Consider the following 54,861-nt stretch of genomic DNA (forward strand, 5'->3'; position numbering starts at 1 on the left):
CCGACGAAGGTGTCCAAAATCATTAGGCCAGTTCAGCTTGACCCGCGATGAGGCCGTTCAGTCCGCCGCCAACCCGTTGGCCAGCAACTGCGCTTTGAGCTGCGGCCGATAATTGCGCGCATAGCAACGACCGATACTGCCCGACCAATTCTGCCCCTCAACCCGCCCGGCAACTTGCCAATGCTCCATCAGCGCAGCATCGTATGCCTCGATCGCCGCCGGCAACGCTTGGGCGTCATAGCGCTCGTCATGACGAAACGAAGCCAAGGGCAAACGCGGTTTTTGCAGCGCCGGCTGTTGCACGTAACCCAGCGCAACCCCGCACAGGGCAAAGGATTTTTCCGGCAAACCGAGCAGCTCGATCATGCCGCTGGCGTTGGCGCGAATGCCGCCCACCGGCACCACGCCCAAACCCAGCGAGCGCGCCGCGGTCATCAGCATCGAGAGGATGATGCCGCCATCGGTGCAGGCGGCAATCATGCCTTCCAGGTGTTGGTGGATGCACTGCTGGTCACCGCTCAGGCGCGCTGCCAGTTCGGTCTTGTAGAAGTCCACTACCAAGGTGATGAACACCGGCGCCGCGGCAATCCACGGTTGCCCACCGGCAAGCTCGGCGATTTGCCGGCGGCGCTCGGCATCGCGCACCACCACCGCGGAAATATGCTGAGCATTGAACGAAGTCGGCGCCTGGTGGGCCGCCTGGAGGATGGCGTCAAGCAGGTCGTCGCTGATCGGTCTGCTGTGGAAACTGCGCTCGCTGCGGTGGCTGGCGAGCAGCTCGATGGTCGGGTTCATGTGCGCCTCATTCCTTAAGGACTTAGGGGGTTACTGCGCGGGCGCCGTCCTCGGCGAAACCCGGTACACGCAGCGTCGGTCACCTGATATCAGATGTTCGCAGCGCTCGACAAGCGCCTGCTCGCCAAACACCGACTGGAAGATCTGCAACTCTGAGCGGCAAAACCCCTGGCAGCGTGATGCCGCCACACAAATAGGGCAGTGGTTTTCGATGATCAGCCAGCCGTTGTCGCTCTCGACCATTTCCGCCATGTAGCCAGCGCGTTCGCGCAGCTGCACCAGGATCCGCACCTTGTCTTCGATCGTTTCGGCCAGGCTGCAGGCCTGCAGGTATTCGCTGCGGTTGGCGGTTTCCATGCGGGTGATGAGTTGGTCGACGCCTTCATGGCCGAACACCTGTTCGACCGTCTCGATCAGTTGCAGGGTCAGCACGCTGTGGGAGTCGGGGAAGCGCCGCTGCGCGGCTTCGGTCAGGGTCCACTTCTGCGAAGGACGGCCAGCGCCCTTGGCCGGTGCACTGATGCCAGTGATCAGCTCGGCGCTCTGCAGCTTCTGGATCTGCTGGCGCGCGGCTTCAAAGGTGATGTCCAGCAAGCTGGCAAGGTCGGTGGTTTTCAGCGCGCCACGGGTCTTGAGCAAAAACAGGATGCGGTCGGCGGTGGAGCTGGCGTCGGCGGCGGGTGCAGTCATCGTGTGCAAATAACCCTGCGAATAGGCGTTAACGGTCGACCTGTGGCGCCATCCATTGCGCAGGTAACGAGCTTGAGCATAGCCAGTTTTAGCATTGCGATGGTTATTTGTAAAAGGTATCAGCAGTAAAGTTTAAAGCTCGAAAAAATATAAAAGATCGAATTTGTGTTTTTCCAGCCAGCGACTAGGATCATTTCTTAGTTTTGCGCCTGTGGCCGCAGTGAGCACCGCCAACAGCCAGAACCTTGCCGTGCACGGCAGGCCATCGGCCTGGAACATGCAGGAAATGAAACTCAACAGGGAAGTGAGTGTATGAATGCGCAAAAACCGGTGACCATCTATGAACACGCCGAGGAAACCAATGCCCTCAATGGTGTGTTCGACCTGGTGAAACTCTCCGATCAGTACCGCCAGTCGGCCATCCTCCATGCGGCGGTGGCGCACCAGGTGTTCGACCACACCCGCACGCCGGTCAAGGCCGAGGCCGTGAGCCTGGCGCTGGGCTGGGTGGCCAACAAGGGCAAGATCTTCCTCAATGCCCTGGTCGCCATGGGCCTGCTGCAAAAAACCGACAACGGTTTCGTCAACCAGCCGTTGAGCGAGCGCTTCCTGGTCAGCAGCAGTGCTGAATTCATCGGCCCGATCATTGCTCACCAGCGCCTGCAATGGCAGAACTGGCCGCGCCTGGGCGAGATTCTCAGCACCACCCGGTCACTGGACTTTCAGCAGGAAAACCGCTTCAAGCATGACGTCGCCGCCCGCGATGCCTTTAACGATGCCATGGTCCGCTTCAGCCAGCCAATGGTCGATGTACTGCGTGAGCTGTCAGTCTTTGACCAGGCGAAGACGGTCATCGACCTGGCTGGCGGCCACGGTACCTACATCGCCGAGATCGCCCGCCGCCACCCGCAGGTCAGCGGCGAAATCTGGGACCTGGGCGCCACCCGCCAGGCGGCCGAGAGCACCATTGGCAAGTACCAGCTCGAGCAGCGCCTGAGCTTCAAGGAGCGCAACCTGCTCGACCTTGCCCGTTACCAGGACGCGCGCGCCGACGTGGTGATGCTCAACGACTGCCTGCATTACTTCACCCGTGAACAGACCACCACGCTGATCAAGGGCGCCAGCCGGTTGCTCGAACACCACGGCGCCTTGCTGATCCTCAGCATGACCCTGGACGAGGACGAGATTCACCCGGCGCTGTCGGCTGACTTCTCCCTGCACATGATGGTCAACACCGTGAATGGCGAGCTGCACCCGACCCGCTGGCTGGCAAAACAGCTGCAGGATCAGGGCCTGAGCGTCGACCAGGAGCCGATCGGTCGCTACACCCTGCTGGTCGGGCGGAGGGTCAACTGATGCTCAAGTTCATTCTGCTGCACGGGGCCAATCCTGACGCCCGTGCGCTGACCCTGATCGGTGAGCTGGGCCAGGTGGCCAGCGCCGCCGGTTTCGAATTGCACGCTACCGCGCAACTGTCCCGCCAGGGCGAGGCCGATGGCCTGATCGTGCTGCTGGCAAGTGATCAGCAAGCGGCGCTGGCTGCCCAGCTCAAGGCAGCCGAAGCCCTCTATCGCAACACGGCGGTGACCCTGGTGCGCCTGGCCGACAGCCAGGGCAGGGAGCCTGCTGCAGAGGCCATCAACCAGCAGCTGTCGCAGGCTGCGGCCTGCTTCGTCTACCCCTATGGCCTGACCCAGCTGGACAAGCCGCAGTCGAGCGAGGCGCTGAAAACCTGGCTGGCCGGGTACGCGAAGTTTACCGCTGCAGTAAAGATGTGGCGTGCCCTTGAAGGGGTGTCGATCGACGCCGCCGCGCTGGCCCGCCAGCAGCCGCAGCTCAATCACATCAACATCCTGGCCCGTGATCTGGAGGTTTCCCAGGCCTTCTACCGCAACATCTTCGGCGCGCGCTACTGCTACAACCTCGGCCCGCGCAAGGTGGTGATGGAGCTAAACGGCTTTGATTTCTTCATCGAGCAGAGCGCCGAGTTCAGCTACCCGCCGGGCTATCACATCGGCATTCGCGCCTTGCCCGAAGACGTCAAGCGCATCGCCGAGCGGGTCACCGCCAATGGCTCGATCAAGCTGGTCAAGGGCAACGGCCCGGCGCCGGGTTATCACCATGGCCCGGATAACGTGCGCAGCGCCGTGTACTTCGAAGACCCCGATGGCCTGGTGGTCGAAGTCTACAGCGCGGAAATCGAGATGATCGAAACCAATCGCCGGCTGCTGCTCGACCAGCTCTGAGGCTACCCCTGGGTACTACGTCGTGGGCCGAACCGGGTTCGGCCCCGTCGTGGGCGTCGTTACTCAAAACAAGGTGCAAGGATGAACAGTCTCAAGGATCGGCACTGGCCGCGGCTCCCCAGCCCGCTGCCCAAAGATGTTACCGACCGGGTGCTGATGGGCTACCCGGAACATTACCTGGAATACCCGCTGGTGGAGCAGGTGGGGCTGGCGATCAGCTCGATGCTCGATACACCGGTCGAACAATTGCTGGCGCTGCTTGAAAGCGCTGGCGCGCCGCTGTACCGGCGCATTGCCGCTGGCGAAGTGCTGGGCTTGCGCGGCGACCCGCGCATCGATGTGTTCAACCCGCAGATGATCGACATTCCCGCTGCGACCGTGCAGATCGGCCTGGACCCTGCAAGGGTCGGCCAGGTCATGGACGACTTCGAGGGCCTGGGCCTGGACCGTAGCTGGATCGAGAAGGAAACCCCGCTGCACAGCGTCGATCTGGACCGCTACCGCATCGCCCGCTTTGCCGTGACCAACAGCGAGTACCGGGAATTCTTGCTCGACACCGGCCACCCGGCGCTGCCCAGCAGCTGGGCCTTCGGCCGCTACCCGCTGCAGCGCGCCAACCACCCGGTGTACAGCGTCAGTGACACGGACGCCGATGCCTATGCGCAGTGGTTGAGCCAGCGCACCGGCCGACGCTTCAGCCTGCCCACCGAAGCCCAGTGGGAACATGCCGCGGCCGGGCCCCAGCGCCTGCAGTTTCCCTGGGGCGAGAGCTTCCACGCCGAATACGCCAACACCATCGAACTGGGTTACCTGGACAGCACCCCGGTGGGGGTATTTCCCCAGGGCGCCTCGGTGTTTGGTGCGCTGGACATGGCCGGTAACGTCGAGGAATACGTCGCCGATGACTATCGGCCGTACCCCGGTGGCCCGCAGATCAACGACGACCTGGTGCTGGATGTCGGTCGTCACCGTATCGCCCGTGGTGGCAGCTTCACGCGCTTTCGCGACCTGGCGCGCAACCCTCGGCGACATGGGCGCTACCCGCGACCGATCTATGTCATGGGCTTTCGCCTGGTAGAAAACAACAACTGAAACATCTGTCAATCGTGCGAGGTTTGATCATGAACAACGACGTTTCGCTGCACACCAAGGTGCCGATTTCCATTTTGGGCGGTTCGGTCGACGCTCACTTCTTCGGCTTCAAGGGCTTCGACAAGCACAACGAGCATTTTGCCGTCGGCATCAACCTGGACAAGGCCGAGGTGCCGCTGGTGCGGGTGCATTCCGAATGCATTACCGGCGATGTGTTCGGCTCCCAGCGCTGCGACTGCGGCCCGCAATTGCAGGAGGCCCTCAACACCCTGAACGTGCAGGGCGGCTACCTGATCTACCTGCGTCAGGAGGGCCGTGGTATCGGCCTGTACTCCAAGTTCGAGACGTACCTGCTGCAGGACCGTGGCCTGGACACCTATGAGGCCAATCTCGAACTCAACCATCCGGCGGATTCGCGCAGCTTCAGCCCCGCGGCGCAGATGCTCAAGGCCCTCAACGTGCACCGCTGCCGTCTGCTCACCAACAACCCCGACAAGGTCCAGCAGCTGCGTGATGGCGGCATCGACGTGGTCGACCAGGTGCCGACCGGGGTGTTCCTCACCCAGCACAACCGCAACTACCTGCTGTCGAAGGTGGCCAAGTCCAGCCACTCCATCAAGCTTTGATTGTTCTCTGAAGAAAAAAGGATTTTTCGATGAAACACATAGGCCCTATCAGCGGCATTGCCGCCCATGCAGCAGAGTTCGTGGCCACCGCCGGCTACGACAACCAGGTCATCCTGTGGAACGCCCGCACCGGTCTGCCGATCCATCGCGTGCACCATGATCACCTGGCCAACCAGTGTGCCTTCAGCGCCGACGGCAAGCACCTGGTCAGCGCCAGCAGCGACTACACCGCGCGGATCTGGGAAGTGCCGAGCATGCGCCTCAAGGCGGTGCTGTCCGGTCACCAGGACGACGTCGAGATGGCGGTGTTCTCGCCCGACGGCACGCTGGTTGCCACCTGTTCACGTGATCATGTGCTGCGCATTTTCGATTTGCAGGGCAACCTCAAGGGCAGTTTCCATGGCCACCAGGCCGACGTGATTTCGGTGGTCTGGTCGCCGGACGGCAAGCGCCTGATTTCCAGCAGCGACGATGGCACCGTGCGCCAGTGGGACACCACCAGCTTCGCCCAGTGCGATGAGGTGGATATCGGCGGCGTCGAGACCGACACCATTGCCATCACCCGCAACGGCGTGGTGTTCGCCGGCGACGACGAGGGGCGCATCTCGATCATCGGCCAGGGCCAGGTGCGCAGCGTTGCCGCCCACGACGCCGGGATCAAGCGCATCGTCTGGAACGATGACAAGCAACTGTTGGTGACCCTCAGCTACGACCGTTCGGCAATTCTCTGGCGCTTCGATGCCCAGCACAACCTCAGCAAGCTGCGCAGCACCGCGCTGCCGAGCATCATCTGGCCGCGCAGCTGCGCCTTTGTTGGCGAAGAAGAACTGGTGTTCGCCACCTTCGGTTCACGCTACGCCACCTGGAACTACGAGCGTGACGAGTGGAGCGTCGACGGTATCCAGCCCGCGGTCAGCATCAACGCGGTGGTGACTGCCCAGGGCCAGCAGTACAGCATCGGCGATGCCGGCTTGCTGTTTCGCGACAACAAGCCGGTGACCGGGGTCGGCAGCCTGTGCAACTTCCTCCTGCCGTTCGGGCCGCTGCTGTTGACCGGCGGGCAGATGGGCCAGGTGTTCGATGCCCTCAGCGGACAGCTGTTGTACCAGCACCGCTCGCCCCTGAACTGTGGCACCACCTTTGAAAAGGATGGCGTGCCGCATGCGTTGATCGGCACCTACACCGGCGAAGGCCTGGTGTTCATCCTCGACGGTCGCGACGGCCTGAAGCTGGTGGCTTCGATCGCCATGCACGACAACGCCATCAAGGGCGTGGCCGCCAATGAGCGTTACCTGTTCAGCGTCTGCGCCTCGGCCGACGCCGCCTTGCACCGCATCGACGACTTTAGTTGCGCCCGCCACATCGACAACGCCCACGCGCGGATCTCCAACGGTTGCTGCCAGATCGAAGGCGGCTTTGCCAGCATCGGTCGTGACCTCAAGCTGCGTCTGTGGCTGGAGGGCGGTGATGAGGTCTACGATTCGCCGCACCAGCACTCGATCAAGTGCATCGGCGCCTCGGCCGATGGCGCGATCATCGCCACCGCCGCCTACAACGGCACCGTGGCGCTGTTCAACCTGGCCACGCGCAGCTGGCAGCCGCTGCAACGGCCAACCGCGAGCGGCATTTCCTGTATCACCCACAGCGGCCAGCAGCATGATTTTCTGGCCAGCTCCTATGACGGCAACATCTATGGCATCGCCGCCCGGCGTGCTTCCTGAGTGCGAGGAGATCGGTCAATGAGCAAGCAGGCAGTGGATTTCATGGAGCCTTCGGCGTACCGCAAGGCCCTCGATACCTCGTTCGTGCACCGCTATAGCCATGGCGAGGACGAGTGGTCGTGGGACATCGGCATGGCCCGGGCGGCGCGGGTTTTCCTCGCGGCGCTGGGCGACAAGCCCGACCAGCGCATCCTCGATGTCGGCGTCGGACGTGGCCGCGATGCCTCGGAGTTCATCCAGGCCGGGCACCGGGTCACCGGCCTGGACATCGTCGAGAACTCCAGCTGGCCGCTATTGCGCAAGCGCTGGGGCGAACGCCTGGAGCTGGTCAACAGCGCTTTGCAGGACTGGCAGACAGCGGACGGTCGGCAGTTCGACGCGGTACTCGACAACGGCTGCTTCCACCATCAGCACCCCGATGAGTGGGATGCCTACCTGGCGCATATGCGCAGCCATGTGCGCAAGGGCGGTCTGATTGCCCTTAACGTCTTTGGCGTGGACAGTAGCAACCCGGTACCGGGCTGGCGCGAGATGGACAACCAGCGCCAGGGTTACTTCTTCACCGAGCAGGGCATCCGCGACAGCCTCGAAGGCTACGGCTTTGCCTGGCAGGAACTGGTGGTGATCGAACGCCAGCATGGCGACGCCATGTACCTGCTGGCGCTGGTCCGCAACTGAGGGTGATCACGGCCGGGATCTGAGGTTTCAGCTCCCGGCCGTTCTGTTTACTTCCTGCAGATCAGGCCGATCTGCAGGCTGTTGCTTTCGAACCCATCCCAGTAGCCCGGCTCCCGGGCATCCTTGCGTTGTTTGCTGATCAAGGGCGCGATCCAGCGGCAGTCGCTGAACCCCGCGGCTTTTGCCGCGTCTTCATACACGTCCTGACGCCAGCGGTAGTAGGTGAAGTCGGCCGGCGGCGTGGACATGAACTGCGCCTTGCAGCGATAGCCGCCATTCACGACATTTTCATCCAGCACACTGATGCCATAGCGGGTGAAGTTGCCCTTGCCCAGGTCGAACGCCGGGTTGGCGGTATAGGCCACCAACTGGCCGCCGGGTTTGAGGTTCTGCGCGGCGCTGCTGAACATCCGCCCCAGCTCCTCGACGCTGCTGGCGTAATTGAACAGCCAGGCAGCGGTAACCTTGTCGTAGGTGCCGATGCGCCCCATCTGCGCCACGTCCCGCACTTCGTAGGCGATGCCGTCGTTGGCCTGGCGGGCCTGATAGATCATGCTCGGCGAAATATCCACGCCGCGCACATGGGCAGCGCCCCAGTCCTTGAGCTGACGGCTGAAAAAGCCGTGACCGCAGGCCAGGTCGAGAATCTCCAGGCCCTGCACGTTGCCGACCATGTAGCGGAAGGTATCGACTTCGATGCCGCGCTGGCTGGCGTGGCTGGTGAAGTCTTCAAACTGTTCGCTGATGCGCTCGTACACCTGTTTGGCTTCTTTCATCGCTGCTCCTTGCATCGGACGGGGGACTCAACTCATCAGGCCAGGGCCCTGGCCGGGTTTCGGGTAAGGCGCCAGGTCAGCAGCAGGGCCAGCGCTGGCGCCAGGGCAAACACGCTGAACAGCCACGTCGAGGCCTGCTGTGCCCCGGCGACGCCGCCGGGCTCGACCAGCCCGGCGCTGTTGCTGACCAGCCCGGCCAGCGCCGCGGACAGGGCGGTGGCGTACAGTTGCACGGTGGTGATCGACGCCGAGGCGAGGTTCTCTTCGCCTGCGCGGGCAGCGCTGAGCACCCGCGTCAGCAGGTGCGGCCAGCCCAGGCCGATCCCTAGCCCGACCCCGGCCAGGGCCAGGCAATACAACGCCAGGCCCGACGCCTGGGCCAGCCACGGCTGTTGCGGGGTCATCAGCGCCAGCGCCAGCAGGGCCACGAGGATCACTGCCGGGCCGAAGCGGATCATGCGCTCGGCGCCAGCACCTGTGCGGCTGGCGCTGAACAACGCGGCGACGGTCCAGCCTGCGGCCATGGCCGCCGTCATATAGCCGGCGGCAAGTGGGCTCAGGCCGTGAATTTCCTGAAGAAAATAGGGGACGAATATTTCCGTGGTGATCGCCGCGATCAGCAGGCACATCACCGCGTACAGCGCGCCCAGCGGCGTGCCCAGTGCGTAGGCGCCGGTGGGCAGCAGGCGTCGGCCAGGGGTATGGTCGAGGCGGGCGATGAGTGCGGCAAGGGCCAGCCCCGCGCCGATGCCGATCAGGTTCCAGAGCAGCTGCGTCGACAGGCTGGCGGCGGAAATCGCCAGTACTGACGCCACCAGGCAGGCGATCAGGCCATAGGGCGGACGGGATTGCGAGCGGGCGGCAACCTTGTTGCTCAACTGACTGATGACGATCAGCGCCAGCAGCGCCGCCACCGGCAGCAGTGACCAGAATGCCCAGCGCCAATGGCCGCCCTGGGCAAAGATGCCACCGACCGCCGGTCCGCACAGGGTGGCCACGCCCCACATGCCGGACACCAGGGCCATGGCCCGCGGCCACAGGCGTTCGTCGAATACCAGGCGGATCAGCGCGTAGCTCAGGGCAAACAGGATGCCGCCGCCCAGGCCCTGGACGCTGCGGCCGATCAGCAGCACCGGCATGCTGGGCGCTGCGGCGCAGATCACCGAGCCCAGGGCGAACACTGCCAGGGCCAGGAGAAAGGCTGCCCGCGCGCCCAGGCGTTCGATCAATTGCGCCGACAGGGTCGAACCAATGATCGAGGTGGCGACGAACAGGGTGGTGCTCCAGGCATAAAAGGCCAGGCCGCCGATGTCGGCAATCACGGTCGGCAAAATGGTGGTCACTATATAGACGTTGATCGCATGCAAGGCCACACCTCCGGCCAGGGCAATCGAGCGCAGGGCGTTGCGCCCGCGCAACAATTCAGCCCATGAAGCGGGGGCAGGGGGATGGGCGGTGTTCATGCGCGGCTCCTTCGCAGGTGGGGTTTCGAGTGGCTGAAAGTCTAGGTGCAGTCGCACTATTACACAATGTATTGCTTGTATAAATAGACCGCGCGACTGGCCTTGGTTTTGCTACCATCGCGTTTTTTTACCGCCCGCTCGCTGAAGCGTCGGGCGGCTGACTGGCAAGGCCGAAGGAGAGCAGTATGATCATCACTACCACAGGGACCATCGAAGGCCGGGAAATTGCCGCCTATCTGGATGTGGTCAGCGCCGAGTCGGTCCAGGGTATCAACGTGGTTCGCGATATTTTCGCCAGTTTCCGCGACTTTTTCGGTGGCCGTTCACAAACCCTGGAAAGCGCGCTGAAAGAGGCACGCATCCAGGCCACCGATGAAATCCGCGCCCGCGCGCGCAGCCTGCAGGCCGATGCAGTGGTGGGCCTGGATTACGAAATCAGCATGCCGTCGGCGCGCGGTGGCATGGTCGTGGTGTTTGTCACCGGCACCGCCGTAAAGCTCAAGTAAGCCTCTCAAGTCACCCTGGGGTGCGACAAAATAGCCCGGCCATTGGTCGGGCTTTTTTGTCTTTGCCCGTGTGGTCCGTAAATGACCGGCTAGTCTCAGAATCACCAGGGTCAGTGCTTTTCTGGGCAATCATCTGTTTGCCGGTACTGATCCGCTGTCGGAGGGAGACTGGGGCATGGTTGACTTGTTCAATGAGGACAACGGCGACGCTTTTCCAATCAACAATCTAATCCGTTGCGGGCAGAGCGGCTATCGGCTGGGTTTTACCAACATGACGCAGGAAGACGCACAGGTGCGCCTGAACGCGCTGCAGCGTAGCAAGAAGGGCAAATTCACCCCGCGCTTGCCCGCGAAGAAGTAAACGAATCGTCCACCACCCCGCCCAACGGCGGGGTTTTTTTTGCATTGTTTGACCTTGCGCAAAGGTTGCGTGGCTCGCACTCGCCTGATGCCGGGTTGTGTGCCTTACTATCGCCGCCATCAATACAGGAGCCATTCGATGCGTATCAGGGAAGAGACTTACTGGAACTGGGCCGACGCACAACTGCACAGCCGCAGCCATGACGAACAGCTCAGTGACGGGACCAGCCTCGACGTACAGGTAAGGCTGTCGCGTACCGGCGCCACGCAATTGTTCCTCGGCATCTATACGCGCCAGGGCAAGGCCATGGTCGAGGAGTACTACGACAACCGCCCCTGTGAAACCATGACGCGCGCCATGGTCTGGGGCGTCGACCGGGCCAGGGCACTGGCTACCGGGGCGTTGCCACTGGAGAAGGCGCCATTGCGCCGTCAGGCCTGAGGGTGACGGGCGCGGCTGGCCTGGACGATGCGCTGGGCCGGCACGCGTAGCTGGCGCAGCAGGTACTCGGCGAACTCGGCAGAATAATCCTGCAGGGCAATCGCCTGTTCCATGCAGTTCAACCAGATGGCGCTGTGGTTTTCATCGATCGGCCATTGGGCATGGAAGGCCGGGATGGCGATCGGACCATAGCGTTCACTGAACAGCCGCGGGCCACCGAGCCAGCCACTGAGGAAGCAGGTCAGCTTGTCGCGCGAGGCATCGAGGCTTTGCGGGTGCATCTGGCGCACGGCCAGTGCCTCGGGGTTCTCATCCATCAACCGGTAGAACGCATCGACCAGGCGGCGCAGGCCGTCGATGCCACCGGCGGCCTGGTAGGAGGCATCACCGGTGCCGAAAGCAGGTTGGGTCATAAGCGGGCTCTTGTGCAAAGCGCCATTCTAGCCAGGTACCGGGATAAATAAAAAAGGCTCTTCACGGAATCCAGGGTTGGGATGTTGAGGCTTAGCCCCCCAGGATTCCGTGAAGAACCATAAAAAAGCCCAATCCGCAGGGATTGGGCTCAAGCGTGGCTGGGGCAGTGCTGCACCCCAGCGACCCTTAGCAGAGACGGTCGATCACCGCGACGCCAGGAGTGTTCTGCAGCGCAGCCCATTCGCTTTGCAGGGTCTGCAGAACCCGTCCGACATACTGGGTGTCGGCAGCGGCTTTCTTGCCGACGTAGCCCTGGCCGCGACGGTACATCTTCAGGCGGGCACGCATGTTCGGGTTGCATTGCTCGAACTGCGTTTCGTCGCTCATGCTTTCCAGGCTGTCCAGGCGAACTTCACCCGATTCGCAAACCCAGAGGATGTGGCTGTCGAGAGTGTCCTTGCGCGCGGCGAACAGCCGGGCCAGTTCTTCAACAGTCGGTTGATTGTTCAGATTCATCATAAAGCCCCCTAGACCATTCGTTGTTTGTTCGCACTTGGCGCATAACATGTAGCGTTAAATGAAAGCTGCTACAGCAGCGTCACAACTGGGGGCTTCTACACGCTGCCTTTTGGGCAGTACCCATCCGCACACAGCTCATGGATCTGTCGAGCTGCCTGGAACACCCTTGCCAGTACCCCCGATCGGGGAGACGACCTCATCATGCAAGGGGCGACGAACGGCGTCAACAGGTTTTGTAGTGTTTTTTTTGATGCACTACATCTTGTCCGACAATGCCTCGAATTCGGGGCATTGACACGCATCAGTCTGCGTTAAAGCGATCTGCAGGATCATGGCTGCACATGTTCTGCAGGGAGTTACCCATGAATTCGCCGGCCAATGCGCCTGTCTCTCAAACCGCCGGAACCCGCATGCCTATTGGCCTGCTGGTGGGTATCGCGGCCCTGGTCGGGGTGCTGTTGCTGCCGATGCCCGCCGACCTGCCAGTGGCCGGCCACCGGGTGTTGGCAATCCTGGCCTTTGCCGTGGTGGTGTGGATCACCGAAGCGGTGTCGTACGAAGCCAGTGCGATCATGATCACCTCGCTGATGGCCTTTTTGCTCGGCACTGCGCCGACCGTGGCCGACCCCTCGGTGATCTACGGCTCCTCCGCAGCCATTACCCTGGCCCTGACCGGGTTCTCCAACAGCGCCCTGGCCCTGGTGGTGGGTGCCTTGTTCATCGCCGCAGCCATGACCCACACCGGCCTGGACCGACGCATCGCTCTGGTGACGCTGTCGAGTATCGGTGTCAGCACCCGGCGCATCCTTCTCGGTGCTGTCGCGGTCACCGTGCTACTCAGCCTGGTGGTGCCCAGCGCCACGGCGCGCAGTGCCTGCGTGGTACCGATCATGATGGGCGTGATCGCCGCCTTTGGCGTCGACAAGCGCTCGAACATCGCCGCCGGGATCATGATCATCGTCGCCCAGGGCACCAGCATCTGGAACATCGGCATCCAGACCGCGGCGGCGCAGAACCTGCTGACCGTCGGCTTCATGGACAAGATGCTCGGCGCCCGGGTGTCGTGGATCGACTGGTTGATCGCCGGCGCGCCCTGGGCGTTGATCATGTCGGTGGTGCTGATCGTGCTGGTGCTGAAAATGCTGCCGCCCGAGAGCGACGCGATTCCCGGCGGCAAGGCGGCAGTGAGCAAGACCCTGGCCGAACTCGGGCCGATGACCGCGGCGCAGAAACGCCTGCTTGGCGTGTCGCTGCTGTTGCTGCTGGCCTGGGCCACCGAGGGCAAGTTGCATCACTTCGACACCACCTCGACCACCTATGCCGGGCTGGTGATCCTGCTGCTGCCACGGATCGGGGTGATGACCTGGAAAGACGTGCAGGCGCGCATTCCCTGGGGGACGGTGATTGTCTTTGGTGTCGGCATCAGCCTGGGCACCACCTTGCTTACCACTCAGGCCGGGCAATGGCTGGGCGCGCAGGTGGTGGCTCATACCGGGCTGGATCAACTGGGCACCCTGGGGGTGTTTTCGATCCTCGCGGCCTTCCTGATTCTGATCCACCTGGGCTTTGCCAGCGCCACCGCGCTGACCTCGGCGCTGCTGCCGATACTGATCGCCGTGCTGCAGACCCTGCCGGGTGACTTCAGCCGCCTGGGCATGACCATGGCCCTGGGTTTCGTGGTCAGTTACGGCTTTATTCTGCCGATCAACGCGCCGCAGAACATGGTCTGCCTGGGCACCGAGACCTTCACCGCCAAGCAGTTTGCCCGGGTGGGGATTGTGGTGACCTTGATTGGCTATGGGCTGATGCTGGTGTTTGCCGCTACCTGGTGGCAGTGGCTGGGCTGGATGTAAAGGGCCAAGATTGCGACCGCTTCGCGCTCGATCGCTGGCAAGCCAGCTCCCACAGTTCCGGTGTACACAAATCTACTGTGGGAGCCGGCTTGCCGGCGATGGGCTGGCAGCAGCCCCCGAATCTAGAAGTTCGCCGGGGTGTTGGCGCTGATGATCTCGGCCTCATCCTGGCCGATGTTCTTGAAGCTGTGGGGCAGGGTGGTGGGGAAGTAGTAACCGTCGCCGGAGTTGAGGATGCTGACCTGGCCATCCACCCGCAGCTCGATGGTGCCACGGGTCACCAGGCCACATTCTTCGCCCTCGGCATGCACGATCGGCTCACCGGAATCGGCACCTGGCGCATACAGCTCGCGCAACATGCGCATCTGCCGGCCTTCGACACTGGCACCCACCAGCAGCATGCGCAGGCCACTGTTGCCAAGGTCGGGCTGCTCGTTGGAGCGGAACACAAAGCGCTCTTCGCGGATCGGCTCGTCGAAACTGAAGAACTCCGCCAACGACATCGGAATGCCTTCAAGCAGTTTTTTCAGGGAACTGACCGAAGGGCTGACGCGATTCTGCTCGATCTGCGAGATCGTCGAGTTGGTCAGGCCACTGCGCCGAGCCAGCTCCCGTTGGGAGAGTTTGTTGCGTTCACGCACCAGTTTGAGTCGTGTCCCCGTGTCCATAGCCGCCTTATGTGTCAAAAATTTTGGGCGAAGCATTAAAGCACATTCCGTTAGGCTATAGCGGTCCGCCTGTAGGGATGGATGGCCGCAGGTGTTGCGGGCCTGATTTTGCACGCCACAACGACAGGGAGTGTTGGATGAGCCAGCTTGAACCTATCCCCGAGGGCAATAGCAGCTTGCGCGAGTACGCCAGGCAGTTGAGTGATGGTTTGCTCTGGATAAATGATCGTGCCTGGCCACTAGGGGGGTGTCTGCTATTCCTGTCCGGGCTCTATCTGCACCAGTACATCCAGGTCGAGAAGATCCCCTTGAGTATTACTTCGGGGGCGGTGATTACGGCATTGCCAATCATGTTTGCCATGATGATCTTCGTGATCGTGGTGCTCAGCACCAACATCCTGCTGCCGACCATGGTGCTGTTCCAGCGCCTGGATGCCAAGGGTAGGCGTCTGGCTGATCAGTTGGAGGGGAAGAGCCGGGGCGCAGTGAGCCTGGCGTGGCTTGCGGGCTCCCTCGCATTGGCATTGTTCCTGGCGTTTTCCGGGTATTTCGTGATTCAGATAGGCCCCATGGACTGGTACTGGCTGGTGCTGTTGCCGGTCGGGCTGATTGCCATAGCAACCTTTGTAGGATTTATCCATTGGCTGGTTCCTACGGATCTCGACAAGCCCGAACGTGGCGAGTTTTACACGATTGCTTTGTGCAGCGCCGGGTTGCAACTGCTGGTGCTTCTGCAAGTCACAGCTGTCGTCGAAACACTGGTGGGCGAGCTGGCCGGCTCAGCCTCGACATTCCTGCCGATCATGGCTCTGGAAGTGCTGGTGCTGGTGATTGTGCAAGTCCTGGTGGTGGCAATGATGGTGCATTTCCATCGGCAAAAAAATGTCTTTCGCCCTTTGATGGTGAGCTTCACTTTGCTGCTGATGGTTGTGGGGCTGTTCCCCGAAGCAGCTGCAAAAATTGGCGGTTACGCCCTGCAAGTGTCGGGCTCGGGCGGCAGGACCTGCATTGTGCTCAATACCGAGCAGGGGCCGACCGAGTCAATGAAAATCCTCGCCGAGGCCGACGGCATCTATTACGCGCGGCCTATCACGGCGACGACAAAGGAACTGCAGTTGATCCGCCGCGACACCGTCAAGGGTTTCGACGAATGCGCGAAACCCAAACCCGCTCAGCCCTGACGCCGCGGCATCGGCCAAAACCCCACCAGCAATAACAAGGCACCCACGATCAGGTATGGCAGGCGTGGATCGACGGCGTAGATCAGGGTTCCGGCCAGCGGCCCGATGACCACGCCCAGGCCCTGCACGGCGCCGATGGAACCGGCCGTGGCGCCTTGTTCGGAGGCGTCCATGGCATTGGCCGCCAGCGCCGAGAACGCCGGGAACACCCAGCCCATGCCGCAGGCCGAGAAAAAGAAACACGCCCACAAACCCACGGCGCTGGTGGCCAGGGCGCTGGCGGCAAAGCCCACGGCGGCGATGCTGGCGCCGACGCGGATCATCCGCAGCGGTGGCCACTCGAGTTTGCGCACCAGGATCTGCGACAGGATCAGCGCCACGCCGACCATGGTCAGGGCAACCCCGGCGGTTTGCGCCGCATCGGCCGGGTCCATGCCCAGACGGTCGAGGGCGAAGAAGCCGACGGTGATTTGCGCCACCGAGACACTGAGCATCGCCACGAAAGCCACCAGCAACGGCTGGCGCAGGCGCGGGTCGGCCAGGCGTACCGGGCGGGGTGGCTGCTTGAGGTGCAGTTCCTGACGCTTGAGCTTGAGCAGCAGCACCAGGAACGCCAGCATCGGTAGCACCGCCATCACATAGAACGGCAGGCTCAGGCTGTAGCGGGCCAGGACCGCTGCCAGCGCCGGGCCGATCACCAGGCCGAAGGCGTTGGCCGCACCCAGCGAAGCCATTGCCCGAGCGCGGTGCTGAGGTTCGATGTTATCGGCAATCAGCGCCGCGCCAGCGACCGGCAGAGCGGCGTAGAAGGCGCCGATCAAGCCGCGGCCAAGCACCAGCCCGGCAAAGGCCAGGGCGACACTGGGCAGCAGGTGCAAGGCGGTATCGATGAACAGGCATAACGCCCAATAGGCCGCGGTGAAGCCTGCGGTGCCAAGCAACAGCACCTTGCGCCGTCCCAGCCGGTCACTGGCTCGGCCCCAGGTGTGTGCCAGGAGCATCCAGATCACCCCGGCAACCGTCACCGCTGCGCCGGCCTGCCAGGTGGCCAGACCGAGCGTGCGGGCAATCGGGCCGATCAAGGACACGAAAGCCATCATCGCCATGGTGCAGGCCATGTTGGCCGCCAGTAACGGGCGTAGGTCGAAGGTAGATCGCTCGGGTTCGTCGAGCATGGCAGGGTCCGTTGCGGTGGTCATGGGCTATCCAGGGCAGGTGAGGGCAAGGCGGTCGACGACCGGCAGAAGATGATAACGATTGTCATCTGTCGGCGTCGACCGCAAATCACCTGCGTCAGAAATCGCCTTTGAGGGTCACCATGAAATTGCGCGGCTCACCATAGAAGTTGCCCCAGGCCAGGGCGCCGACGCTGGAGTAGTAATGCTTGTCGAACAGGTTGTTGCCGTTGACGGCGATACTCCAGTTGTCGTCCAGCTGGTAGCCCAGGCGCGCGTTCCAGATTGCATAGCCGGGCTGTACGGTTTTCGCCGCGCGGTCCTGGTAGTGGTTGTCGCTTTGCGCATTGACCCCACCGCCCAGGCTCCAGCGTTGCAGCGGGCCGTCCAGCTGATAGTCGGCCCAGACCCGCAACAGATGGCGTGGCACATAGCTGGCGGTGAAGGTCGCGTCCTGGCTGTTGGTATTGGTCTTGAGGTATTCAAGCTCGGTGTAGGTGTAGCCGGCCAGCACCTGCAGGCGCTCGGCCAGCTCGCCGCTGAGTTCGGCCTCGAAGCCCTGGGCGCGGACCTTGCCCTTGTCGCTGTAGCAGTAGCCGTCGGAGGAGCCGGCGCATACCGAGTTATAGTCGGCTTCGGCGCGGTGCGCCTCGATGGTGCGGAACAGGTTGAACGCCGCGTTCAGGCCGCCATCGAGCCATTCGCCCTTGATCCCCAGCTCGTAGTTGGCGCCGGTCTTGGGTTGCAGCGGGCTGCCCTGGGCGTCGGTGTAAGTGCCTTGCGGCTGGAAGATATCGGCGTAGCTGCCGTACACCGACCAGGTGTCGTCCAGGTCGTAGATCAGCGCAGCAAACGGCGTGACCTGGCCGTTTTCCTGGCTGCGGTCATGCTGCCAGTAGTCCCAGGCCTGGGTGTAGGAATCGCGCTGGCTGCGGTACCAGCTGACCCGGCTGCCAAGCACCAGGGTCAAGGGCTCGGCCAGTTTCAGGCGCAAGGTGGCATAGGTGCCGATCTGCCGGGTGTCGCTTTCCACCGGCAGCGGGCCGCCGCGGTAGGAGGCGGTCTGGTACAGGCTGTCCGGCGGCTTGGGAATGTCGCGGTTGGGCGCGAACGGGTCCATGGTGGTGCCAAGCAACTGGGTCATGTTGATCAGCGCGTAGGTGTCGCTGCCCTTGGCCCGGCTGGCGTTGGCACCGATGATCAGCTCGTGCTCCAGGCCCCAGGCGTTGAATTTGCCATCCAGGTAGGCGTCCATGCCGTAGTCGTGCTGGTCGTAGTCGAACAGGCCGGAGTACAGCGGGTTGTTGGCCGAGCTGCTGCCGACCGGCACGCTGCCCAGGGTCATGGCGTACTGCATGTCCTGGGTGTTGTGGCTGTGCATGGCCGCGACTTTCAACAGCCACTGGTCATTGAAGTGATGGGTGAGGTCGGCGAACAGGTTGACCCGCTGGCTTTCCCAGCTGTTCCAGGTCGCGCCCAGGCAGGTGGAGCGCGACAGCTTCAGGTCCGAACCATCGCTGTAGCGCGGCAGGCCCTGCCAGCACGGGGTGGCATTGAGCTTCTCGTAGGCGGCGCCGATGCCGAGGGTGGTGGCGTCGTTGAAGTCGTAGTCGAGTGCGCCATAGACCACCTGGTCGTCGCGCTTGCCCATGTCGTAGAAGTATTGGCGGTCCTGCCCGGCGACCACCAGCCGGCCACGCAGGCTGCCGGACGCGTTCAGCGGGCCGCCGGTGTCGAGCTGGGCGCGGTAGTTGTCCCAGGAGCCTGCCGAAAGGCTGACGCTGGTAGCGGCCTTTTCCTGTCCGCGCTTGCGGATGAAGTTGACGCCACCGGCGGAGCTGCCGGAGCCCTTGAGCATGCCGGCGGCACCGCGCAGCACTTCGACGCGGTCGTAGTAGGCCATGTCGCTGGCAAAACTGTTGGCCTGCACGTAGTTGCCACCGAGGTCCAGCGGCACACCGTCGTACTGGTACTGGCCGGCAAGCATGAAACCGCGCGAGTAGAAGTATTTACCGCCCATGGGCGAGTCATGCACGGTGATCCCCGGGGTTTTCTCCATCACCTGTTCGAGGGTGGTGAGGTTCTGCTCATCCATCATCTTGCGGGTGATCACCGTCACCGACTGCGGCGTCTCGCGCAGTGAGTGCTCGCCCTTGGCAAAGCTGACCTGGCGCACCGTGAGGCTGTCGGTGGTTTCCATGCCGGTGTTGAGGGTGCTGGCGCCGATGGTGGTGGCGCCCAGTTCCAGTGCACCGTTGCTGGCCGGCAGCGGGCGGATCGAGTAGCTGCCGTCAGCCTGGCGGAACGCTTGCAGGCCGCTGCCGGCGAGGATCTGGCTCAACCCTTCGAGTACCCCGAAGCGGCCCTGCAGGCCTTGGCTCTGCAGGCTGGCGGTCAACTGTGCGTCATACGACAGGTTGACTCCGGCCGCTGCGGCAAAGCTGCCCAGCACCCGGCTCAGGGAACCCGCTTCAATGGCGAATACCTGGCCGCTGCTGGTGCTTTCGGTCTCTGCGGCCTGGGCAATGGCGAGGGGTAGCAGGGGCAGGACCAGGGCGGCAGCCAGCAGGTGGCTGCCAATCAGGTGGGGTAGAAGGGCACGGGGGAAGCGGGGTTGCATGGAAATCCTCTTCGTTCGCAAATGAGATTATTTCCTACAGAGGCGGACGAACGAAAAGAAACAGGCACCCCTCGCTGAAATTTTTTTAACTCAGGCCGACGCTGACCCAGAAGCGGTTGTAGCGACGCACCTGGAGCTTGAACGACGTGGCCAGCGCCGACAGCGCCGCATCGCTGTCTGTGAGGGAAAAGGTCCCGGATACCCGTAGCCCGTTCAGTTCGTTGGAGTAAGACAACAGCCCTGGCCGGTAGCGGCCGAGCTCTTCGAGCAAATCGCCCAGGCGCCAGTCTTCGACGATCAGGTGCCCGCCGGTCCAGGCCGCTTCGCTGCTGGCGACGGTCTGCGCGGCATGCACCACATGGCTGTCGAACTGGCAGCGCTGGCCGGCGTGCAGTCGACGTGCCGGCGCCTGGTGCGGGTTGATGCGCACCGCATGCTCGAAGACTTCGACCCGGCTGGCGGTGTCGTGCTGCTCAACGCTGAAGCGCGTGCCCAGGGCTTCGACCAGGCCTTGAGCGGTTTCCACTCGCAAGGGGCGTTGGCGGCTGTCTTTGCCACTGGTAAGAAAGATCCGCCCGTGACGCAAGCGAATCAGCCGTTGCAGGTGGTCGAAGCGAATGTCCACGGCGCTGGCGGTGTCGAGCACCAACTGGCTGCCGTCGTCCAGGGTAAGGTGACGAATTTCACCGGTGGCGCTGTGAACATCAGCCAGCCAGTGCTGCGCCGGCTGGCTGCGATAGCTGGCCCAGCCGCCAAGGCCCAGGCCGGTGGCCAGCAGCAGACCCTTGAGCACGCTGCGCCGGGGCAGGCCCTCAGCTTCGCTGCGCTGCAAGGTGTCGAAGGCCAGCGCCCCGGGCACACTGGCCAGGCGCCCCTGCAATTGCTCGACCCGCGCCCAGGCCCAGCGATGCTCCGCGGCGCTGGCCAGCCATAGCTGCCAGGCCTGGTGCAGTTCGGCCGGGGCATCGCCGGCGGCCAGTTGCACATGCCAGCGGGCGGCGGCTTTCAGGGCCTGGCGTTGGCGCTCGCGCTCCGTCATGGCTGGGCGTCGTAGGCGAGCAGCAGGCAGCGCTCGGTGGTCTTGATCAGGTACTTTTTCACCGTAGTCAGCGACACGCCCAGGGCCTCGGCGATTTCCACGTAGGTCATGCCCAGCCAGTTGGCCATCAGAAACGCCTTGCGCGCCTTGGCGCCACAGCCGGCCAGCAACTGGTCAATTTCACGCAGGGTTTCCAGAATCAGCACCTGCTCTTCGGTGGAGATCTGTTCGGCTTCCGGTTGCGCGGCCAGTGCTTCCAGGTAAGCGCGTTCCAGTTGCTGACGGCGGAAATGATCGATCATCACCCGCCGCGCCACCGTCGCCAGGTAGTTGCGCGGCTCACGCAGCAGGCGCACCAGTTCCAGCGCCTCGGAGGAGGCGAGGATGCGCACGAAAGTGTCCTGCATCAGGTCCGCCGCCCGTTGCGGGCAGCTCAGGCGCCGGCGCAGCCAGTGTTGCAGCCACAGGTGATGGTGCTGATAGAGCTGGCCGAGCTCGGCATTGGGCGGTGACGGCGGTGCGCTCATCCTGGCTGCATCCCGGAAAAATGATGCAGATGATAAGCATTCCCAAAAAACTAACAAAGGGTTGTTTTCACACGGCCGCCAGCCGCGTTACCAGAGGGCCAGGGTGTAGCCGACGATCAGGCGGTTCTCGTCGATGTCCGTGGTCAAACCGCTGCTGGAGCGAAAGGTGGCGTTGCGCAGGCGCACGCTGACATTCTTCAGCGGACCGCTTTGCACCACGTAGGCAATGTCGGTATCGCGCTCCCATTCCTTGCCGCCGTTGACGCTGGCGGTTTCGATATGGCTGCCATTGACATAGCGGGTCATGAAGCTCAAGCCCGGCAGACCGAGCGCGGCGAAGTTGTAGTCGTAGCGCGCCTGCCAGGCATCGGTTTCGGCCTTGGTGAAGACGTTCACGGTGACCAGGTTGACCGAGTAGGGGTCCAGGCCCGGGTAGGCAAAATCGCCGTCGCCGGACAGGTTCTGGTAACCGAGGCCGAACTTGTGCGCACCCACGCCGAGGGTGAGCATGCCGTTGAAGAAGCGGTTGTCGATCTTGCCGCCGTCAACCCGCGAGGCGGCGCGCAGGTCGTGGCTGCCTTGTTCGCGGGTGTCGAAGTAACGCAGGTCGCTGCGCAGGTTGATGCCTTCGGCCAGGGGCAGGTCGTGGACCAGCCCGGCGTAGTGCTGGCGGTAGATGTCCTGCATCTGCGCGTAGTAATAACTGACCGCCAGGCGCGGGTTGACCGCGTAGGTGCCACCGGCCAGGTCCAGATGATTGCTCTCGACCCCGGCGTAGCTCATTTCGTCGTTGCTCGAGGAATCGCGCAGGTTCTGTTTTTCCAGGCGGCCGAGGTTCAGGGTCAGGCCGTCGATGTCCTGGGAGGTCAGCAGGCCGCCGCTGTAGGTCGAAGGCAGCAGGCGCACGTCGTTGATCGCCGCCACCGGCAGCATCGGTTGCAGGGTGCCGAGCTTGAGCGTGGTCTTGCTGACCCGCAGCTTGGCGGTCAGGCCCAGTTCACTGTAGTCGTCCACCGGTTCCTGGGTGGCGCCGAAGGGCAGCAGGCCGGTGCCGCGACGGTCGCGGCTGGAGTCGAGCTTGACCCCCAGTTCACCCAGGGCATCGAGGCCGAAGCCTACGGTGCCTTCGGTAAAGCCCGACTCCATTTTCAGGATAAAACCCTGGGCCCATTCCCGCGCCTGGCTCTGCGGCGCGCCGCTCTGGCGAAAGTCGCGGCTGAAGTAGAAGTTGCGTGTCTCAAGGCTGGCCTTGCTGTCCTTGATGAACTCGGCCTGGGCGATGTAGGGGGTGAATGCGGCGCACAGGCCGGCACTCACCGTCAGCGAACGGGGCAGAAGCATGGGGCTACCTTTTTTTGTTGTTGTGTGTGGCGGGTGCCAGGTGTCTCTGCCTATATTGTTAACATATTATCTTTATTTTTGAATAGACCTCTTGTGGGTGCAATTGGACCTGAGCATAAAATAATTAAGATATTAATTCTTGGGCAGCGGCCCCGGCCACATGCTGCGCAGCACGCCGTCACGGCGTACCAGCCCGTGCACCAGTGCCGCGCCCAGGTGCAGCAGCACGGTGGCGAACAAAACATAGGCCAGCCAGCCGTGGGCCTGGCGCAGCAGGGCATACAGCGGCAGGTCGTGGGGCAGCAGTGCCGGGAGTTGTAATGGCAGCGGATAGCCTCCTGCAGACTGCATGCCCCAGCCAAGCACCGGCATCGCCAGCATCAGCCCGTAGAGCAACAGGTGCGAAGCTTTCGCCGCCCAGCGTTGCACTGGTGGCATGTCGTCAGGCAGCGGCGGGGGCGCCAGGCTGAGGCGCACGCCAATGCGCACGAGCACCAGCAGCAACAGCGCCAGGCCAATGGCCTTGTGCAGGCTGACCAGCCAGGTGTGGCGCGGCGACAGGTCGCTGACCATGCTCACGCCGACGAACAGCATGGCCAGGATCAGCACGGCCATCAGCCAATGGAGCAGGCGGGCCAGGGGATGGAAGGCAACAGGTTTCATGGGCGAGCTCCCAGCTGCGCGGCTTCACGGCTGCGGCGGTTGAAGGATTCCGAATAGGCCGCCGAGCGGGCAGCAAGGATCGGGTCGGCCGAAGGCCTGATGCCGCTCGGTAGAATCAGCGGGTCGAAGTTCAGGTCGCGACAGGCGCCTCGTTCCGCGGCATCGACCTGGTCGAGCACCAGGGTGCCGGCGTTCACCGTGGGGCGTTGTGCGGGCCAGGGCTGGCTTGGGTCGTCGACTGCATCGCCGGCAGCTGCCAGGGTCAATTGCAGGGTCCAGCGCAGCGGGCCCTGGCTCAGGCGCTGGCGCAGGTCATGCTGCAGGTAGTCGTTGTCGTCGACCTTTGCCGGCAGCGCGCTGAACGGCGTTTGTGGCAACAGGCTCCAGCGCACGTAGTGGGCCTTGCCGCTGGCATCGATCAGGGCAAAGGCGTTGATGCTGTTGTAGCTGGTGCTGGCGAAACTGTCGGAGGCCTTGTAGTCCTTGGCCCATTGGCGAAAGGCGGCGCTTTCCGGGTGGGCGGCGAAAAACGCCTGCAGGCGCGCGGGGTCGGGTTTGCCGGTGGCCGGGTCCGGGCTCATGGCCAGTACCTGCTGGTAGAAGGCTTCAGGCGTACCCACAGCCAGCACCGGCGGGGTGTTCATGCCGGTGCGCCACTGCTGGCCATCGTCCGTGCTCAGTTGCAGCGCCAGGCTACGGGTCGGCACGCTGGCGTCAGGGCTGTGGGGGTTGGCGCCGCCGATGGCGAAGCGACCGATCACCGCTACGTTGCTCTGGTTGAACACCCGGGCAGTGGACAGGCTCGCCGCCTGCCCGCTGCTCAGGAAATAGCCGCTGACGCACAGGCCCTTGGCGTGATTCTTACGGTAGCCGGGGTAGTGCCCGGCCTGGGTTTCGAAGGTGTCGATAAAGCGCTTCGGGGTCAGGCGCTCGGCGCCGATCCAGCCGGCAGCATAGGCAAAGCCGGTGGCCAGGGCGGTAAGCCCGAGGCCAATGGCAGCCAGGCGCAGGGCGCGGGAGCGACCGTGTAACGGAGTGCTCATGGCGGTGATCCGGGTCAGTGAATGAGCCGGTACGACGCGTGGGGCAGAAATTTATTCCAGCACCAGGGAATAATTCTTCACCACCAGCGTCTGCCTCGTACACTGATCGCCTACAGGCCAAGACTGCGGCAATGAACGAACTAGACGACGAGCAATTGCGCCAGATGCTCCAGCGCCTGCGCCGCTTCGCCCTGTGGCTGACCCGCGAGGCCAGCAGCGCCGACGACCTGGTCCAGGCCACCCTCGAGCGCGCCCTCAGCCGCCGCGCTCAACAACGCGAAGACGCCAGCCTGCGCGCCTGGCTGTTCTCGATCCTGTACCGGCAGTTTATCGACGGTAAACGCCGCGAACGCCGTCAGGCGCGCTGGCTGGCCTGGTTCGGCCGCGGCGAGGAGGCGGGCAGCAACACCGAAGACATCGTCGTTGCCCAGTCGGGCCTGGCGGCGTTTGCGCAATTGCCTACCGAGCAGCGCGCCTTGCTGTTGCTGGTCAGCGTCGAAGGCCTGAGCTACAAGGAGGCCGCCCAGGCCCTGGATGTGCCGATCGGCACGATAATGTCACGCTTGTCGCGCGCTCGCGCGGCCATGCGCGAACTGGCCGAGGGCAATACGCCGCCCCCGGCGCTGCGGAGGTTGAAATGAGCTTGATTCCGTCTGACCACGAACTGCACGCCTATGTCGACGAACGCCTGGACAGCGAGCGGCGTCGGGCGGTGGAGCTGTACCTGGCGGCCAACCCCGAACAGGCGGCGCGGGTCGAGGCCTGGCGTAACGATGCCCGCCAGTTGCGCGCGGCGCTGTCCGGCTTTGCCGGGCAGGCAGCCAATCCGCGTCTGGACCCGGCCAACGTGCGCCGCGCGTTGCGTCGTCGCCGGCAGCGGCGCTGGGCCAGTGCCGCGGTATTGCTGGTGACCCTGGGCATCGGCGGCCTGGGCGGCTGGCAGGTGCGCGAGGCGAGCCTGCTGGCCAGCAACCCGCCGATGGCCGATGCCGTGCAGGCCCATCGGCTGTTCGCCAACGCCAAGGCCCTCGACCTCAACGCCCAGGACCCGGCGCGCCTGCAAGCCTGGCTGGGCCAGCACTTCGCCCATGTCGGCAACCTGCCGGACCTCTCGGCCTACGGCTTCACCCCGGTCGGTGCACGATTGTTGAGCAACGAGCAGGGGCCAGCGGCGCTGTTGCTGTTCGAGGACGCCCAGGGCCAGCGCGTCAGCCTGTTCCTGCGTTCGCCGGGCGAACACTATGCGCGCATGCCCAGCGGTGAGCGAACCGACGGCCAGTTGCAGGCACGCTACTGGTCGCGGGGTGACTACAACTACGCCCTGATCAGCGCCACGTCCGATAGCCGGGGCGAGCAATTGCGCCAGGCGCTCGATATCACTTTGTAGCTGAAATGCCATTAGGGGCGTAAGCTCAAAGCCGTTGTTCCTGTCGTCATTTCACTTCATTCGAGGTATCCGCCAATGAAGCGCAAGCAAGGTTTGGTATTGGCCGCAGTGGTTCTGCTGGCCGGCCAAAGCGCGCTGGCTTCGGCACCAGAGGTAAAGGATGCGCGTCTGGTTGCCCATGAGCAGGCAGTGCAGGCCTATGCAGCAAGAACCGGCAAGACCGTCCCGACCATCCAGGACTTTACCTACGGTAAATCCGTGGATGTCGCCCGTCTGATCGAACAGACCCCCATGGCCCGCGGCTGCGAAGCGGCGCCGATGCTGATGACCTATGAAGATTCCAGCGGCCAGCTGGTTACCTTGCGTTATCGGCTCGAAGGTCAGTGTCCGCGCTTTCAGTCAACGCGATAAAGCGCCCCGGCAGCGGCGAGGGATCGTCGCTGCGCCACACCAGGTACAGACCCAATCGCGGGCTGGCTCCCAGCAAATGGCAAAAGCGTACCCCCGGCTGGGCATTGGCCTGGGCGGCTGCCGCCGGCACCAAAGCGATGCCGAACCCGCAACCCACCAGGTTGATCAGCGTTTGCAACTGCGCCGCCTGCTGGCTGATGCGTGGGTAAAAGCCTGCGCTTTGGCACAGGTCAAGCAGTTGCTGATGGTACCCGGCGCCCAAGGCTTGTGGGGTGAAGACGAAATCTTCATCGGCAAAGTCCGCCAGGCTGACAGATGTTTCGCCAGCGCGAGAATGTTCACTCGGCACCGCCAGCAGAATCTCCTCTTCCAGCAACAAGCGGCTGCTCAGGCGTTCGCTCATGATCGGCAATTGCCTGACCACGGCGATATCCAGCTGGCCATCGAGCAGGTTCTCGACCAACTGCGCCGACGATCCCTGCTGCAGGTCCAGCTGTACCTTGGGCCAGTCGGCACGAAACTGCTTGAGCGCATTGAGCAGCAGTGGATAGCCGGCCAGCGCCAGGCTGCCGATGCGCAACTGCCCGGCAATGCCTTCAGCCACGTGCCGGGCCTGGACGATGCCTTGCTGCAAGGTCGCCAGGGTCGCCCGCGCTGTTTGCACAAACGCCGCTCCGGCAGCGGTCAGCGCAACACCTCGGGAGTGACGGGTGAACAGGGCAAACCCCAGACGCTGTTCAAGCCTGCCAATGGCCTGGCTCAAGGGCGGCTGGGCCATGTGCAGGCGTTCGGCGGCGCGGTGAAAGTGCAGCTCTTCGGCCACGGCGATGAACTGGCGGAGCAGGCGGGTTTCGATCACGGCGGGCGTCCTTGATGCGCATCGATATCGGCAGGATATCGGCGGGTCAGCCCGATAGTATTCAACTTTGCGGTGCTCACTGGCTAGGCTGAACGGCCCATCAGGAGACTGCTTGTGATTTCATCCAGAACTGTACTCATCACTGGCGGCGCCCGTGGCCTGGGCCTGGCCTATGCCCGTGCCCTGGCAGAAACCGGTGCTCAAGTCGTCATCAGCGACCTTGGCACCGACCGCGTGGGGTGTGGCAGCGACGCTTCGATAGCCGAAGCCGCGGCCCAGTCCTTGCGCAACGAAGGCCACCAGGTGATCGGCCACAGCGCCGAGCTTGGCGATGAACAGGCCTGCCAGCAGTTGCTTGCCAAGGTACTGGACGCCTTTGGCGGCCTCGATGCGCTGGTCCATAACGCTGGCTGGGTCGGTTATCAGAATGTCGAGGACAGCAGCGCCGATTTCATCGAGCGCGCCCTGGCCATCAATGTTCACGCGCCGCTGTGGCTGAGCAAGCACGCCTGGCCTGCGCTCAAGGCCTCCGGTAGCGGGCGCATCGTGCTCACCACCTCCGACCGGGCCATGTACCTGCGCCATGCGCAGATCGGTCTTGGCGCCTACGCCGCCGGCAAGATGGCGCAATTGGGGATCATGAACGCCCTGGCTGCCGAGGGCGCCGAGCACGGGATTCGGGTCAATGCGATTTCGCCGGTGGCGCGCACGCGCATGTGGGGCCAGCAAGGCGAACCCGAGGATCTCAAGCCCGAGTGGGTTGTCCCCGGCGTGCTGTACCTGGCCTCGGCCGATTGCCAGGACAGCGGCTATATCCTGCGCGCCAGCAACGGCCAGTTCTGTGCCACGCGCTTCGAGGAAAACCCGCAGGTGGACTATCCGCGCGAACTGCGCGGGGTATCTGCCAGTACGGTGCGGGAAGTGCGCCAGCGCTGGCAGATGATAAAAGCCATGTAATAGCGCTTGGTTTGCGCAGGGGTATTAATTAGAATCAATCTCATTTGAGTCTAATCAATCCAGGTGCGTTGACATGAGCGAAGCGGCGGGCCCCACCGAGCAGACCCTGCATGGCCTCTATCGGGAGCATCGCAGCTGGCTTGAGCGCTGGCTGTACCAGCGCCTGGGCAACCGCTGGGATGCCGCCGACCTCAGCCAGGACACCTTCCTGCGGGTGCTGGCCAGCCCCCAGGTGCTCAGCGAGTTGCGCGAACCGCGGGCCTATCTGCTGACCGTCGGCAAGCGTTTGCTGATCAACTTCCACACGCGCCGCAGCCTGGAGCGCGCCTACCTCGATGCCCTGGCCAACCTGCCTGAGGCACGGGTGCCTTCGCCGGAGCAGCGCTGGCTGCTACTGGAAACCCTGCAGGCCCTGGACGAACTGCTCGACGGTTTACCGGCAGTGGTGCGTCGGGCGTTTCTCTGGTCGCAGCTCGAAGGCCTGAGCTACGCACAGATCGCCGAGCGTCTGGCTGTCAGTGAGCGTACCGTCAAGCGCTACATGGCCCAGGCCTATGAGCATTGCCTGCTGGTCGAGCTATGAACCGCACCGTCACTCGCGAATCCCGGCAACTGGCCCGCACCGCCGCGCGCTGGCTGGCCCTGCTCGATTCCGGGCGGGCCAGCGCTGATGACCTGCAGCAGTTGCAGCACTGGCGCGCGGCCAACCCGCAGCATGAGCAGATCTGGCAGCGCGCCGAAGGCTTGCGCCAGCGCTTTCAAGAAGTGCCGCCAGCCTTGGCCATGGCCAGCCTGGATCGCCCCGAAACGAGCCGCCGAACCCTGCTCAAGCGCGGCCTGGCGTTGGCACTGCTACTGCCCGCTGGCGGGTTGCTCAGCCAGCAGACGCCGCTGCAGGCTCTGCGCGCCGACTTGCGTACCGCAGTGGGCGAGCGCCGCGGTGTGCGCCTGGCCGATGGCAGCCTGCTGCAATTGAACACCGCAACGGCCGTCAACCTTGACCTTGCCCACCAGCGCCTGACCCTGGTCGAGGGCGAAATCGCCTTGAGTGTCAGCCGCGCACAAGCGCTGCACGTCGAGCTCGGCATGGCCCGGGTGAGCGTCGGCCAGGCCCAGGTCTGCCTGCGCCGCGATGCCGAGCAGTGCCGTATCGCCGTACTGCATGGCTCGGTGCAGGTACAGCCGCGCCACGGCACGGCGCTGGCCTTGCAGGTTGGCGATCAACTGACCATCAACGCCGACGGCAGTGGCGCCATGGACCGTTTCGATCCGCATCAACCGGATTGGCGCGACGGTGTGTTGAGTGTCAATAACCAGCCGCTGGGGCAGTTTTTGCGTGAACTGTCGCGTTATCGCCCGGGCTGGCTGCGCTGGGACCCGGCGCTGGAGTCGCTAAGAGTCACCGGCACTTTCCGCCTGGATGACACGGACCGGGTCCTGGCCTTGCTGGCTGCCAGCTTGCCAGTGGCGGTGCAGGCGCGCAGCCGTTACTGGATCACGCTGGTGGCGCAACAGAAAACGGCCTGAGTCGTGCCTGGTATTTTTACCAGTAGCGCGCCCGCCCGCAGATGGTGATTATGCCGACTCAAGGGCCGGAGCCATGCCGACATGGACGACAACAACAAAGAGCGTCTTCGCCTGTATCAACCTGGAGACACCGTGGTGCTGTACGGCTGTTTTGCCGCCGAATACGGAGTGATGGACACCCAGTCAGGCGAAGTACGCAGCATCGACTGGCGCACTCACCAATTGCAGCTGTACTTCGCCTGCGATGATGAATGCCGCTGTATTCCATTCGCCAGCATCACCGCCGTGCTGGCGCCGGCTCCAGGCTGAGCGCCGACCTTCAAAATGCCGCCCGGACACCCATGCTCATGCTGCGCGGCTCGCCCCACCAGCCCTGGCTGTAGAAGCCGACCTGTTCGTAATAGCGCTTGTCGAACAGGTTGTCGACATGAGCGCTGACGCTGATGTAATCGGTAAGTTGATAACGCGCCATCAGGTTGAACAGGGTATGGCTGCCTTGCTCAAGGTCGGTGAAGCCGCCGGGACGGGCGACATTGTTACGGGAGATACCACTCTGCCAGGTAGCGCCACCACCGAGGGTAAGGCGGCTTAACGCACCGCTTAGGCGGTAGGTGCTGAACAGCTTGGCCTGGCTGCGCGGGAAGTTGCTGTTGATCGCTTCGCCGTCGCTGTTGCGGGCGATGAAATGGGTGTAGCTGGCCGACAGGTTCCACACTTCACTGAGCTGCCCGGCCAGTTCCAGGTCAAACCCGTCGACGCGCGCCCCCGTGCCAGCCTTGTAGGCTTGCTCATTGGCCTGGCCTTCCACGTTCACTCCCGGGATGGCTTCGGCCAGGCCTTCCTGCTGGGTGCGATACACCGCAAAAGCGGCATTCAGACGACCGTCAAAGTAGCCTGCCTTGATTCCCGCTTCGTAGCTGTCGCCGGTCACCGGATCGAGGATGCTGCCGTCGGCGCTACGGGCATTCTGCTGGTTGAAGATGCTGGTGTAGCTGGTGTACACGCTGTAAGTCTTGTCGATGTCATAGATCAGGCCAGCGTAAGGCGTAACCTCATTGTGGTAGCGGTATTTGCGCTGACTGCTGTAGTAATCCTGGTCGATTTGCCAGTCGCTGATCCGTGTGCCGATGATCAGGTGCAGCGGGTCGGCAAGCGAGAAACGCACCACGGCGTAGCTGCCGGTCTGTTTCGTGTGGGTGGCGTCACCGGATGCGCGGGTGCTTGACCAGACCGGTTGCGCAATGTGGTCCATGCCCCAGTCCATGAAGTTGCCGGTGTCCGGTACCGCGCCCAGAGGGCGGAACTGGTCGATGTTCAGGTCATCGTCGATGCTCATCCAGCCCAGGGCCAGCTCATGGCTGCGACCCAGCAGCTGGAACGGTCCGTTGGCCGTCAGATGCCAGTCGTCGCGGCTGCGTTCGCCGTTGTACTTGAGGAAGCTGGCATTCATGCCGCGGCCGCTGTCGCGGTCCGGATAGCCGCCCCGATAGAGGTAGCGCATGCGGTAGTTGCCATCGAAGCGGCTGTAGGCGGCGCGCAGTTTCCAGTCATTGTCCAGGCTATGTTCGAGGTCGACGAAGGCCGTGGTCGACTCGGTTCCGAAGTCGGCCCATTTGGTGTTGTTCGCCGCCGAGCGGCCGAAATCGGTGCGCGAACCGTCGCTGTAGAACAGCGGAAATCCGCTGCCCATGCCATTGGTTTGGTTTTTCTGGTACTCGATGCTGGTGGTCAGACGCGTGCTAGGTGTCAGCTCGCTGCTGATCACGCCGTAAAGGGTACGTGAGCCATAGTCGAGGAAGCTTACATAGCTGTCTTTGTCCGAATAGGCTGCCACCACCCGTGCCGCGATCCGGCCATCGGCGCTCAGTGGTGTCGACACATCGATATCGCCGCGCCGCTCGTCCCAGCGCCCGGCCCCCGCCGAGCCACTCACGGCGAAATCTGGCAACGGTCTTTTGCGCACGAAATTGACTGCCGCCGATGGGCTGCCGGCACCGGTCAGCAGGCCTGTGGAGCCGCGCACCACTTCGACCCGGTCGTAGATTGCCGAATCCATTTCGGTGGCGCCAAAGTTCCACAATCCATTGATCGGTGAAGCCAGACCGTCGAACTGAAAGTTGTCGATGGTAAATCCACGAGCAGAAAACGACAGGCGATTGCTGTCGTTGCGGGTGTAGGAGACGCCCGGCGCAGTGTTGAGAATATCGGCAGTGGTGGTCAGTTCCTGGTCTTCGATCTGCTGGCGGGTGACCACGCTCACCGACTGTGGCGTTTCCTTGATCGACAAGGGTAAACCGATGGCGGTGGACATCGCCCCGGTGGTATAGCTGCCACTGCCTTCGGTGGTTTGCGGCTGGTAGGCCTCGCCCTGGATGTCGATGGCCTGCAGGGTCAGGACCTGATCGCTTTCGGGTTGGGTGGGCTCTTCGGCGCTGGCGATCAGCGTGACGAAAGCGCTGCCCAACAATGCCGTGCGCAAGCGGACAGGACGAGCGGCAGGAGCAAGGCGGTACTGCATGGGAATAGTTCTCCGCAGAGTATAGTTATCGTCTGCGTATTATTCACATTTACCTGGGTTCTCAGTTTTGCCGGATGCCAGAGCCTGTATGGGCGCTGCCAAAGCATAAGGCAGGCGAGAACCTCAGGTGATTTCCCGCGGCGACTGGCCGAAGCGCTGGCGAAATGCCGTGGCAAAATTACTGGCATGACGGTACCCGACATAGTGCGCCGCCTGCTGAATGCGCCAACCTTCGTTGAGCAATTGCCGGGCTTGGTCCAGGCGCCGGTCACGCAGATAGGCGAACACCGACTGGCCATACAGCAGGCGAAACTTGCCGCGCAGCGAGCTGCTGCTCATGCATGCCAAACGCGCGAGATCGGCCAGGTTATGATCATCGCCGGGTTGCAGGTGCAGATGCTCGCGGACCCGTTCGAGCATCAGTCGGTCGCGAGCGCAGAGGGTGCTGCTCGTCGGTTTTGGCTCGAACTGTGCCAGGGCGTGGGCCAGCAGTTGCAGGCTCACGCCCTGGCAGAGAATGTGCTGCAATGGTCCTTGCCAGCGTGCGGCCAGCAACTCCTCTATGCTGGCCAGCAGATAAGCGGGCAATTGCCAATGGCTCAAAACCGAGCCGTGGCTGCGCAGCCGGGCCTGGATCAGGTCGGCCAGTGCCTCTTCACCAACATCTTCGGGCTGACGCACCGCCAGGTTGAGCCCGCGCAGGTTGGCACCGCGCTGATGCAGCGCCGACATCGGCCGACCATCGGCGCAAAGGGTGGTCATGCAAGTGCCGGGTTGCAGGCGTTGAACAGCGGTATAGGAGATCGTTGCTTCGCCATCGAGCACCAGGGCCAGGGACAGGCCGGGCATGTCCAGTGAGTCGGCGCGGAACGTGTGATAGGGCTGTACATCCGAATGCACCAGGCTGAACCCGGGGGCCAGGCCATGTTCGCTGATCCGCCCCTGCATCAGGCACGGGTCGTCTTCGCCGCCATCGCCTTCGGGCAAGCTGTAGTGCACGTTGTAGCGGTGCCCCAGGGCGTGGAAGTCGGACAGCAGGTAACGGGTCGGTGCGGACAAGGCGCGAGCTCGTGGCGGTAGATAACGTTCACGATAATAACGTTCATTCTCAAATATGCGCTTGTGGAGGAGTATTTCCGGGCAGTTGTGTATTGCTCTGTCGCAGGGGGCTTTCAGTGCAGCTCGATTTGCGCGCAGAGGCCGCCACCGTCACGGTTGCTCAAGGTCAAGGTGCCGCCGATGGCCTGGGTCAGCTGCGCGGCGATGGCCAGGCCCAGGCCGGTGCCGCCGGTGCTGCGGTTGCGCGAGTTCTCTATGCGGTAGAAGGGCTGCAATACCGCGTCGAGTTCTTCGGCGGGAATCCCCGGGCCCTGGTCGAGCACGCGGATAATGGTGCTGTGGCTGGTACCGGTCTGCACCTCAAGCTGCGCTGCGCCGGCGAACTTCAGGGCATTGTCGATCAGGTTCACCAGCACCCGGCGCAAGGCTTGCGGGCGGGTCTCGATCCGCGCGCCGTTCTTGCCTTGCAGCTCGACCTGCTGGCCGCTGTCCTGGTAGTCGAACACCAGGCTGTCGAGAAAGGCATCGAGATTAACCCGGCACGGCGCCTCGCTGTTGCCATCGATGCTGCGGGCATAGGCCACGCCTTCGCGCACCAGGTGCTCCATGGCCTCCAGGGCGCTCCAGAGCTTGTCCCTGTCGATGCTGTTGTCCATGGCTTCGACCCGCAGCTTCATCCGCGTGATCGGCGTCTGCAGGTCATGGGAGATCGCCGCCAGCAGTTGCATGCGCTCTTTCAGGTAGGCGCCGATGCGTGCTTGCAGGCTGTTGAAGGCCACTGCGGCATACACCACTTCCCGAGGGCCGCTTTCGTCCAGTTGCGGCCCCGGGGCGTTGGGGTCGAGCTGGTCGACCGCTTCGGCCAGGCGGGTCAGCGGGCGGATCGCGATTTTCACCGCCAGCCAGGTGCACAGCAACAGAAGTGCCAGCTGGATCAGCAGCACCACGGGCAGCCAGCTCGACATGGGTACCGGCGCCGGGGTGACGTCGACGCTCAGCGGCGCGCCGTCGGCCAGGCGCAGGCGTACCTGGAAGTGCGGCTTGGGCCCGGGGATGTTCTGGTAATCCAGCACATACTGCCCACCCAGGGCCTTGCCGATGGACAGCGCGGCCATGGGCGCGTCGTCCATGCTCAGGCGCTGGCCGGGCTCGCCGGCATCCAGGCGGTAGCGGTAGGTGCGTCGCTCCAGGCGCGGCAGCCAGGCGGTGCGTTCGGCGGCCGGCAAGCGGTCGAGGATGGCCACGGAGGTGGCGACGTCCTGCTCCAGGTTGCCGAGCATCATCGAGCGCGAGCTCTGGTAACGCTCGTAGAACTGGAAACTGAACGACAAGCCGTAAGCCAGCACCAGGCCGGTGAAGAAGATCAGCGCCAGGCGCGAGGCGAGTGTGCGCGGCCAGCGCAGCAGGTTGTTCATGCTCAGGCCTCGACCAGTTGCACAGGCAAGGAGAACACGTAGCCCTCGCTGCGCACTGTCTTGATATAGGCCGGTTCGCGGGCATCATCCTGCAAGCGCTGGCGCAGACGGCTGACCAGCAGGTCAATGGAGCGGTCGAAGATATCCGCCTCGCGGCCCTGGGTGAGGTTGAGCAGTTGCTCGCGGCTGAGCACCTGTTGCGGATGATCGAGGAACACCCGCAGCAGCCGGTACTCGGCGCCGCTCAGGGCCACCAGGGTGCCGTCGGCATCGAGCAGGTGACGCGCCGTGGTATCCAGGCGCCAGTGGCCGAAGCCGATCAGGCGGCTGCTTTCGCTGATGGTCAGGTTCGGCGGCAGCATGCGCGTACGGCGCAGCACCGCGTTGATCCGCGCCAGTAGCTCGCGGGCCGAGAAGGGTTTGGTCAGGTAGTCGTCGGCGCCCATTTCCAGGCCGATGATGCGGTCGGTTTCGTCGTTGCGGGCGGTCAGCATCAGCACCGGCGTGGCCTTGTGCTTGCCGGCGCGCAGTTCGCGGCACAGTAGCAGGCCATCGTCACCGGGCATCATGATGTCGAGCACGATCAGGTCGACCACATCGGATTCGAGAAAGGCGCGCATCTGCCGGCCGTCGGCGACGATGGTCGTGCGCAACCCGTTCTTTTTCAAGTAGTTGCCTACCAGCTCCCTGATCTCGCGATCATCGTCGACGATCAGGATGTGATCGACATGTTCCATCGTCCGGCTCCCGTGGTGGTGGGGCAAGTGTACCGAGCCCGGTAGTGCTTGCCTGCCGGGCTTTGTATTGCAGTGTATCTGCTGTGGCCATAGATACCTGGGGAGGCAAAGCGGGCTGATCCGGACACATCGGCGATACCTGGCGGGCCTGCAATAGACAGCAACGGGGTGGAACCCTCCACCTCCTTGCAACGCTGATTCGGGAGTACCGCCATGAACATCAAGACCCTTGCCACTGCCAGCCTGTTTAGCCTGCTCAGCCTCGGCACCGTTGCTGCCCAGGCCGACGACACCGTACCGGTGCAGCAGTATCGCTACGGCCAGCAACTGGATGTGCACAAGGTCCTGGCCCTGCACGAGGACAGCAGGATTGGCTGCGGCGTGGTCAATGCGCAAATGGACTACCTTGATTCCCAGGGCAAGGAACACCGCCTGCAGTACCTGAAATTTGCCAGCGACTGCAATGACGGCGGTTAAGCCATCGATCAGGGAGGTTCGTACATGAGCATCAACGTCATCACTACCCGCCGCCGGGTGCTGGGCATCGCCGCACTGCTGGCCGTGCTGCTGGCGGTGGCGGGCCTTGGTAACCGCCTGTTCGCTGGCACGCCTTCAAGCCTTGAAGTGCTGGGGCCGATGCCGGAACTGGCCGGCGCCGTGCAGTGGCTCAACTCGCCGCCGCTGGACCGCGAAGCGCTCAAGGGCAAGGTGGTACTGGTGGACTTCTGGACCTACGAGTGCATCAACTGCCGGCGCAGCCTGCCGCACGTCAACACCTGGGCCAAGCGCTACGCTGATCAGGGCCTGGTGGTGATCGGCGTGCACACCCCGGAATACCCCGAAGAGCGGGTGGTCGACAATGTGCGCGAGCAAGTGGCGAAACTGGATATCGCCTACCCGGTGGCCATCGACAACGACTATGCGATCTGGAACGCCTTCGGCAACCAGTTCTGGCCGGCGCACTACATCGTCGATGGCAGCGGCCAGGTGCGCTATGTGCACTTTGGCGAAGGGGCCTACGACACCCAGGAGCAGGTGATCCAGCAACTGCTCAAGGAGCGTGACGGGCAGGCGGGGTGAAGGCGGTCGAGGGGCCTTCGATCGAGCAGGTGATCGAGCGATTGAGGTTGGCCTTTCAGCGAGCGCCGCCTGATGTGTTGGTTGAACGGGCTTCATCGCGGGTCAAGCCCGCTCCTGCAGAGGGCCTTGGCCAGTTGCCGGATTGCCGTTTCGATCTCGCTGGCCGTCAGCGATGAATAGCCCAGCAACCAGCCCTGTTGTTTATGTTCACCGGCATACAAACGGCTGAGCCCCGGCAACTGCACACCGGCGCGGGCGGCCAGGCGCAGGGTTTGTTGTTCTGACCAGCCTGGCTCCAGCAAACAGGGAATCTGCAGGCCACCCGGCGGGCGCATGGCCGTGACGATGCCCGCCAGGTGCTTGCCAATGGCGTCGAGCAGGCACGCCCGGCGCCCGCCGTAGAGTTTGCGCATGGCGCGTACATGGGCGTTGTAGTGGCCGTCGTCCATGAAGCGCGCCAGGGTCAGTTGCAGGACCTGCGGCGTGTGTCCGTCGACAATGCTGCGCGCCGCACTGAACGGCGCCACCAGTTGCGTTGGCAGCACCATGTAGCCGATGCGCAGGCCGGGATAGAGGGTCTTGCTGAAGGTGCCGATGTAGAGGGTGCGCTGGTGGCGGTCCAGGCCCTGCACGCAGGCGGTCGGCAGGCCGTCGTAGTGGAACTCGCTGTCGTAGTCGTCCTCGATGATCCACTTGCCGTTTTCCGCTGCCCAGTTGATCAGCTCCAGGCGCCGCTCCAGGCTCAGGGTCGCGCCCGTGGGATACTGGTGCGACGGGGTGACGTATACGCAACTGGCACCGCTGCGGTCGGCGCGCAACAGGTCGGTGCGGATGCCGTGGGCATCGACGTCGATCGGCACGACCCGCGCTTGCGCCGCTTCAAAGGCCTTCTTCGCGCCAAAGTAGCCGGGGTTCTCCAGCAGGATCGGTTTGCCGGCGTCGACCAGCATCTGCGCGCAAAGGAACAGTGCCTGACGGGTACTGCTGAGCACCAGCACCTGCTCGGGCGCCACCTTGGCGCCGCGTTCCAGGTTCAGGTAGGTGGCAATGGCCTTGCGCAGGGCCTCGCTGCCTTGTGGGTCGCCGTGCAGCAGGATGTTGCCGCGATGGTCTTTAACGGCCTGGCGCTGCAGGCGTTCCCAGACCTCCAGCGGGAACGAGCGGGTTTCCGGCAGGCCGGTGGCAAAGGCCTTGATTGCCTGCTGGTCGCTGACGCCGCCGTTGTCGAACAGTATGCGTCCGCGCTGGCTCAGGCCCTGGCCGGGCTGCAGATCGCTGCGTTTTTGTGCCTGGGCGCGGATGCGCCGTTGCGTGCTGCCGCGCAGTTCGGCGCCAAGGCTGTCCGAGACATAGCTGCCCGAGCCCTCGCGACGCAGGATGTAGCCATCGCGCTGCAACTGCACGTAGGCGTTCTCGACGGTGTCGCGGGCGACCCCCAGCGACTTGGCCAGGGCGCGGCTGGCGGGCAGCTTGACGCCGCCGGCCAGGGCGCCTTCAAGGATCAGTGCGCGCAGGGCACGCTGGATGCGCTGGTGCAGGTCCAGCGGCGCGAACTCGGCGTCGTTGACGCGCATCTTCAGGGTTTCAAGCTCGAACGTGGTTGCCATGTGGTCTGCCGCAAGTGAAGAAACTGGCCTGAACGGGCAGGCCAGTCTATTCGTACACTCGGTCGCTCGTCACTGCCTCTTCGCAAGGAACCCTGCCGCCATGTCTACTTCAGCACTACGCCCCGGCGACCTCATGCACCCGCTCATTGCCGGTCTCATCTCGGTTATCGTCAATTACGGCGGGACCTTCATCCTGGTGTTCCAAGCGGCCAAGGTCGCTGGTTTGAGCCCGGCCCTCACGGCTTCCTGGGTGTGGTCGGTATCCATCGGCGTGGGGGTTAGCGGGCTGTTGCTCAGTTGGCTCAGCCGCCAGCCGATCATCACCGCCTGGTCGACACCGGCCGCCGCCTTCCTGGTCGTGGCCCTGGCCAGTACGCCCTACGCCGAGGCGGTGGGCGCCTACCTGATCTCGGCAGCCGCGTTTGTGCTGCTGGGCTTATCGGGCTGTTTCGACAAGCTCATCCGCCTGATCCCGCCGGGCATTGCGGCGGGGCTGCTGGCCGGGATCCTGCTGCAATTCGGCATCGGTGCCTTTGCCGGGCTCAGCGTCGACCCGTTGCTGGCCGCGCTGCTGATCGTGGCCTATCTGCTCTTCAAGCGCTTCAGTGCGCGCTATGCGGTGGTCGGCATCCTGCTGCTGGGGCTGGGCTTTTTGCTGATGCGCGGGCAGGTCGAGCTGTCGGGGCTGCGCTTGCAACTGGCGACGCCGGTCTTCACCGCGCCTGCATTTTCGCTCAATGCCATGCTCAGCGTGGCCCTGCCGCTGTTCCTGATTACCCTGACCGGCCAGTACATGCCCGGCATGTTGGTGCTGCGCAATGACGGCTTCAAGGCCAGTGCCAACCCTATTGTCGCCGTTACCGGGCTGGGCTCGTTGTTGATGGCGCCGTTCGGCTCCCACGCCTTCAACATCGCCGCGATCACCGCGGCGATCTGCACCGGCAAGGAAGCCCACGAAGAACCTGCCAAGCGCTGGATCGCCGGGGTGGCGGCGGGCGTGTTCTACATTCTTGTCGGCGTCTTCGGGGTAACCCTGGCCGCGCTGTTCATGGCCTTCCCGGCCACCTTCATCAGCACCCTGGCGGGGCTTGCGCTGCTGGGCACCATTGGCAGCAGCCTGGCCAATGCCATGGCCGATGCGAAAACCCGCGAAGCATCGTTGATCACCTTTCTGGCTGCGGCCGCCAATATCAGTTTGCTCGGTATCGGCGGGGCGTTCTGGGGGCTGGTGATCGGCCTGGGCGCTTATGCCGTGCTCAATGGCCGCTTGCCGCGCCGGGAGCGGGCAGGGGTGATCGGTGCCAGCAATGGCGAGGGGTAATGCAGCGATCAGCGCTTGGCCGCCTTGGCGCGCTGATTCTCGTCGCTGCGCGCCCGTGCCGGGATGTTCTCCAGCGAAGTGGGCTTGTCGGCGATGTTGATCACCGTCCACTCCCAGAACGCGCTGGTCCAGTAGGTCAGTTCACCGTCTTCGAGCAGCAGGTCGTGGCGGCCACTGCTGTTCGGCGCTTCTTTGGCCTGACGCATCAACGGCACCAGTTGCATGGCGCGTTCGCCGTCGGTGGTCTCCAGCGACAGCGAAACCTGGCGCAGGCGGTCATCCTTGTCGAAGGCCGCTTCGATGCGGCTGACCTCGACGCCGCCGAGTTTGTAGGGTTCGATACCCGGTACCGGGTCGACAGCCTGGTAGTACTGACGGGGCACGTTGTAGTGCACGCCGTTGATCAGCCAGACCCGGGTGAAATGCCGCTCCATTACCTCCACGACCTGCGCGCGCGGCATGCCCAGCGTGAACTCGCCAAGGCTCAGCGCCGACCAGGCGGTGCTCGGGAACAGGGCACAGCAGAGCAACAATGTCAGCATCCTTGGCACACCGGGTCCTCCTTGAAATGAGCGCAAAGGGTACTGCAGCCCTCGCATCCACGCTAGGATCAGCAGTCCTGCACTGACAATGAGGTCACCTGTGAAATACGCCATTACCCTGCTACTGAGCCTGATGCCGCTGCTGGCCAGCGCCGCCGAAGTCGGTGAACGCCTGGCACCCTTTACCTTGCTCGACCAGCACGACCAGGCCTACAGCCTCAACGAGCAGACCCGTGTGCTGCTGGTGGCGCGCAACATGGACGGTGCCAAGCTGGTCCAGGCTGCAGTGGGCGAACAGCCCAAGGGCTACCTGGAAGCGCGCGATGCGGTGTTCGTCGCTGATATTCAGCGCATGCCGGCGCTGATCAGCAAGCTGTTCGCGATTCCGGCCATGCGCGACTACAGCTACCGGGTGGTGCTGGACCGCGACGGCAAGGTGGTTGCGCGCTATCCGGGGGCTGAAGACAAGGTGCTGTGGATTCAGTTGGAGCAGGGGGTTATGGCGGGGCAGAAGGAATATGCCAGTGCCGAGGCGTTGGCCACAGCGCTCAAGGCGTTGCCGCAGCCATAGTGGATTTGGATGCAGCGCAACTCTGTGGGAGCGGGCTGGACCCGCGATCGAGCGCGAAACGGTCGCAATCCAGACGCCACCTGATGGGGAGGCTGTACTGACCCCATCGCGGGGCAAGCCCGCTCCCACATGGGCAGTGCAGGCCGGCGCAGATCTTACAGCGGCACCTGCAAGGTCGTCTTGACCCGCTCCAGCACCACAATGGTCCGGAACCACTTCACGTTCGGATTATCGTGAAACAGCCGCTGGGCGATGTTCTGGAACACGGTCATGCTCGCCACCGTCAGCACCAGCAAAAAGTCGGCATCGCCAGTGACGTAATAGCACTGCTGAATTTCAGGCCCAGAGAAGGCGCGCTTCATCACTTCCAGGTCCGCTGACTGGGTGCGGTCGGCATGTACCTCGACCATCAGGGTAATCACCTGGCCGACTTTGTCCGGGTCGATGACCGCGGCGTTGGCCTGGATCACCCCGGTCTTTTTCAAGCGCTGGATACGCCGCTGTACCGAGGCCGTTGATAAGTGCACCTGCTCGGCCAGCTCGCGCAGGGGCTGGCTGTTGTCGCGCTGCAAGGCGGCGAGCAGGGCAAGGTCGAATTCGTCCAGGTCCATGCAAAAATTTCTCATCTTGAGGGGTGAAAACGAGGGCACTTATCAGTGCCTGTGGAATAAATTATCACCGTCTGTGGCTCCTCATTAGGGAATTTGCAATGACCGCGCATAACTCCACGTTGGGTGTAGTGCTCAATGTCCTCGCCTCGGTGCTGTTCGCGGTGATGTACGCCTATACCAGCCTGCTCGCGCCCCTCGACGGCGCCGAAATCTACGGCTGGCGGATTCTGCTGACCGTGCCGTGCCTGACCCTGATGGTGATCGCCAGCGGACACTGGCCGCAGGTGCGGCGGATCTTCCAGCGGCTGTTCGAGGAGCGTTGGTTCTGGGCGATTCGCCTGGTCTCGGCAGCCTTGCTCGGCGTGCAGTTGTGGCTGTTCATGTGGGCGCCGATCAACGGCCATGGCCTGGATGTATCGCTGGGCTACTTCCTGATGCCGCTGGTCATGGTGATTGTCGGCCGCCTGGCCTTCAAGGATTCGATCAGCCGCCTGCAACTGCTGGCGTGTGCGTTGGCGGCGCTGGGCATCATCAACCAGATCGCCATCGCCAAGGCGATTTCCTGGCCGGTGCTGGTGGTATCCCTGGGCTACCCCCTGTATTTCTGGCTGCGCCGGGTGACCGACACCAACAATATGGGCGGGCTGTGGTTCGACATGAGTTTGAGCCTGCCGGTGAGCCTGTACTTCGTGCTCAAGGGCGGGGTGGTGCTCGGCCTTGCCGGGCTGGCCTCGAACCTGCCCTGGCTGGTGCTCGGCCTGGGTGCGATCAGCGCGGCGGCCCTGGGCTTGCAAGCACTGTCGGCACCGCGCCTGAACCTGACCCTGTTCGGTCTGCTGATTTATGTCGAGCCGGTGCTGCTGGTGGTGGCCGCGGTGCTGCTGGGCGACAGCATCGCCCCGGCGCAGTGGCCAACCTACCTGGCGATCTGGCTGGCGGTGCTGGTACTGGTGGTGGAGGGCGGCTTGAGCCTCAACGGCAACCGCCGCACTTACTCGCCGAGCCGCTGCTCGCGTGAAGGCGGGTAGCCGAAGTAGGCGCAGTAGCACTTGCTGAAGTGCGAGACCGAAACAAAGCCACAGGCAATGGCCACATCCATCAGCGGCAGGTCGGAATACTGCAGCAGGCGCCGGCTCTTGGTGATGCGCAGCTCCATGTAGTAGCGGCTCGGCGAGGTGCCCAGTTGCGCCTGGAACAGGCGGTCGATCTGCCGCCGCGAACGGCCGCTGTAGGCTGCCAGCTGATCGAGGCTGAGGGTCTCTTCCAGGTTGCTTTCCATCAGCTCGACGATGGTGCGCAGTGGCGCGCTCATGGTTTTTTTCTGGCTGCTGTCGACCCGGCGAAAGCGCGCACTGGAAAACGCCAGGATCTCCTCGACACCCTCGGCCAGCGCCTCGCCATGCTGTAACTTGAGCAACCCCAGCATCATCTCCAGCGCGCCGTTGGGGCTGGCGGCGGTCAGGCGCTCGCGGTCGAGCACAAAGCTTGCCGGAGTGATGGTGCACTGCGGGCTGCGCTCGGCCAGGCTTGCCCGTTGTTCGGGGTGAATGGTGCAGTTGTAGCCTTCCAGCACCCCGGCGCGGCCGAGAAACCAGGCACCGTTCCACAACCCGCCCAGGGCCAGTTGGTGGGCGGCGGCATCGGCCAGCAGCCTGTCCAGCTCCGGGTACTTGAGCGGGGTACGCAAGCCGCCGCAGACGATCAGCATGTCCAGGTGGTCCAGGGCCGCGCGGTCGATGTGCGCGGCATAGATCTCCAGGCCCAGGTCACTGGTCACCCGTTCGCTGCCCAGGGAAAACGGTGTGCTCAAATACAGCTGGCTCTTGAGCAGGTTGGCCGTGACCAGTACGTCCATCGCCACGGTAAAGCTGGCCATGGAGAAGTTCTCCAGCAGCAGGAAACCCACCTGATAAGCCGGGGTAGAGGCCGCCACAGGGTGTTTGAGATTGAGCATGTTGCTGGTGCTGGATTTCTTGCTGAACTGGCGTGGGGTGGGCAAGGCGCGGCTCCGCGAACTGGCAGGTTGAGGCGATGATGCCAGATATTGCCCTGCCCGCAATGGCAATCGAAATGAACCCTGGCGGACCCGGCACACCTAACCTTCAGAACCCCTCTGGAGGCTACCCATGAAAAAACGGTCATATCTCGTGGCTGGGCCGAAAGCCAGCGCAGGAGTGCCGATTTCCCGCGAGGGTTGACCAACCGGCTGGCGATAGGGATTGTAGGAGCGGCGCTGCACCGCCGCTCCTACACCGATACAAGGAAAGTATCCATGCCCCTGTTCGAAACCCCGCGCCTGCTCGTCCGCGAACTCTCTCGCCAGGACCTGCCCGCCCTGACGGCCATCCTTAGCGACCCCGAGGTCATGAAGTTCTCGCTGCGCGGCGTCTGTGACGAACAGATGACGGGTGCCTTCATCGACTGGTGCGTGCAGTGCTATGCCAATTACGGCATGGGCCAGTGGGCCCTGGTCGACAAGGCCAGCGGCGAGCTGGTCGGGTTCTGCGGGGTCAGCCCGGAGCAGGTCGCAGGGGTGCAGGAGGCCAGCCTGGGCTATCGGCTGGCCATGCGCTATTGGCGTCAGGGGCTCGCTAGCGAGGCGGTGAAGGGTGTGCTGGAGTATGTATTCAGCCAGCAACAACAGCCTGCAGTCATTGCGATCATTGAATCTGCAAACGTCGCCTCCTTGCGCGTGGCGCAAAAAGCCGGTTTCAATGCGTTCGATACCGTGCAGTTTCACGGCCGGCCCGTGCGTGTGTACCGGCTGACGCATCAGCACTGGAAGGCGCCATGACCAGCAGACACCTCGACCCGTTACGCCAGGCCATCCGCCAACAGCCGGTCTCGCCAGCACCCGCGCCGTGGAAACTGACCGGCCAGTTCACCGTCGCCGGCCTGCTGGAAATCGGTTTCGACCGCGACAGCGAGCGGCTGCTGGTGGCCTCAAGTTCAGGCCGTAGCGTGATCGACTGTCGCACCGGCGAGAAAATTGCCCGCGACCGTACCGACAACCTCGGCAGCGACCATTACCTGGAAACCCGCGGCATCGGCCCGTTGCACGACCGGGTGATTCGCATGGCCGGCATTCAGGGCGGCAGCCTGCCGATCAGCACCAGCGATGGCTGGGTCGTGGAGAACATCACCCTGGCCTGGCCCGAGCAGCACCTGCTGCTGGTCGAGCCGGGTTCGTGGCTGCATGGTGCGCGCTATAACCGTCCCTGGCAGTTTCATACCCTGGCGATCGAGACCGAAGTGCGCGCATTCGGGTTTTCCTACACCGGCCTGAGCCTGGTGATCGCCACGGGTGGCGAGTTGCTGATTTATGGGCGCGCCGCGTCCCATCGCGGATAAATGGAGTTGCCTGGGTTAGGGCGGATCCGGTGCTGTTCTTGACTCTGGTGCATAACCTGTGGGAGCGGCTTGACCCGCGATCGAGTGCGAAGCAGTCGCAATCCAGGCGCCGCTGGCGTATTTTCGATAACCCGGTCCAAGACGCCATTCCTGATGCCAGCCCAACCTTTCGATCCCTGCCAAGACCTCGCCGACATTTTGTTGCCGCACTTGCCTGCGGACAACGGCGATGGCTCCCACGACCTGGCTCACATCCACCGGGTCTGGATCAACGCCCGCACCATTCAGGCCCAAGAGGGCGGCGACCTGACCCTCCTCCTGGCCGCCGCGCTGTTGCACGACTGCGTCGTGATCGAGAAGAGTTCCCCACTGCGCTCAAAGGCCTCGAGCCTGTCTGCGGATAAGGCTGCAAAACTGTTGGCTGAACTGGGTTGGCCCGCCGAGCGCATCAGCGCCGTGGCCCACGCCATCGCCACCCACAGTTTTTCTGCTGGCTTGCAGCCTGAAACCCTCGAAGCGAAAATCCTTCAGGACAGCGACCGCCTGGACGCCATCGGCATGGTCGGCGTGGCCCGCTGCTTCTACGTCGGCGGGCGCATGGGCTCTGCCCTGTACGACTTCAATAATCCCACCGCAGCAGGGCGCGACTATCAGGACCGGCAGTACAGCCTCGAACACTTCCATAGCAAACTGCTCAAGCTGGCCTCGGGCTTTCAGACCGGGGAGGGCGCACGCCTGGCGGCGGAGCGGCATCGGCGGCTTGAGCTGTTTGTGCAAGGTTTCATGGATGAGATTGGCAGCCCGCAGCCTTGATCGACACCACACTGACCGAAAGGACGCCTCAGTGAACCCACTGACGCTCACCACCCATCAATTGTTGATCAATTTCGCCGTAAAACCGATGTGAAGATGGAGTGGGACTGATTTCAGTTCTGCCATTTCCCTGGACAACAACCTGAGCGAGAACCCACCGATGATCACCTGCTACCTGCGCTACGTCCTCGACCCCTACAAACTCGCCGAGTTCGAGCATTACGGCAAACTCTGGATCCCGCTGGTGGAACGCTTCGGCGGCCAGCACCACGGTTACTTCCTGCCCTCGGAAGGCGCCAACAATATCGCCCTGGCGATGTTCACCTTCCCAAGCCTTGCCGAGTACGAACGCTACCGCCAGGACTCGATGAACGACCCTGAGTGCCTGGCCGCCTTCCAGTACGCCCAGGATACCCGGTGCATCCTCAGCTATGAGCGTTCGTTCTTTCGGCCAGTATTCGGTCGGGACTGACAAACGGCGGCTCAGCCTCTATAAGTAGGGCATTTCCCACTCAATGGGAATCGAGTTTCACCTATTGAGAAAGACTGTGCACCATGGCGACAAGGAGCACATATGACCTACACCGCGCCCACCGATCGCCTGCTGCAAATCCTCGTTGCCCTCGGCCAGGCCAACGAGGCCGTGTCGGCCAAGGAGCTGAGTCTGCAACTGGACCAGCCCCTGAGCAGTACCTATCGGCACCTGAAGACCCTGCTGCGCTGGGGGCTGGCTGAGGACAACGGTCATGGCCGCTATCTGCCGGGCCCGGCCTGCCTGCAGCTGGCGAAGAAATTCGACCGTGAGGCGCTGCTGGTGTCGCTGGCCAAGCCCGAGCTCAGGCGCCTGGCCGAACTCAGCCAGGAAAGCGTGGCACTGATGGTGCCCAGTAACGGCCAGGCCATCTGTATCGAACTGATCGACAGTCCGCAGCCGCTGCGCTGCTGTTACCAGAAGGGCCTGGCCCAACCGTTGCGGGTCGGCGCTTCGGCGCGGGTGTTGCTGGCGCACATGGAGCCGGCGCGCAGCCTGGCCATTCTCGAGGAACAGGGCCTGGAGGCTGAAGCACTGGACAGTTACCGCCAGAGCTTCGTGCAGATCCGTGACCAGGGTTATGCCATCAGCCTCGGTGAAATCGACGACGGCATCTGGGGCGTCAGTGCTCCGGTGCTCGACAGCCGCAACCGCCTGCACGGCGCAATCAGCCTGATGGCCCCGGCCATTCGAGCCCGGCAGAACAGCGAGCGCCTGACCCGCTGGACCTGTGAGGTCGCCCTGCGCATCGGTGCGCGGCTGGACTGAATCTACTGGAGTACCCCGCATGAACAGCAATACCGCACTGCCGCTATGGCAGGGTCGCGTCGATGCCGCGGAAGGTGCGTCGGCATTGCGCTGGCACCAATGGGTGCGGCCCTGGGCTGACGATCAACCGGCAGGCAACGCCCTGGTGGGCCTGGCCTGTGATGAAGGTGTCATCCGTAACCAGGGCCGCAGCGGTGCGCGCCAGGGGCCACCGGCCCTACGCAAGGCATTGGCTAACCTGGCCTGGCGCGGCCAGCGTCCGGTGTATGACAGCGGCGACTTCGTCTGCCTCGGCAGCGATCTGGAAGGCGCCCAGCAGGCCTATGCCAAGCGAGTGACGCAACTGCTTGATCAAGGGCATCTGCCATTGGGCCTGGGCGGCGGGCACGAAATCGCCTACGCCAGTTTTCTTGGCCTGGCCGGACATCTGCGACGGCACGAACAGCGCCCGCGCATCGGCATCGTCAATTTCGATGCGCACTTCGACTTGCGCCATAGCGCCCAGAGCAGTTCCGGCACGCCGTTCCGGCAGATCGCCGAGTACTGCCAGCAGGCGGGCATGGCCTTTGAGTATTGCTGCCTGGGCGTGAGCGAGTTGAACAATACCCAGGCGCTGTTCGACCAGGCCCGGCGCCTGAACGTGCGCTATCGCCTTGATCGGCAGATGCAGCCGTGGAACATCGCCGCTCTCGAAGCCTTTGTCGATGACTTCCTCAGTGGCATCGACCACCTGTACCTGACCCTCTGCCTGGACGTGCTACCGGCAAGCCAGGCGCCTGGCGTCAGTGCGCCTTCGGCCCATGGTGTCGAGTTGATGGTGGTCGAGCACCTGGCCCGCCGCGCCAAAGCGAGCGGCAAGTTGCGCATGGCCGATATCGCGGAACTCAACCCTGGCCTCGACCAGGACCAGCGAACGGCGCGCATAGGTGCGCGGCTGTTGGCCAGCCTGGTCGACTGAAACCCTTACCCCCTGATCCAACTATAAAAAGAAGAGTGTTAACCATGCTGACCCTGCAACTCGATGCTCTGACCACCGTCGCCCTGGCGCTATTGCTGCTGGCGATGGGCGCACAACTGAAAAAGCACAGCTACTGGCTGCGCCAACTCTGTGTCCCGGCCCCGGTCATCGGCGGCTTCGGCTTCGCCCTGGTGGTGTGGCTGCTGCGTGACCAGCAGTGGCTGGACATCAAGCTCGACACCGCCATGCAAACGCCGCTGATGGTGGCGTTCTTCACCACCGTGGGCCTGGGGGGCAGCCTTGGCTTGCTGCGCCAGGGCGGCAAGATCCTGTTCGTCTACCTCGGCGCCTGCTGGGCCCTGGCGCTGGTGCAGAACCTGGTCGGCGTGGGCATGGCCAAGGCACTGGGCATCGACCCGTTGCTGGGGATCATGGCCGGTGCAGTGTCGCTGGAAGGCGGCTTTGGTGCGGCCGCAGCGTTTGGTCCGATCGCCGAGAGCCTCGGCACTGTCGGCGCCACCACCGCAGCGCTGGCCTCGGCGACCTTCGGCATGGTTGCCGGTGGCCTGCTCGGCAGCCCGGTGGCGCGCTACCTGATCGAGCGCAAGAAACTGGTGGTTCAGGCGGACAAGGCCGATGCCCTGCAAGCCCTGGAAAAAGCCAACGAAACCCCTGTGGTCAGCCTCGATGCGCCGGTGCTGCTGCGCCTGCTGACCTGCATGCTGGTGATCATGGTGCTCGGTTTCTGGATTGGCGATGCCTTGAAGGCGCACCTGGGAATTGTTCTGCCGGTGTATGTCGGCGCCATGTTCGTTGCCATTCTGGCGCGCAACTTCAACGACCGCGCACGGCTGATCGAGATCCCCGACAACGCCGTCAGCACCCTGGGCGACATCAGCCTGGGGATGTTCCTGACCATGGCGATGATGAGCCTGAAGTTCTGGGAGCTGGAGCAACTGGGCCTGCCGCTGCTGGTGATCCTGGTGGTGCAGGTGCTGATCATGGTGCTGTTGTGCATCTTCGTGCTGTTTCGCCTGTTCGGCGGCAATTACGATGCGGCGGTGCTGTGCGCCGGCTACATGGGCCATGGCCTGGGCGCTACACCGAACGCGGTGGCCAACATGGGCGCCATCTGCGACCACTACAAGGTGTTCTCCTACAAGGCCTTCATCATCGTGCCGTTGTGTGGTGCGGTGCTGATCGACATCGTCGCGTTGCCGTTGATTACCTGGTTCATCAACGCGTTCAGCTGATGGGGCGAGGCGGGGCGCAAGGCCCCGCCATCCACCGGGCTAGAGGGTTTTCATGTATTCGACCAAGGCATAACGGTCGGCATCGGTGAAGGACGATGCGCCGTAGTCGTGGCCGAAGTTGAAGTTACCGGGCAAGGACGTGTCGTAGGTAAATTGACTGCCGGGCCCGAAGGCATCGATAAATCCGACTTTTTCCGGATCGAACTGGGTCGAGCCCATCTTGAAGCGCGAGGGACGTTGCTCTGCCGGCAGCAGCAGGTCGTAAAGCGTGGGTACCGAGCCGTTGTGCAGGTAGGGCGCGGTTGCCCAGATGCCAGTCAATGGACGGGCTTTATAGGCCAGCGGGTATTTCTGGACTGTTTTGCCTTTCTCCACCGTGTTCTTCTTGGCCAGCGCATAACATTGCTCGAGTCGATAGGCTTTATGCGGCGGGAGCAGTGTTTTCATCATGCTCAGTTGCTTGTCTTTGCTGACTTCCAGTTCCACCAGGGGGTCGACATGAAAGACCCCACGCAACGCCAGGTCGATAATTTCGCTCTTCTGGTTCAACAGTATTTCCCGGGCAGCGACACCTAGTTGAGTGACCAGCGACGAGCCATGGTCGATATGGCCGCGGTCTGCATTGAGGTGTTCGCCTAGAAGGTTGCCGGGGGCACTGCTGAACTGTACGGCATTGCACGCCATCCAGGGATCGGTTGCGATGGTCTGGGGCGTTTCCTGCGCAGCAATGCGCGTCATCTGTGCCTGGATCGGTGTGGTCAGGTCGTTGCGCGCCAGCGGTAGATGGCAGCTCGAACAATTGTTGGCGAACAGTGCAGCGCCTCGGCTGACTTTCACCGGGTCGATTTTCCCCAGTTGTTCCGGCCATTTTGGCGGCTTGAGTTTCTGAATGGTTCGCTCAAGGTGGTCAAGGTTCTGAACGCGCACGCTTGAAGCAAATCCCTTGAGCAGCGGGGCATGCTGCATCGCCACATCACCGAACACGCCGACCACTTCCGAAGCGTTACGGGCCAGGGCGCCGATGTCCAGGCCGTTCTTGCCCAGGCGCTTGTTCGGGGCCACGCCGTTCCACTGCACCACATTGTGCTGAGGGGTATTCCACAGGAACGGGTAGCTCACCGGTGCATCCGAAGGGTTGGGGGTCTGAGCGATGGCGCCATTGAGTTGCGCCACCCGGTTGAGAATATGCCCCACTGCATCGACGCGGCCGGGGCCATACTCCAGGTCGGTAGCGTTGAGTGAGGCGCTGGTCTTGAGGAACTGACCCAGGCTGTTGAGCGCCGTGTGCAGTTGCAGTCGATTGGCCGGTGTGTAGGCATCTTTCAAGACGTTTCGTGCAAAGCGGTCGAATGATTCTTCGTTTTCGGCGGTCGCAAACAGTGCTTCTCGAAAGGCATCGAGGAATTTCTGGAAATCCGCATTGGTGGGGCCACCCTGTATCACCCAGGTATTGTCACCATGGGAAATATTGGCGGTGTGGCACGCCGAGCAGTTCATGCCTACCCAGGGCTCCTGGTCCCGTTGATTGGCGTACCAGCGCAGGCGGGAAAAGGTCAGGGTCCTGTCGTCGCCCTGATCGATGACGAAACCGCGAGGCAGTCGGAAGGTGGAACCATTGAAGGGCAGAAGGTGGGGCGTATAACCGTACGCCTTGATGTTGTCTTCGGAGAGGAACGCCTTCCGCGTGCCTGCGACCTCCAGCGCCATCAACCAGCTCAAGGGCACCAGGCGCGAGCCCTGGGAGGTGTTCTGCCAGAGCGCAAGATCCTTGGTGCTCCAGTTTTGGTCCAGAATGGCCTCATCGGCCTGGGCACCTGTCGAAGCCAGGCACCCGACTCCGATGCTGACCGCTGCCAACACAGACTTCATTGTCATTTCTTCGATCCTTCGTGGCTTAGCCAACGTTGTTGTTAGAACATCAGGTCAGGGGCAGTACCTCTTTCAGTTTGCGTTAGCGCATTGCAGCGCCGCCGTCATTCAGGCTGGATCTTGTCTTGCAGCGTAGAAGGTTTTCAGTACCGTGCTGGCGTCGTTTGAGTCTGGAAGCCTGGGCGAGAGCGATCCAGTGCTGGCTGGGCACGGCGGGCTCCGGGGGGTGAGGGGGGCAAGCCCGACCATAGCGCGTTTGTGCGGCTGGCTTTAGAACAATTGTGCGCGCGGCTCACATCGGCAACGAGCGGTTCTCGATAACCCGCTTCATCACCAGGGTCGAGGTCAGGCGCTGCACATTGGGCAGTGCCGACAGCCGCTCATCGTACAGTTGCTGGAAGGCTGGCAGGTCGCGGGTGACCACCTGCAGCAGATAGTCCGGATCACCAAACAGCCGCTGCGCCTCGACGATCTGGGGTATCTCCTGCAGCGCCGCTTCAAAGGCGCTCACCGCCGGGCGATCACCTTCGCGCAAGGTCACGAACACCATTGCCGAGAAGTTCAGCCCCAGGGCACCCGGCGCCAGTTGTGCGCGGTAGCCCTGGATCACCCCGGATTGCTCCAGGGCACGCACCCGCCGGTGGCAGGGCGACAGGCTCAAACCCACCCGTTCGGCCAGTTCGGTCACCGACAGGCGCCCGTCGTTCTGCAGTTGCGCAAGAATCTTGCGGTCAATCCTGTCCATGTGGAAGAACCTTTCTATATTGGCCGGTAGTTCTGGAATATTCGAAAGATAATCCTATCAGCTTTTCTCTAATCTCCCTGCGAACTCCAGATTTGCGACGAGGTAGAGCGATGCAGGCAAGAAACTTCCAGGCACAGCACGCGGCGGTGCGGCCATGACCTTGAACATGCTGGCCGCCTTCTGGGCGGTGTCGTTGTTGTTCGTGATCACCCCGGGGGTGGACTGGGCCTATGCCATTTCCGCCGGCCTGCGCGGCCGTGTGGTCGTGCCTGCCGTGACGGGGCTATTGCTCGGGCACCTGGCGGCAACCCTGGTGGTGGCTGCCGGGGTAGGCGGGCTGGTGGCGAGCACCCCCATGGCCCTCACGCTGCTGACCGTGGCGGGCTCGGCTTATCTGCTGTGGCTGGGCGTCAACATGCTCATCCATCCTTCGGTTCCACACGCCGGGCAGGCGCAGGCGTCGGCCTCCTGGGCGCGCTGGGCATTCAAAGGTGCCTGCGTCAGCGGCCTCAACCCCAAGGTCTTCCTGCTGTTCGTGGCCTTGCTGCCGCAATTCACCGACGCCATGGCCACCTGGTCGGTGCCGGTGCAGATCGTCACCCTGGGCCTGGTCCATGCCTTCAGTTGCGCGGTGGTCTATCTGCTGGTGGGCTTCGGCTCCCAGGCAGTGCTGCAGTCGCGGCCCGCAGCGGCGAAAGTGGTCAGCCGGGTGTCCGGGCTGGCGATGATCCTGATTGCCGCGGTTTTGCTCGTCGAACAGTGGGTCGGCCACCTTCGGTTGCTCTGAAATTGACCGCTGATCAAGGGAAAAGCGCTTTTGCTCTTTCGACTTGGAGCAAGGGAAGGCACAATGCGTGTCCTTTTTTTGGCCGGCCTGGCCGGGGGCCTCGAAATGATCAAAACGCCGTACTACCTCATCGACAAAACCAAGCTGCTGCGCAACATGGAGAAGATCGCCTACGTGCGCGAGCAGTCCGGGGCCAAGGCCCTGCTGGCACTCAAGTGCTTCGCCACCTGGTCGGTGTTCGACCTGATGCAGCAGTACATGGACGGCACCACCTCGTCGTCGCTGTACGAGCTCAAGCTTGGCCGCCAGAAGTTCGAGGGCGAGACCCACGCCTACAGCGTGGCCTGGGCCGACGACGAAATCGAAGAGATGCTCGACAACTGCGACAAGATCATCTTCAACTCCATCGGCCAGCTGCAGCGCTTTGCCGATGCCTCCGAAGGCAAGGTCCGCGGCCTGCGCGTCAACCCGCAGGTGAGCAGCTCCGACTACCTGCTGGCCGACCCGGCGCGCCCGTTCAGCCGCCTGGGCGAGTGGGACCCGGTGAAGGTCGAAGCCGTCATCGAGAAGATCTCCGGCTTCATGTTCCACAACAACTGCGAGAACGACGACTTCGGCCTGTTCGACCAGATGCTCGGCACCATCGAAGAGCGCTTCGGCCATCTGCTGCACAAGGTCGAGTGGGTCAGCCTGGGCGGCGGCATCCACTTTACCGGTGAAGGCTACGCACTCGATGCCTTCTGCGCGCGCCTGAAAGCCTTCTCCGAGAAGTACGGCGTGCAGGTTTACCTGGAACCGGGCGAAGCGGCGATCACCCAGAGCGCCTCGCTGGAAGTTACCGTGCTCGACACCCTCTATAACGGCAAGCACCTGGCCGTGGTCGACAGCTCGATCGAAGCGCACATGCTCGACCTGCTGATCTACCGCCTGAACGCCAAGCTGGCGCCAAGCGAGGGCGAACACACCTACATGGTATGCGGCAAATCCTGCCTTGCCGGCGACATTTTCGGCGAATACCAATTCGATCGTCCGCTGGCCATCGGCGATCGGCTGTCGTTTGTTGACGCAGCGGGTTACACCATGGTCAAGAAAAACTGGTTCAACGGCCTGAAAATGCCGTCCATCGTAGTGAAACAACTCGACGGTAGTGTCGAGCTGGTTCGTGAATTCGGGTTCGAAGACTACTTGTCCAGCCTGTCGTAAGCTGGCAGTAAAGGAGAGAAAGAGAAATTGAAGAAGAACGTTCTTATCATTGGTGCAGGAGGTGTCGCCAAGGTGGTGGCCCACAAGTGCGCGCAGCACAACGACGAACTCGGTCGTATTGCTATCGCGTCGCGCAACATCTCCAAATGCCAGGCCATCATCGACAGCGTCAAGGCCAAGGGTAGCCTCAAGCAACCTGCAGAGATCAAGGCCTTCTCGTTGAATGCGCTGGACGTCGAAGCGACCAAAGCGCTGATCCGCGAAACCGAATCGCAAATCGTCATCAACGTCGGTTCCGCTTTCCTCAACATGTCGGTGCTGCGTGCCTGCATCGATACTGGCGTGGCCTACCTGGACACCGCCATTCACGAAGAACCGGGCAAGATCTGCGAGACGCCGCCCTGGTATGGCAACTACGAGTGGAAACACCTCGAGGAATGCCAACAAAAGAACGTTACCGCCATTCTTGGCGTGGGCTTCGATCCGGGCGTGGTCAACGCCTATGCGGCCCTGGCCAAGCAAAAGTATTTCGACAGCATTGACTCCATCGATATCCTCGACGTCAATGCCGGATCCCATGGCAAATATTTCGCCACCAACTTCGACCCGGAAATCAACTTCCGCGAGTTCACCGGGCAGGTGTGGAGCTGGCAGAACAGCCAGTGGACCAGCAACACCATGTTCGAAGTCAAGCGTACCGACGACCTGCCGGTAGTCGGCTCGCAGAACCTGTACCTGACCGGCCACGACGAAGTGCACTCGCTGTCGAAGAACCTCGACGTGCCGAACGTGCGCTTCTGGATGAGCTTCGGCGAGCACTACATCAACGTGTTCACCGTGCTGAAGAACCTTGGCCTGCTCTCCGAGCAACCGGTCAAGACCGCCGAAGGCCTGGAAGTGGTGCCGTTGAAAGTGGTCAAGGCCGTGCTGCCTGACCCCGCCTCGCTGGCACCGGGTTACACCGGCAAGACCTGCATCGGCGACCTGGTCAAAGGCACCAAGGACGGCCAGCCGCGCGAAGTGTTCATCTACAACGTAGCGGATCACGAAGAGGCTTACGCCGAAACCGACAGCCAGGGCATTTCCTACACCGCAGGCGTGCCGCCTGTGGCCGCGGCGCTGCTGGTCGCCCGTGGCGAGTGGGACGTGCAGCGCATGGTCAACGTCGAGGAACTGCCAGCCGAGCCGTTCCTCAAGGCGCTGGACGTGATGGGCCTGCCGACCCGGGTCAAGGACGAGAACGGCGACCGTCCGTGGAACTGAGTTCCACGCAGCGGTAAAACACCGGGTGCACCAGGTTAGGTGTACCCGGTGAGCGGTCGAGGCGCCGATCTGGCGCCTCGATTCAGAGTAAGTGGCTGTTTTAACAACAATTTGTGCAGTCAGGGGCTTCCCAGGCACAACGAAGTTTGATAAATTGCCAGCCATTCTTGCAACGGTCCTCACGGGGCTGGCAGCGAAGGCCCGCAACTTCCCAGGTTGCACCACGTTGCATCATCGCAAGCGAGTGCCAGGCACTCATCGCTACAGCTACAGGGGCGT

The 54,861-nt window shown here is 63.1% G+C and carries 58 protein-coding genes and 1 tRNA gene (1 of these 59 only partly in view); 34 read left to right on the plus strand and 25 right to left on the minus strand.

What is annotated here, in order from left to right; all coding sequences use genetic code 11:
• Positions 1-57: 57 nt before the first annotated feature.
• Positions 58-795, minus strand: coding sequence for a nitroreductase family protein (locus ABM562_RS18400; protein WP_115087479.1), 738 nt, complete (start codon positions 793-795; stop codon positions 58-60).
• A 30-nt stretch (positions 796-825) separates the two neighbouring features.
• Positions 826-1,485 carry a helix-turn-helix transcriptional regulator gene (locus tag ABM562_RS18405; RefSeq protein WP_233674323.1) on the minus strand — a complete coding sequence of 220 codons (660 nt, stop codon included), beginning with the start codon at positions 1,483-1,485 and terminating at the stop codon, positions 826-828.
• 312 nt (positions 1,486-1,797) lie between these two features.
• Between ABM562_RS18405 and ABM562_RS18410 the strand changes: the two genes are divergently transcribed.
• From ABM562_RS18410 to ABM562_RS18435, 6 genes are all read left to right on the plus strand, one after another.
• On the plus strand, positions 1,798-2,841 hold the full coding sequence (locus tag ABM562_RS18410; RefSeq protein WP_460422886.1) for a methyltransferase: 1,044 nt from the start codon (positions 1,798-1,800) through the stop codon (positions 2,839-2,841).
• A complete protein-coding gene (locus ABM562_RS18415; protein ID WP_115087476.1) occupies positions 2,841-3,731 on the plus strand; it encodes a VOC family protein in 891 nt (296 codons plus the stop codon). Before ABM562_RS18410 ends, ABM562_RS18415 begins: the two co-directional genes overlap by 1 nt.
• Before the next feature lie 81 nt (positions 3,732-3,812).
• Complete coding sequence (locus tag ABM562_RS18420; protein WP_115087475.1) at positions 3,813-4,823, plus strand: formylglycine-generating enzyme family protein; 1,011 nt, start codon at positions 3,813-3,815, stop codon at positions 4,821-4,823.
• Positions 4,824-4,852: 29 nt separating this feature from the next.
• A complete protein-coding gene (ribA, locus tag ABM562_RS18425) occupies positions 4,853-5,449 on the plus strand; it encodes a GTP cyclohydrolase II RibA (RefSeq protein ID WP_115087474.1) in 597 nt (198 codons plus the stop codon).
• 29 nt (positions 5,450-5,478) lie between these two features.
• Positions 5,479-7,170 carry a WD40 repeat domain-containing protein gene (locus tag ABM562_RS18430; RefSeq protein WP_134062182.1) on the plus strand — a complete coding sequence of 564 codons (1,692 nt, stop codon included), beginning with the start codon at positions 5,479-5,481 and terminating at the stop codon, positions 7,168-7,170.
• A gap of 18 nt (positions 7,171-7,188) precedes the next feature.
• A complete protein-coding gene (locus ABM562_RS18435) occupies positions 7,189-7,848 on the plus strand; it encodes an SAM-dependent methyltransferase (RefSeq protein WP_115087472.1) in 660 nt (219 codons plus the stop codon).
• A gap of 47 nt (positions 7,849-7,895) precedes the next feature.
• On the opposite strand, the gene ABM562_RS18440 is transcribed toward ABM562_RS18435, so the two are convergent.
• Together ABM562_RS18440 and ABM562_RS18445 are read right to left on the minus strand one after the other, a co-directional pair.
• A complete protein-coding gene (locus ABM562_RS18440; RefSeq protein ID WP_115087471.1) occupies positions 7,896-8,624 on the minus strand; it encodes a class I SAM-dependent methyltransferase in 729 nt (242 codons plus the stop codon).
• A 35-nt stretch (positions 8,625-8,659) separates the two neighbouring features.
• The gene (locus tag ABM562_RS18445; protein WP_115087470.1) at positions 8,660-10,087 is read right to left on the minus strand and encodes an MFS transporter; all 1,428 of its coding nucleotides are present in this window, start codon (positions 10,085-10,087) and stop codon (positions 8,660-8,662) included.
• Between the two features lie 185 nt (positions 10,088-10,272).
• On the opposite strand from ABM562_RS18445, the gene ABM562_RS18450 reads away from it, so the two are divergent.
• From ABM562_RS18450 to ABM562_RS18460, 3 genes are all read left to right on the plus strand, one after another.
• Positions 10,273-10,593, plus strand: a complete 321-nt coding sequence (locus ABM562_RS18450; protein ID WP_115087469.1) for a YbjQ family protein — start codon at positions 10,273-10,275, stop codon at positions 10,591-10,593.
• Between the two features lie 175 nt (positions 10,594-10,768).
• Complete coding sequence (locus tag ABM562_RS18455) at positions 10,769-10,954, plus strand: hypothetical protein (RefSeq protein WP_115087468.1); 186 nt, start codon at positions 10,769-10,771, stop codon at positions 10,952-10,954.
• A 138-nt stretch (positions 10,955-11,092) separates the two neighbouring features.
• Positions 11,093-11,395: a hypothetical protein gene (locus tag ABM562_RS18460; protein ID WP_115087467.1), complete on the plus strand. Its 303-nt coding sequence runs from the start codon at positions 11,093-11,095 to the stop codon at positions 11,393-11,395.
• Here ABM562_RS18460 and ABM562_RS18465 read toward each other — a convergent pair.
• The gene (locus ABM562_RS18465; protein ID WP_233674324.1) at positions 11,386-11,808 is read right to left on the minus strand and encodes a group II truncated hemoglobin; all 423 of its coding nucleotides are present in this window, start codon (positions 11,806-11,808) and stop codon (positions 11,386-11,388) included. The two genes, ABM562_RS18460 and ABM562_RS18465, sit on opposite strands and share 10 nt — an antisense overlap.
• Positions 11,809-11,995: 187 nt before the next feature.
• Positions 11,996-12,328 (minus strand): hypothetical protein, encoded by a 333-nt coding sequence (locus tag ABM562_RS18470; RefSeq protein WP_115087465.1) that lies wholly within the window; start codon positions 12,326-12,328, stop codon positions 11,996-11,998.
• Between the two features lie 410 nt (positions 12,329-12,738).
• On the opposite strand from ABM562_RS18470, the gene ABM562_RS18475 reads away from it, so the two are divergent.
• A complete protein-coding gene (locus ABM562_RS18475; protein ID WP_205125907.1) occupies positions 12,739-14,181 on the plus strand; it encodes a DASS family sodium-coupled anion symporter in 1,443 nt (480 codons plus the stop codon).
• A 122-nt stretch (positions 14,182-14,303) separates the two neighbouring features.
• On the opposite strand, the gene ABM562_RS18480 is transcribed toward ABM562_RS18475, so the two are convergent.
• The gene (locus tag ABM562_RS18480; protein WP_038995852.1) at positions 14,304-14,849 is read right to left on the minus strand and encodes a cupin domain-containing protein; all 546 of its coding nucleotides are present in this window, start codon (positions 14,847-14,849) and stop codon (positions 14,304-14,306) included.
• Positions 14,850-14,986: 137 nt separating this feature from the next.
• Between ABM562_RS18480 and ABM562_RS18485 the strand changes: the two genes are divergently transcribed.
• Positions 14,987-16,030, plus strand: coding sequence for a hypothetical protein (locus ABM562_RS18485; RefSeq protein ID WP_233674326.1), 1,044 nt, complete (start codon positions 14,987-14,989; stop codon positions 16,028-16,030).
• Here ABM562_RS18485 and ABM562_RS18490 read toward each other — a convergent pair.
• The 7 genes from ABM562_RS18490 to ABM562_RS18520 form a co-directional block, all read right to left on the minus strand.
• On the minus strand, positions 16,021-17,229 hold the full coding sequence (locus ABM562_RS18490; RefSeq protein WP_460422891.1) for an MFS transporter: 1,209 nt from the start codon (positions 17,227-17,229) through the stop codon (positions 16,021-16,023). The two genes, ABM562_RS18485 and ABM562_RS18490, sit on opposite strands and share 10 nt — an antisense overlap.
• 94 nt (positions 17,230-17,323) lie before the next feature.
• Positions 17,324-19,825, minus strand: coding sequence for a TonB-dependent siderophore receptor (locus ABM562_RS18495; RefSeq protein ID WP_460422893.1), 2,502 nt, complete (start codon positions 19,823-19,825; stop codon positions 17,324-17,326).
• 85 nt (positions 19,826-19,910) lie between these two features.
• On the minus strand, positions 19,911-20,864 hold the full coding sequence (locus ABM562_RS18500) for a FecR domain-containing protein (RefSeq protein WP_460422895.1): 954 nt from the start codon (positions 20,862-20,864) through the stop codon (positions 19,911-19,913).
• The gene (locus ABM562_RS18505; protein ID WP_115087453.1) at positions 20,861-21,391 is read right to left on the minus strand and encodes a sigma-70 family RNA polymerase sigma factor; all 531 of its coding nucleotides are present in this window, start codon (positions 21,389-21,391) and stop codon (positions 20,861-20,863) included. The genes ABM562_RS18500 and ABM562_RS18505 overlap by 4 nt, the downstream gene beginning before the upstream one ends.
• An 87-nt stretch (positions 21,392-21,478) precedes the next feature.
• On the minus strand, positions 21,479-22,732 hold the full coding sequence (locus tag ABM562_RS18510; RefSeq protein ID WP_460422897.1) for an OprD family porin: 1,254 nt from the start codon (positions 22,730-22,732) through the stop codon (positions 21,479-21,481).
• 132 nt (positions 22,733-22,864) lie between these two features.
• Entirely contained in the window at positions 22,865-23,395 is a 531-nt protein-coding gene (locus ABM562_RS18515) for a cytochrome b (RefSeq protein ID WP_115087449.1), read from the minus strand.
• Positions 23,392-24,438 (minus strand): catalase family peroxidase, encoded by a 1,047-nt coding sequence (locus tag ABM562_RS18520; RefSeq protein WP_134062197.1) that lies wholly within the window; start codon positions 24,436-24,438, stop codon positions 23,392-23,394. Before ABM562_RS18520 ends, ABM562_RS18515 begins: the two co-directional genes overlap by 4 nt.
• A gap of 131 nt (positions 24,439-24,569) precedes the next feature.
• On the opposite strand from ABM562_RS18520, the gene ABM562_RS18525 reads away from it, so the two are divergent.
• The 3 genes from ABM562_RS18525 to ABM562_RS18535 all read left to right on the plus strand — a co-directional run bounded on the left by ABM562_RS18525 (position 24,570) and on the right by ABM562_RS18535 (position 26,236).
• Positions 24,570-25,079, plus strand: a complete 510-nt coding sequence (locus ABM562_RS18525; protein ID WP_115087446.1) for a sigma-70 family RNA polymerase sigma factor — start codon at positions 24,570-24,572, stop codon at positions 25,077-25,079.
• On the plus strand, positions 25,076-25,825 hold the full coding sequence (locus tag ABM562_RS18530) for an anti-sigma factor family protein (protein WP_115087444.1): 750 nt from the start codon (positions 25,076-25,078) through the stop codon (positions 25,823-25,825). The genes ABM562_RS18525 and ABM562_RS18530 overlap by 4 nt, the downstream gene beginning before the upstream one ends.
• A 75-nt stretch (positions 25,826-25,900) precedes the next feature.
• Positions 25,901-26,236, plus strand: coding sequence for a DUF2790 domain-containing protein (locus ABM562_RS18535; protein WP_134062203.1), 336 nt, complete (start codon positions 25,901-25,903; stop codon positions 26,234-26,236).
• Here ABM562_RS18535 and ABM562_RS18540 read toward each other — a convergent pair.
• On the minus strand, positions 26,181-27,095 hold the full coding sequence (locus ABM562_RS18540; RefSeq protein WP_258579088.1) for a LysR substrate-binding domain-containing protein: 915 nt from the start codon (positions 27,093-27,095) through the stop codon (positions 26,181-26,183). The genes ABM562_RS18535 and ABM562_RS18540 overlap by 56 nt on opposite strands.
• A 114-nt stretch (positions 27,096-27,209) precedes the next feature.
• Between ABM562_RS18540 and ABM562_RS18545 the strand changes: the two genes are divergently transcribed.
• The 4 genes from ABM562_RS18545 to ABM562_RS18560 all read left to right on the plus strand — a co-directional run bounded on the left by ABM562_RS18545 (position 27,210) and on the right by ABM562_RS18560 (position 29,888).
• Positions 27,210-28,052, plus strand: coding sequence for an SDR family NAD(P)-dependent oxidoreductase (locus ABM562_RS18545; protein ID WP_415842518.1), 843 nt, complete (start codon positions 27,210-27,212; stop codon positions 28,050-28,052).
• A 73-nt stretch (positions 28,053-28,125) separates the two neighbouring features.
• The gene (locus ABM562_RS18550) at positions 28,126-28,635 is read left to right on the plus strand and encodes a sigma-70 family RNA polymerase sigma factor (protein WP_233674332.1); all 510 of its coding nucleotides are present in this window, start codon (positions 28,126-28,128) and stop codon (positions 28,633-28,635) included.
• Positions 28,632-29,579: a FecR domain-containing protein gene (locus ABM562_RS18555; protein WP_460422901.1), complete on the plus strand. Its 948-nt coding sequence runs from the start codon at positions 28,632-28,634 to the stop codon at positions 29,577-29,579. The genes ABM562_RS18550 and ABM562_RS18555 overlap by 4 nt, the downstream gene beginning before the upstream one ends.
• A gap of 81 nt (positions 29,580-29,660) precedes the next feature.
• The gene (locus tag ABM562_RS18560; RefSeq protein ID WP_115087432.1) at positions 29,661-29,888 is read left to right on the plus strand and encodes a hypothetical protein; all 228 of its coding nucleotides are present in this window, start codon (positions 29,661-29,663) and stop codon (positions 29,886-29,888) included.
• 10 nt (positions 29,889-29,898) lie between these two features.
• On the opposite strand, the gene fauA is transcribed toward ABM562_RS18560, so the two are convergent.
• From fauA to ABM562_RS18580, 4 genes are all read right to left on the minus strand, one after another.
• A complete protein-coding gene (gene fauA, locus ABM562_RS18565) occupies positions 29,899-32,097 on the minus strand; it encodes a TonB-dependent alcaligin siderophore receptor FauA (protein ID WP_460422902.1) in 2,199 nt (732 codons plus the stop codon).
• 123 nt (positions 32,098-32,220) lie between these two features.
• The gene (locus ABM562_RS18570; RefSeq protein WP_258579091.1) at positions 32,221-33,156 is read right to left on the minus strand and encodes a helix-turn-helix transcriptional regulator; all 936 of its coding nucleotides are present in this window, start codon (positions 33,154-33,156) and stop codon (positions 32,221-32,223) included.
• Positions 33,157-33,269: 113 nt separating this feature from the next.
• The gene (locus ABM562_RS18575) at positions 33,270-34,559 is read right to left on the minus strand and encodes a sensor histidine kinase (RefSeq protein WP_115087667.1); all 1,290 of its coding nucleotides are present in this window, start codon (positions 34,557-34,559) and stop codon (positions 33,270-33,272) included.
• 14 nt (positions 34,560-34,573) lie between these two features.
• Positions 34,574-35,308, minus strand: coding sequence for a response regulator (locus tag ABM562_RS18580; RefSeq protein WP_115087427.1), 735 nt, complete (start codon positions 35,306-35,308; stop codon positions 34,574-34,576).
• A 213-nt stretch (positions 35,309-35,521) separates the two neighbouring features.
• Between ABM562_RS18580 and ABM562_RS18585 the strand changes: the two genes are divergently transcribed.
• Together ABM562_RS18585 and ABM562_RS18590 are read left to right on the plus strand one after the other, a co-directional pair.
• Positions 35,522-35,785, plus strand: coding sequence for a DUF2790 domain-containing protein (locus tag ABM562_RS18585; protein ID WP_115087425.1), 264 nt, complete (start codon positions 35,522-35,524; stop codon positions 35,783-35,785).
• Between the two features lie 24 nt (positions 35,786-35,809).
• Positions 35,810-36,388, plus strand: coding sequence for a thioredoxin family protein (locus ABM562_RS18590; protein WP_134062213.1), 579 nt, complete (start codon positions 35,810-35,812; stop codon positions 36,386-36,388).
• Positions 36,389-36,480: 92 nt separating this feature from the next.
• Here ABM562_RS18590 and pdxR read toward each other — a convergent pair whose 3' ends face one another.
• Positions 36,481-37,995, minus strand: coding sequence for a MocR-like pyridoxine biosynthesis transcription factor PdxR (gene pdxR, locus ABM562_RS18595; RefSeq protein WP_100782468.1), 1,515 nt, complete (start codon positions 37,993-37,995; stop codon positions 36,481-36,483).
• A gap of 100 nt (positions 37,996-38,095) precedes the next feature.
• On the opposite strand from pdxR, the gene ABM562_RS18600 reads away from it, so the two are divergent.
• Entirely contained in the window at positions 38,096-39,316 is a 1,221-nt protein-coding gene (locus ABM562_RS18600; protein ID WP_134062215.1) for a benzoate/H(+) symporter BenE family transporter, read from the plus strand.
• Between the two features lie 8 nt (positions 39,317-39,324).
• On the opposite strand, the gene ABM562_RS18605 is transcribed toward ABM562_RS18600, so the two are convergent.
• Entirely contained in the window at positions 39,325-39,858 is a 534-nt protein-coding gene (locus tag ABM562_RS18605) for a hypothetical protein (RefSeq protein ID WP_115087419.1), read from the minus strand.
• A 100-nt stretch (positions 39,859-39,958) separates the two neighbouring features.
• Between ABM562_RS18605 and ABM562_RS18610 the strand changes: the two genes are divergently transcribed.
• Positions 39,959-40,429: an FAD/FMN-containing dehydrogenase gene (locus ABM562_RS18610; RefSeq protein ID WP_460422905.1), complete on the plus strand. Its 471-nt coding sequence runs from the start codon at positions 39,959-39,961 to the stop codon at positions 40,427-40,429.
• Between the two features lie 155 nt (positions 40,430-40,584).
• On the opposite strand, the gene ABM562_RS18615 is transcribed toward ABM562_RS18610, so the two are convergent.
• Positions 40,585-41,040: an Lrp/AsnC family transcriptional regulator gene (locus ABM562_RS18615; RefSeq protein ID WP_115087415.1), complete on the minus strand. Its 456-nt coding sequence runs from the start codon at positions 41,038-41,040 to the stop codon at positions 40,585-40,587.
• A 98-nt stretch (positions 41,041-41,138) separates the two neighbouring features.
• On the opposite strand from ABM562_RS18615, the gene rarD reads away from it, so the two are divergent.
• Positions 41,139-42,068 (plus strand): EamA family transporter RarD, encoded by a 930-nt coding sequence (rarD, locus tag ABM562_RS18620; protein ID WP_258579093.1) that lies wholly within the window; start codon positions 41,139-41,141, stop codon positions 42,066-42,068.
• Here the strand turns inward: rarD and ABM562_RS18625 are convergent.
• A complete protein-coding gene (locus tag ABM562_RS18625; protein WP_134062221.1) occupies positions 42,032-43,039 on the minus strand; it encodes a GlxA family transcriptional regulator in 1,008 nt (335 codons plus the stop codon). The two genes, rarD and ABM562_RS18625, sit on opposite strands and share 37 nt — an antisense overlap.
• A 273-nt stretch (positions 43,040-43,312) precedes the next feature.
• Here ABM562_RS18625 and ABM562_RS18630 point away from each other — a divergent pair, with 273 nt between their 5' ends.
• From ABM562_RS18630 to gltS, 7 genes are all read left to right on the plus strand, one after another.
• Positions 43,313-43,834 carry a GNAT family N-acetyltransferase gene (locus ABM562_RS18630; protein ID WP_460422907.1) on the plus strand — a complete coding sequence of 174 codons (522 nt, stop codon included), beginning with the start codon at positions 43,313-43,315 and terminating at the stop codon, positions 43,832-43,834.
• The gene (locus ABM562_RS18635; protein ID WP_115087409.1) at positions 43,831-44,391 is read left to right on the plus strand and encodes a hypothetical protein; all 561 of its coding nucleotides are present in this window, start codon (positions 43,831-43,833) and stop codon (positions 44,389-44,391) included. Before ABM562_RS18630 ends, ABM562_RS18635 begins: the two co-directional genes overlap by 4 nt.
• A gap of 153 nt (positions 44,392-44,544) precedes the next feature.
• Positions 44,545-45,204, plus strand: coding sequence for an HD domain-containing protein (locus tag ABM562_RS18640; protein WP_115087408.1), 660 nt, complete (start codon positions 44,545-44,547; stop codon positions 45,202-45,204).
• Positions 45,205-45,364: 160 nt separating this feature from the next.
• On the plus strand, positions 45,365-45,676 hold the full coding sequence (locus ABM562_RS18645) for an NIPSNAP family protein (protein ID WP_115087407.1): 312 nt from the start codon (positions 45,365-45,367) through the stop codon (positions 45,674-45,676).
• Between the two features lie 102 nt (positions 45,677-45,778).
• Complete coding sequence (locus ABM562_RS18650; RefSeq protein ID WP_115087405.1) at positions 45,779-46,504, plus strand: IclR family transcriptional regulator; 726 nt, start codon at positions 45,779-45,781, stop codon at positions 46,502-46,504.
• 19 nt (positions 46,505-46,523) lie between these two features.
• Complete coding sequence (hutG, locus tag ABM562_RS18655) at positions 46,524-47,462, plus strand: formimidoylglutamase (RefSeq protein ID WP_115087404.1); 939 nt, start codon at positions 46,524-46,526, stop codon at positions 47,460-47,462.
• 44 nt (positions 47,463-47,506) lie between these two features.
• A complete protein-coding gene (gltS, locus tag ABM562_RS18660) occupies positions 47,507-48,715 on the plus strand; it encodes a sodium/glutamate symporter (RefSeq protein WP_115087402.1) in 1,209 nt (402 codons plus the stop codon).
• Between the two features lie 39 nt (positions 48,716-48,754).
• Here the strand turns inward: gltS and ABM562_RS18665 are convergent, their stop codons facing one another.
• A complete protein-coding gene (locus ABM562_RS18665) occupies positions 48,755-50,590 on the minus strand; it encodes a di-heme-cytochrome C peroxidase (protein ID WP_233674339.1) in 1,836 nt (611 codons plus the stop codon).
• A 286-nt stretch (positions 50,591-50,876) separates the two neighbouring features.
• Positions 50,877-51,329 (minus strand): Lrp/AsnC family transcriptional regulator, encoded by a 453-nt coding sequence (locus ABM562_RS18670; RefSeq protein WP_258579097.1) that lies wholly within the window; start codon positions 51,327-51,329, stop codon positions 50,877-50,879.
• Between the two features lie 154 nt (positions 51,330-51,483).
• Here ABM562_RS18670 and ABM562_RS18675 point away from each other — a divergent pair, with 154 nt between their 5' ends.
• The 4 genes from ABM562_RS18675 to ABM562_RS18690 all read left to right on the plus strand — a co-directional run.
• Entirely contained in the window at positions 51,484-52,116 is a 633-nt protein-coding gene (locus tag ABM562_RS18675; protein ID WP_460422911.1) for a LysE family translocator, read from the plus strand.
• Between the two features lie 105 nt (positions 52,117-52,221).
• Positions 52,222-53,319, plus strand: coding sequence for a carboxynorspermidine decarboxylase (gene nspC, locus ABM562_RS18680; protein WP_115087666.1), 1,098 nt, complete (start codon positions 52,222-52,224; stop codon positions 53,317-53,319).
• A gap of 27 nt (positions 53,320-53,346) precedes the next feature.
• A complete protein-coding gene (locus ABM562_RS18685) occupies positions 53,347-54,582 on the plus strand; it encodes a saccharopine dehydrogenase family protein (protein WP_115087394.1) in 1,236 nt (411 codons plus the stop codon).
• A 271-nt stretch (positions 54,583-54,853) separates the two neighbouring features.
• Positions 54,854-54,861 (plus strand) — tRNA-Gln (locus ABM562_RS18690) (it continues 67 nt past the right edge of the window).

The sequence above is a fragment of the Pseudomonas sp. ZL2 genome (assembly GCF_054788455.1).

Coding starts and splice junctions, on each gene's coding strand:
- ABM562_RS18400 (WP_115087479.1), bottom strand. CDS start 795: ATGAACCCGACCATCGAGCTGCTCGCCAGCCACCGCAGCGAGCGCAGT.
- ABM562_RS18405 (WP_233674323.1), bottom strand. CDS start 1,485: ATGACTGCACCCGCCGCCGACGCCAGCTCCACCGCCGACCGCATCCTG.
- ABM562_RS18410 (WP_460422886.1), top strand. CDS start 1,798: ATGAATGCGCAAAAACCGGTGACCATCTATGAACACGCCGAGGAAACC.
- ABM562_RS18415 (WP_115087476.1), top strand. CDS start 2,841: ATGCTCAAGTTCATTCTGCTGCACGGGGCCAATCCTGACGCCCGTGCG.
- ABM562_RS18420 (WP_115087475.1), top strand. CDS start 3,813: ATGAACAGTCTCAAGGATCGGCACTGGCCGCGGCTCCCCAGCCCGCTG.
- ribA (WP_115087474.1), top strand. CDS start 4,853: ATGAACAACGACGTTTCGCTGCACACCAAGGTGCCGATTTCCATTTTG.
- ABM562_RS18430 (WP_134062182.1), top strand. CDS start 5,479: ATGAAACACATAGGCCCTATCAGCGGCATTGCCGCCCATGCAGCAGAG.
- ABM562_RS18435 (WP_115087472.1), top strand. CDS start 7,189: ATGAGCAAGCAGGCAGTGGATTTCATGGAGCCTTCGGCGTACCGCAAG.
- ABM562_RS18440 (WP_115087471.1), bottom strand. CDS start 8,624: ATGAAAGAAGCCAAACAGGTGTACGAGCGCATCAGCGAACAGTTTGAA.
- ABM562_RS18445 (WP_115087470.1), bottom strand. CDS start 10,087: ATGAACACCGCCCATCCCCCTGCCCCCGCTTCATGGGCTGAATTGTTG.
- ABM562_RS18450 (WP_115087469.1), top strand. CDS start 10,273: ATGATCATCACTACCACAGGGACCATCGAAGGCCGGGAAATTGCCGCC.
- ABM562_RS18455 (WP_115087468.1), top strand. CDS start 10,769: ATGGTTGACTTGTTCAATGAGGACAACGGCGACGCTTTTCCAATCAAC.
- ABM562_RS18460 (WP_115087467.1), top strand. CDS start 11,093: ATGCGTATCAGGGAAGAGACTTACTGGAACTGGGCCGACGCACAACTG.
- ABM562_RS18465 (WP_233674324.1), bottom strand. CDS start 11,808: ATGACCCAACCTGCTTTCGGCACCGGTGATGCCTCCTACCAGGCCGCC.
- ABM562_RS18470 (WP_115087465.1), bottom strand. CDS start 12,328: ATGATGAATCTGAACAATCAACCGACTGTTGAAGAACTGGCCCGGCTG.
- ABM562_RS18475 (WP_205125907.1), top strand. CDS start 12,739: ATGCCTATTGGCCTGCTGGTGGGTATCGCGGCCCTGGTCGGGGTGCTG.
- ABM562_RS18480 (WP_038995852.1), bottom strand. CDS start 14,849: ATGGACACGGGGACACGACTCAAACTGGTGCGTGAACGCAACAAACTC.
- ABM562_RS18485 (WP_233674326.1), top strand. CDS start 14,987: ATGAGCCAGCTTGAACCTATCCCCGAGGGCAATAGCAGCTTGCGCGAG.
- ABM562_RS18490 (WP_460422891.1), bottom strand. CDS start 17,229: ATGACCACCGCAACGGACCCTGCCATGCTCGACGAACCCGAGCGATCT.
- ABM562_RS18495 (WP_460422893.1), bottom strand. CDS start 19,825: ATGCAACCCCGCTTCCCCCGTGCCCTTCTACCCCACCTGATTGGCAGC.
- ABM562_RS18500 (WP_460422895.1), bottom strand. CDS start 20,864: ATGACGGAGCGCGAGCGCCAACGCCAGGCCCTGAAAGCCGCCGCCCGC.
- ABM562_RS18505 (WP_115087453.1), bottom strand. CDS start 21,391: ATGAGCGCACCGCCGTCACCGCCCAATGCCGAGCTCGGCCAGCTCTAT.
- ABM562_RS18510 (WP_460422897.1), bottom strand. CDS start 22,732: ATGCTTCTGCCCCGTTCGCTGACGGTGAGTGCCGGCCTGTGCGCCGCA.
- ABM562_RS18515 (WP_115087449.1), bottom strand. CDS start 23,395: ATGAAACCTGTTGCCTTCCATCCCCTGGCCCGCCTGCTCCATTGGCTG.
- ABM562_RS18520 (WP_134062197.1), bottom strand. CDS start 24,438: ATGAGCACTCCGTTACACGGTCGCTCCCGCGCCCTGCGCCTGGCTGCC.
- ABM562_RS18525 (WP_115087446.1), top strand. CDS start 24,570: ATGAACGAACTAGACGACGAGCAATTGCGCCAGATGCTCCAGCGCCTG.
- ABM562_RS18530 (WP_115087444.1), top strand. CDS start 25,076: ATGAGCTTGATTCCGTCTGACCACGAACTGCACGCCTATGTCGACGAA.
- ABM562_RS18535 (WP_134062203.1), top strand. CDS start 25,901: ATGAAGCGCAAGCAAGGTTTGGTATTGGCCGCAGTGGTTCTGCTGGCC.
- ABM562_RS18550 (WP_233674332.1), top strand. CDS start 28,126: ATGAGCGAAGCGGCGGGCCCCACCGAGCAGACCCTGCATGGCCTCTAT.
- ABM562_RS18555 (WP_460422901.1), top strand. CDS start 28,632: ATGAACCGCACCGTCACTCGCGAATCCCGGCAACTGGCCCGCACCGCC.
- ABM562_RS18560 (WP_115087432.1), top strand. CDS start 29,661: ATGGACGACAACAACAAAGAGCGTCTTCGCCTGTATCAACCTGGAGAC.
- fauA (WP_460422902.1), bottom strand. CDS start 32,097: ATGCAGTACCGCCTTGCTCCTGCCGCTCGTCCTGTCCGCTTGCGCACG.
- ABM562_RS18580 (WP_115087427.1), bottom strand. CDS start 35,308: ATGGAACATGTCGATCACATCCTGATCGTCGACGATGATCGCGAGATC.
- ABM562_RS18585 (WP_115087425.1), top strand. CDS start 35,522: ATGAACATCAAGACCCTTGCCACTGCCAGCCTGTTTAGCCTGCTCAGC.
- ABM562_RS18590 (WP_134062213.1), top strand. CDS start 35,810: ATGAGCATCAACGTCATCACTACCCGCCGCCGGGTGCTGGGCATCGCC.
- pdxR (WP_100782468.1), bottom strand. CDS start 37,995: ATGGCAACCACGTTCGAGCTTGAAACCCTGAAGATGCGCGTCAACGAC.
- ABM562_RS18600 (WP_134062215.1), top strand. CDS start 38,096: ATGTCTACTTCAGCACTACGCCCCGGCGACCTCATGCACCCGCTCATT.
- ABM562_RS18605 (WP_115087419.1), bottom strand. CDS start 39,858: ATGCTGACATTGTTGCTCTGCTGTGCCCTGTTCCCGAGCACCGCCTGG.
- ABM562_RS18615 (WP_115087415.1), bottom strand. CDS start 41,040: ATGGACCTGGACGAATTCGACCTTGCCCTGCTCGCCGCCTTGCAGCGC.
- rarD (WP_258579093.1), top strand. CDS start 41,139: ATGACCGCGCATAACTCCACGTTGGGTGTAGTGCTCAATGTCCTCGCC.
- ABM562_RS18630 (WP_460422907.1), top strand. CDS start 43,313: ATGCCCCTGTTCGAAACCCCGCGCCTGCTCGTCCGCGAACTCTCTCGC.
- ABM562_RS18635 (WP_115087409.1), top strand. CDS start 43,831: ATGACCAGCAGACACCTCGACCCGTTACGCCAGGCCATCCGCCAACAG.
- ABM562_RS18640 (WP_115087408.1), top strand. CDS start 44,545: ATGCCAGCCCAACCTTTCGATCCCTGCCAAGACCTCGCCGACATTTTG.
- ABM562_RS18645 (WP_115087407.1), top strand. CDS start 45,365: ATGATCACCTGCTACCTGCGCTACGTCCTCGACCCCTACAAACTCGCC.
- ABM562_RS18650 (WP_115087405.1), top strand. CDS start 45,779: ATGACCTACACCGCGCCCACCGATCGCCTGCTGCAAATCCTCGTTGCC.
- hutG (WP_115087404.1), top strand. CDS start 46,524: ATGAACAGCAATACCGCACTGCCGCTATGGCAGGGTCGCGTCGATGCC.
- gltS (WP_115087402.1), top strand. CDS start 47,507: ATGCTGACCCTGCAACTCGATGCTCTGACCACCGTCGCCCTGGCGCTA.
- ABM562_RS18665 (WP_233674339.1), bottom strand. CDS start 50,590: ATGACAATGAAGTCTGTGTTGGCAGCGGTCAGCATCGGAGTCGGGTGC.
- ABM562_RS18670 (WP_258579097.1), bottom strand. CDS start 51,329: ATGGACAGGATTGACCGCAAGATTCTTGCGCAACTGCAGAACGACGGG.
- ABM562_RS18675 (WP_460422911.1), top strand. CDS start 51,484: ATGACCTTGAACATGCTGGCCGCCTTCTGGGCGGTGTCGTTGTTGTTC.
- nspC (WP_115087666.1), top strand. CDS start 52,222: ATGATCAAAACGCCGTACTACCTCATCGACAAAACCAAGCTGCTGCGC.